Source organism: Synechococcus sp. L2F (genome assembly GCF_024345695.1).
Taxonomy (GTDB): Bacteria; Cyanobacteriota; Cyanobacteriia; order PCC-6307; family Cyanobiaceae; genus MW101C3.
This window is the reverse complement of record NZ_JAGQBP010000001.1, coordinates 111,216-168,886: the sequence shown is the minus strand read 5'-3', so window position 1 is coordinate 168,886 and position 57,671 is coordinate 111,216. Positions and strand designations below refer to the sequence as shown.

46 protein-coding genes and 1 pseudogene (2 of these 47 cut by a window edge) are annotated in these 57,671 nt (G+C 65.7%); 9 read left to right on the top strand and 38 right to left on the bottom strand.

What is annotated here, in order from left to right; genetic code table 11:
* Positions 1-1,656 carry the 3' portion of an ATP-dependent zinc metalloprotease FtsH gene (gene ftsH, locus KBZ19_RS00795; protein ID WP_255099354.1) on the top strand. The gene continues 126 nt to the left of window position 1, outside the view, so the window shows 1,656 of its 1,782 coding nt (coding positions 127-1,782); its start codon lies off the left edge, out of view; the stop codon is at positions 1,654-1,656.
* A gap of 201 nt (positions 1,657-1,857) precedes the next feature.
* On the opposite strand, the gene KBZ19_RS00790 is transcribed toward ftsH, so the two are convergent.
* The 3 genes from KBZ19_RS00790 to thrC form a co-directional block, all read right to left on the bottom strand.
* Positions 1,858-2,847 carry a cupin gene (locus tag KBZ19_RS00790; protein ID WP_255099352.1) on the bottom strand — a complete coding sequence of 330 codons (990 nt, stop codon included), beginning with the start codon at positions 2,845-2,847 and terminating at the stop codon, positions 1,858-1,860.
* Between the two features lie 94 nt (positions 2,848-2,941).
* Positions 2,942-3,217: a MoaD/ThiS family protein gene (locus KBZ19_RS00785; protein ID WP_094510683.1), complete on the bottom strand. Its 276-nt coding sequence runs from the start codon at positions 3,215-3,217 to the stop codon at positions 2,942-2,944.
* Positions 3,218-3,276: 59 nt separating this feature from the next.
* On the bottom strand, positions 3,277-4,563 hold the full coding sequence (thrC, locus tag KBZ19_RS00780; RefSeq protein WP_094510682.1) for a threonine synthase: 1,287 nt from the start codon (positions 4,561-4,563) through the stop codon (positions 3,277-3,279).
* A gap of 149 nt (positions 4,564-4,712) precedes the next feature.
* On the opposite strand from thrC, the gene KBZ19_RS00775 reads away from it, so the two are divergent.
* Entirely contained in the window at positions 4,713-7,592 is a 2,880-nt protein-coding gene (locus tag KBZ19_RS00775; protein WP_255099349.1) for a UPF0182 family protein, read from the top strand.
* A 355-nt stretch (positions 7,593-7,947) separates the two neighbouring features.
* On the opposite strand, the gene fba is transcribed toward KBZ19_RS00775, so the two are convergent.
* From fba to KBZ19_RS00700, 15 genes are all read right to left on the bottom strand, one after another.
* Entirely contained in the window at positions 7,948-9,021 is a 1,074-nt protein-coding gene (gene fba / locus KBZ19_RS00770; protein WP_255099348.1) for a class II fructose-bisphosphate aldolase, read from the bottom strand.
* A gap of 141 nt (positions 9,022-9,162) precedes the next feature.
* Positions 9,163-10,323, bottom strand: coding sequence for a Gfo/Idh/MocA family protein (locus KBZ19_RS00765; RefSeq protein WP_255099347.1), 1,161 nt, complete (start codon positions 10,321-10,323; stop codon positions 9,163-9,165).
* Positions 10,320-10,850 (bottom strand): hypothetical protein, encoded by a 531-nt coding sequence (locus KBZ19_RS00760; RefSeq protein WP_315856306.1) that lies wholly within the window; start codon positions 10,848-10,850, stop codon positions 10,320-10,322. Before KBZ19_RS00760 ends, KBZ19_RS00765 begins: the two co-directional genes overlap by 4 nt.
* A gap of 23 nt (positions 10,851-10,873) precedes the next feature.
* Positions 10,874-11,749: an acetyl-CoA carboxylase, carboxyltransferase subunit beta gene (gene accD / locus KBZ19_RS00755; protein WP_094510678.1), complete on the bottom strand. Its 876-nt coding sequence runs from the start codon at positions 11,747-11,749 to the stop codon at positions 10,874-10,876.
* 74 nt (positions 11,750-11,823) lie between these two features.
* Positions 11,824-12,666, bottom strand: a complete 843-nt coding sequence (locus tag KBZ19_RS00750) for an A24 family peptidase (protein ID WP_255099345.1) — start codon at positions 12,664-12,666, stop codon at positions 11,824-11,826.
* Entirely contained in the window at positions 12,663-12,899 is a 237-nt protein-coding gene (locus tag KBZ19_RS00745) for a hypothetical protein (protein WP_094510786.1), read from the bottom strand. The genes KBZ19_RS00750 and KBZ19_RS00745 overlap by 4 nt, the downstream gene beginning before the upstream one ends.
* A gap of 130 nt (positions 12,900-13,029) precedes the next feature.
* The gene (locus tag KBZ19_RS00740) at positions 13,030-13,932 is read right to left on the bottom strand and encodes a phosphoribulokinase (protein WP_255099343.1); all 903 of its coding nucleotides are present in this window, start codon (positions 13,930-13,932) and stop codon (positions 13,030-13,032) included.
* 47 nt (positions 13,933-13,979) lie between these two features.
* Positions 13,980-15,068, bottom strand: a complete 1,089-nt coding sequence (leuB, locus tag KBZ19_RS00735; protein ID WP_255099342.1) for a 3-isopropylmalate dehydrogenase — start codon at positions 15,066-15,068, stop codon at positions 13,980-13,982.
* A 90-nt stretch (positions 15,069-15,158) separates the two neighbouring features.
* Positions 15,159-16,211, bottom strand: coding sequence for a UDP-3-O-(3-hydroxymyristoyl)glucosamine N-acyltransferase (gene lpxD, locus KBZ19_RS00730; protein ID WP_094510674.1), 1,053 nt, complete (start codon positions 16,209-16,211; stop codon positions 15,159-15,161).
* A 47-nt stretch (positions 16,212-16,258) separates the two neighbouring features.
* Positions 16,259-17,380: a glutamate 5-kinase gene (proB, locus tag KBZ19_RS00725; protein ID WP_255099340.1), complete on the bottom strand. Its 1,122-nt coding sequence runs from the start codon at positions 17,378-17,380 to the stop codon at positions 16,259-16,261.
* Positions 17,377-17,892, bottom strand: a complete 516-nt coding sequence (locus KBZ19_RS00720; RefSeq protein WP_094510672.1) for a YqeG family HAD IIIA-type phosphatase — start codon at positions 17,890-17,892, stop codon at positions 17,377-17,379. The genes proB and KBZ19_RS00720 overlap by 4 nt, the downstream gene beginning before the upstream one ends.
* Complete coding sequence (locus KBZ19_RS00715) at positions 17,889-18,443, bottom strand: DUF3727 domain-containing protein (RefSeq protein ID WP_094510671.1); 555 nt, start codon at positions 18,441-18,443, stop codon at positions 17,889-17,891. The genes KBZ19_RS00720 and KBZ19_RS00715 overlap by 4 nt, the downstream gene beginning before the upstream one ends.
* Positions 18,444-18,473: 30 nt before the next feature.
* A complete protein-coding gene (ruvX, locus tag KBZ19_RS00710) occupies positions 18,474-18,965 on the bottom strand; it encodes a Holliday junction resolvase RuvX (RefSeq protein WP_255099338.1) in 492 nt (163 codons plus the stop codon).
* On the bottom strand, positions 18,962-20,110 hold the full coding sequence (locus KBZ19_RS00705) for a hypothetical protein (protein WP_255099337.1): 1,149 nt from the start codon (positions 20,108-20,110) through the stop codon (positions 18,962-18,964). The genes ruvX and KBZ19_RS00705 overlap by 4 nt, the downstream gene beginning before the upstream one ends.
* Positions 20,111-20,180: 70 nt before the next feature.
* Entirely contained in the window at positions 20,181-21,437 is a 1,257-nt protein-coding gene (locus KBZ19_RS00700; protein WP_399220065.1) for a F420-0:Gamma-glutamyl ligase, read from the bottom strand.
* Positions 21,438-21,525: 88 nt separating this feature from the next.
* Here KBZ19_RS00700 and KBZ19_RS00695 point away from each other — a divergent pair, with 88 nt between their 5' ends.
* Positions 21,526-22,908 (top strand): PhoH family protein, encoded by a 1,383-nt coding sequence (locus KBZ19_RS00695; RefSeq protein WP_255099336.1) that lies wholly within the window; start codon positions 21,526-21,528, stop codon positions 22,906-22,908.
* A gap of 5 nt (positions 22,909-22,913) precedes the next feature.
* On the opposite strand, the gene fumC is transcribed toward KBZ19_RS00695, so the two are convergent.
* The 5 genes from fumC to hisA all read right to left on the bottom strand — a co-directional run bounded on the left by fumC (position 22,914) and on the right by hisA (position 28,878).
* Positions 22,914-24,290 carry a class II fumarate hydratase gene (gene fumC, locus KBZ19_RS00690; RefSeq protein ID WP_255099334.1) on the bottom strand — a complete coding sequence of 459 codons (1,377 nt, stop codon included), beginning with the start codon at positions 24,288-24,290 and terminating at the stop codon, positions 22,914-22,916.
* On the bottom strand, positions 24,290-24,886 hold the full coding sequence (locus KBZ19_RS00685; RefSeq protein ID WP_255099333.1) for a thylakoid membrane photosystem I accumulation factor: 597 nt from the start codon (positions 24,884-24,886) through the stop codon (positions 24,290-24,292). Before KBZ19_RS00685 ends, fumC begins: the two co-directional genes overlap by 1 nt.
* Before the next feature lie 38 nt (positions 24,887-24,924).
* A complete protein-coding gene (locus KBZ19_RS00680; RefSeq protein WP_255099332.1) occupies positions 24,925-26,619 on the bottom strand; it encodes a DUF3685 domain-containing protein in 1,695 nt (564 codons plus the stop codon).
* 969 nt (positions 26,620-27,588) lie between these two features.
* Positions 27,589-27,951, bottom strand: coding sequence for a Fur family transcriptional regulator (locus KBZ19_RS00675; protein WP_094510784.1), 363 nt, complete (start codon positions 27,949-27,951; stop codon positions 27,589-27,591).
* 165 nt (positions 27,952-28,116) lie between these two features.
* Positions 28,117-28,878: a 1-(5-phosphoribosyl)-5-[(5-phosphoribosylamino)methylideneamino]imidazole-4-carboxamide isomerase gene (gene hisA, locus KBZ19_RS00670; protein ID WP_255099331.1), complete on the bottom strand. Its 762-nt coding sequence runs from the start codon at positions 28,876-28,878 to the stop codon at positions 28,117-28,119.
* Positions 28,879-29,014: 136 nt separating this feature from the next.
* On the opposite strand from hisA, the gene KBZ19_RS00665 reads away from it, so the two are divergent.
* Entirely contained in the window at positions 29,015-29,932 is a 918-nt protein-coding gene (locus KBZ19_RS00665; protein WP_255099330.1) for an NAD-dependent epimerase/dehydratase family protein, read from the top strand.
* Here the strand turns inward: KBZ19_RS00665 and KBZ19_RS00660 are convergent.
* Positions 29,904-30,497 carry a CDP-alcohol phosphatidyltransferase family protein gene (locus KBZ19_RS00660; RefSeq protein ID WP_255099329.1) on the bottom strand — a complete coding sequence of 198 codons (594 nt, stop codon included), beginning with the start codon at positions 30,495-30,497 and terminating at the stop codon, positions 29,904-29,906. The genes KBZ19_RS00665 and KBZ19_RS00660 overlap by 29 nt on opposite strands.
* Positions 30,498-30,622: 125 nt before the next feature.
* Between KBZ19_RS00660 and KBZ19_RS00655 the strand changes: the two genes are divergently transcribed.
* A complete protein-coding gene (locus tag KBZ19_RS00655; protein WP_094510782.1) occupies positions 30,623-31,057 on the top strand; it encodes a CBS domain-containing protein in 435 nt (144 codons plus the stop codon).
* On the opposite strand, the gene pdeM is transcribed toward KBZ19_RS00655, so the two are convergent.
* Complete coding sequence (gene pdeM, locus KBZ19_RS00650) at positions 31,014-31,706, bottom strand: ligase-associated DNA damage response endonuclease PdeM (protein WP_255099327.1); 693 nt, start codon at positions 31,704-31,706, stop codon at positions 31,014-31,016. The two genes, KBZ19_RS00655 and pdeM, sit on opposite strands and share 44 nt — an antisense overlap.
* A gap of 89 nt (positions 31,707-31,795) precedes the next feature.
* On the opposite strand from pdeM, the gene KBZ19_RS00645 reads away from it, so the two are divergent.
* Positions 31,796-32,032: a hypothetical protein gene (locus KBZ19_RS00645; RefSeq protein ID WP_094510663.1), complete on the top strand. Its 237-nt coding sequence runs from the start codon at positions 31,796-31,798 to the stop codon at positions 32,030-32,032.
* Positions 32,033-32,317: 285 nt separating this feature from the next.
* Here KBZ19_RS00645 and KBZ19_RS15160 read toward each other — a convergent pair.
* A pseudogene (locus KBZ19_RS15160) lies at positions 32,318-32,395 on the bottom strand (hypothetical protein); the annotation flags it as partial.
* Here KBZ19_RS15160 and KBZ19_RS00640 point away from each other — a divergent pair.
* The gene (locus tag KBZ19_RS00640; RefSeq protein ID WP_255099326.1) at positions 32,385-33,185 is read left to right on the top strand and encodes a DUF932 domain-containing protein; all 801 of its coding nucleotides are present in this window, start codon (positions 32,385-32,387) and stop codon (positions 33,183-33,185) included. The pseudogene KBZ19_RS15160 and the gene KBZ19_RS00640 overlap by 11 nt on opposite strands.
* 399 nt (positions 33,186-33,584) lie before the next feature.
* On the opposite strand, the gene KBZ19_RS00635 is transcribed toward KBZ19_RS00640, so the two are convergent.
* Positions 33,585-33,836, bottom strand: coding sequence for a hypothetical protein (locus KBZ19_RS00635; RefSeq protein ID WP_255099325.1), 252 nt, complete (start codon positions 33,834-33,836; stop codon positions 33,585-33,587).
* Between the two features lie 126 nt (positions 33,837-33,962).
* On the opposite strand from KBZ19_RS00635, the gene KBZ19_RS00630 reads away from it, so the two are divergent.
* Complete coding sequence (locus KBZ19_RS00630; RefSeq protein ID WP_255099323.1) at positions 33,963-34,385, top strand: zincin-like metallopeptidase domain-containing protein; 423 nt, start codon at positions 33,963-33,965, stop codon at positions 34,383-34,385.
* 25 nt (positions 34,386-34,410) lie between these two features.
* Here KBZ19_RS00630 and KBZ19_RS00625 read toward each other — a convergent pair whose 3' ends face one another.
* The 11 genes from KBZ19_RS00625 to KBZ19_RS00575 all read right to left on the bottom strand — a co-directional run bounded on the left by KBZ19_RS00625 (position 34,411) and on the right by KBZ19_RS00575 (position 56,973).
* On the bottom strand, positions 34,411-36,606 hold the full coding sequence (locus KBZ19_RS00625; protein ID WP_255099322.1) for a UvrD-helicase domain-containing protein: 2,196 nt from the start codon (positions 36,604-36,606) through the stop codon (positions 34,411-34,413).
* A complete protein-coding gene (locus tag KBZ19_RS00620) occupies positions 36,603-43,157 on the bottom strand; it encodes a DEAD/DEAH box helicase (RefSeq protein WP_255099321.1) in 6,555 nt (2,184 codons plus the stop codon). The genes KBZ19_RS00625 and KBZ19_RS00620 overlap by 4 nt, the downstream gene beginning before the upstream one ends.
* Positions 43,157-44,080: a nucleotidyl transferase AbiEii/AbiGii toxin family protein gene (locus KBZ19_RS00615; RefSeq protein ID WP_255099320.1), complete on the bottom strand. Its 924-nt coding sequence runs from the start codon at positions 44,078-44,080 to the stop codon at positions 43,157-43,159. Before KBZ19_RS00615 ends, KBZ19_RS00620 begins: the two co-directional genes overlap by 1 nt.
* Positions 44,077-44,814 (bottom strand): type IV toxin-antitoxin system AbiEi family antitoxin domain-containing protein, encoded by a 738-nt coding sequence (locus tag KBZ19_RS00610; protein WP_255099319.1) that lies wholly within the window; start codon positions 44,812-44,814, stop codon positions 44,077-44,079. Before KBZ19_RS00610 ends, KBZ19_RS00615 begins: the two co-directional genes overlap by 4 nt.
* A 303-nt stretch (positions 44,815-45,117) precedes the next feature.
* Entirely contained in the window at positions 45,118-45,375 is a 258-nt protein-coding gene (locus KBZ19_RS00605; RefSeq protein ID WP_255099318.1) for a hypothetical protein, read from the bottom strand.
* Positions 45,376-45,383: 8 nt separating this feature from the next.
* Positions 45,384-45,731, bottom strand: coding sequence for a hypothetical protein (locus KBZ19_RS00600; protein WP_255099317.1), 348 nt, complete (start codon positions 45,729-45,731; stop codon positions 45,384-45,386).
* A gap of 36 nt (positions 45,732-45,767) precedes the next feature.
* Complete coding sequence (locus KBZ19_RS00595; RefSeq protein WP_255099316.1) at positions 45,768-46,457, bottom strand: TerB family tellurite resistance protein; 690 nt, start codon at positions 46,455-46,457, stop codon at positions 45,768-45,770.
* A 60-nt stretch (positions 46,458-46,517) separates the two neighbouring features.
* A complete protein-coding gene (locus KBZ19_RS00590; RefSeq protein WP_255099315.1) occupies positions 46,518-48,206 on the bottom strand; it encodes a DUF262 domain-containing protein in 1,689 nt (562 codons plus the stop codon).
* On the bottom strand, positions 48,203-53,113 hold the full coding sequence (locus tag KBZ19_RS00585) for an Eco57I restriction-modification methylase domain-containing protein (RefSeq protein ID WP_255099314.1): 4,911 nt from the start codon (positions 53,111-53,113) through the stop codon (positions 48,203-48,205). Before KBZ19_RS00585 ends, KBZ19_RS00590 begins: the two co-directional genes overlap by 4 nt.
* A 3-nt stretch (positions 53,114-53,116) precedes the next feature.
* Positions 53,117-56,041, bottom strand: a complete 2,925-nt coding sequence (locus tag KBZ19_RS00580; protein WP_255099313.1) for a DEAD/DEAH box helicase — start codon at positions 56,039-56,041, stop codon at positions 53,117-53,119.
* Complete coding sequence (locus KBZ19_RS00575) at positions 56,038-56,973, bottom strand: hypothetical protein (RefSeq protein WP_255099312.1); 936 nt, start codon at positions 56,971-56,973, stop codon at positions 56,038-56,040. The genes KBZ19_RS00580 and KBZ19_RS00575 overlap by 4 nt, the downstream gene beginning before the upstream one ends.
* 193 nt (positions 56,974-57,166) lie before the next feature.
* On the opposite strand from KBZ19_RS00575, the gene KBZ19_RS00570 reads away from it, so the two are divergent.
* Positions 57,167-57,671, top strand: partial view of a hypothetical protein gene (locus tag KBZ19_RS00570; RefSeq protein ID WP_255099311.1) — the 5' portion only. Its footprint extends 5 nt past the window's final position; the window shows 505 of its 510 coding nt (coding positions 1-505); the start codon lies at positions 57,167-57,169; the stop codon falls past the right edge of the window.

Below are 57,671 nucleotides of genomic sequence, written 5' to 3'. Positions count from 1 at the left end.
GCGCGGGTGCCGGTGTTCGCCAACGACACCCTGCTGCTCAGCACCGCCGAACAGGCCAAGGTGCCGCTCAGCGTCCGTGATGATCGCCAGGAAGATGCCACCGCTGGCCTGGTGGTCAATGTGCTGCTGGTGGTGATGCTGGTGGGCGGTCTCACGCTGCTGATCCGGCGCTCCTCCCAGGTGGCCAACAAGGCGATCGGCTTCGGGCGCAGCCAGCCTCGCCTCCAGCCCGAAGGCACGGTGTCGGTGCGCTTCGAGGATGTGGCGGGCATCAACGAGGCCAAGGAAGAACTGCAGGAGGTGGTGAGCTTCCTGCGCCAGCCCGAGCGCTTCACCTCCATCGGCGCCAAGATTCCGCGCGGTGTTCTGCTGGTGGGCCCGCCTGGCACCGGCAAAACCCTCCTTGCCAAGGCGATCGCCGGCGAGGCGGGTGTGCCCTTCTTCTCGATGGCGGCCTCGGAGTTCGTGGAGTTGTTCGTGGGCGTGGGCGCCAGCCGGGTCCGCGACCTGTTCCGCCGCGCCAAGGAAAAGGCTCCCTGCATCATCTTCATTGATGAAGTTGATGCCGTGGGGCGCCAGCGTGGAGCGGGCATCGGCGGTGGCAACGACGAACGGGAGCAGACCCTCAATCAGCTGCTCACCGAAATGGATGGCTTCGAGGAAAACTCCGGCGTGATCCTGCTGGCGGCCACCAACCGGCCGGATGTTCTGGATGTGGCCCTCACCCGGCCCGGTCGCTTTGATCGCCAGATCAGCGTGGATCTGCCCGACCGGCGCGGCCGCGAAGCGATCCTGGCTGTGCATGCCCGCAGCAGGCCCCTCTCGGACGAGGTGTCAATGGCCACCTGGGCTGCCCGCACGCCTGGATTCTCCGGGGCGGATCTGGCCAACCTGCTCAATGAGGCGGCCATCCTCACCGCACGCCGCCAGAAAGCCAGCATCGATGACCAGGCGCTCAGCGATGCCCTGGAGCGCATCACCATGGGCCTGGCCGTGGCTCCCCTGCTCGACAGCGCCAAGAAGCGCCTGATCGCGTACCACGAAGTGGGGCACGCCCTGCTCACCACCCTCATTCCCCACGCGGATCGCCTCGACAAGGTGACCCTGCTGCCGCGGGCCGGCGGCGTCGGCGGCTTTGCCCGCACCATGCCGGATGAGGACATCATTGATTCCGGGTTGATCAGCCGCGCGTATCTGCAGGCCCGGCTGGTGGTCGTGATGGGCGGTCGCGCCGCTGAGCTGGTGGTGTTCGGCCCCAGCGAAATCACCCAGGGTGCTTCCGGCGACCTGCAGATGGCCACCCGCATCTGCCGCGAGATGGTCACCCGCTACGGCTTTTCACCGCTGGGGCCGGTCGCACTTGAAGGTGATGCCGCTGAAGTGTTCCTTGGTCGCGATCTGATCCACACGCGGCCCAGCTACGCCGAAACCACCGGCCGCCGCATTGATGCTCAGGTGCGCGCGCTCTCCCAGGAGGCGCTCGACCGTGCTGTCGCCGAACTGGAGCCGCGCCGTGACCTGCTTGATGATCTGGTGGAGCTGCTGATCAAGCGGGAAACCCTGAGCGGCGATGACTTCCGGGCCATCGTGGACCGCTATGAAGCCAACCTCATGGCCACCACCCAGAGGGCGCTTACGCCCACCTCCGCGGCCTGAGCGGGCTGCGCAGGTGGGGAGCCTTGGCAGTGTTGATTCATCACGAGTCGAGGCCTGAGGAACAGGCGAACGGTCGAGCTCCACGCGCTCTTCGATCAATGGCCTGCTCCATGCACTGGTGTGTTCGATCGAAGGAACGATTGGATCAGGTCACCCTGTGATCAGGCGACCTGTTCGATCGAATGAACCGGAACCACCTGCTCAGCTGAAACGGATGTCGAGGCTGCGCAGGTAGGTGTGCAGGCCGGCGTCCTGAATGGGCAGCAACAGGGCAGTGCGGCCGCTTTCGTTCACGTGGGAATGCCACTGCCCTGGCGGGGTCACGAAGGCGGCACCGGGTTCCCACTCCATGCGCACGGGGTTGCGGATGGTGCCGTCGGCATTGAGCTCGCTGCCCGAGAGGGTGGCGCAACCGGGATCGCAGTCGATCACCAGATCAAGCGCCACCGACTGATGCCGGTGCGGTGGCTGGACGGCTCCGGCCGGCACCATGCCGTACATGGCCCAGAGGGTATGGGTGACCGTGCGGCTGGCAGGCAGGGCGGTATTGGCCAGCAGCAGGCTCAGCCGGTTGCTGCGGGCGCTGCTGGGGTCGGCTGCCAGCAGAGCCAGCTCCTGGCGCAGCCAGCTGCCTGGGTAGTACGTGGCCTCAAAGCGCGCCTGATCGGGGCTCACACCCAGATGACGGAGCAGAGGAGCGTCGTGCACCCAGTAGAGAACGCTCTCGGCCGTGGCCTCCAGCTGCGGCGTGGCTCCGGCCGGCAGCACGAACAGATCGCCCTGACTCCAGCTCTGGCGGAAGGCCGGGGCGATGCCGTTGCCCTGCCGGTGGCAGCGGCCTTCGCCGTGGAGCACGTAAAACAGGAGGCTGGTGGCGTTGGCGCTGGCCTCGATCGACTCCCCGGCCAGCAGACGAATGAAGTTGGCGGAGAGGGCCGGACTGGTAGCCGGGCCGCTGCAGCCGAGAGCCGCGCTCAGATCAAGGGGCAGCACGGCCGTCGGGCCGCTGGCGTGCAGTTCAGGGCCCCAGCGCTGGTCCGGGATAGGTTCGGTCAGCCCGTGGCGGATCGGGTTGGCTGCCTGGCGATAGTCGAACAGCTGGGCGGTGGGGCTTGGGTTGCTTGCAGGTGCTGCGGAAGGCCGGCTGGAGCTGCTCGGCGAGGTGGCGGTTGGTGGCTTGGTCTGGGTCATGGATCCAGCCGCTTGGTGATGTCGGTGAGCCTATTGACGCAAGCCTGGAGCCGGGGGGTGGCCGCCGATGACACCCTTTGGCCTGCTGCCGGCCTCAGCCACCGGCCACGGCCGGCACGATGCTCACTTCATCGCCATCGCTCAAGGGGGTCGCCTGGTTATCGAGGAAGCGGATGTCTTCGCTGTTCACGTAGACGTTCAGGAAGCGCCGCAGCTTGCCCTGCTCATCGGTGAGACGTGCCTTGATGCCGGGGAACTGGCTGTCGAGCTCCTGCAGCAGGGCATCCACGCTGGAGGCTTCCAGTTCCACGCTGGCCTGATCGGCGGTGTACTTCTGCAGCGGAGTGGGAATGAGGACCTGAATCGCCATGGGACTTGGGCAAGGGGGAAGGAAGGAATGAAATCGCCGGGAATCCCGGTGGGCTGGGGTCAGACCCCCATCGGCTCCCAGGTGGCGCGATGCAGGGATTGGGCCCGCTCCCAGGCGGCATTGAAGCTGCTGAGCTGGGGTTCGATCGTGTGGGGCTCGCCGACAACCCCGCTGACGGCCTCAAGGGTTTTGAGGCCGTTGCCGGTGATGTAGGCGACGGTGGTTTCGTCTGGATCGATCTTGCCCTGCTCGGCGAGTTTCTTGAGCACGGCGATGGTGGTACCGCCGGCCGTTTCGGTGAACACGCCCTCGGTTTCGGCCAGCAACTGGATGCCGGCCACGATCTCCTCGTCGGTGACGGAGGCGATGGTGCCGCCCGTGCGGCGGGCGATGTCGAGGGCGTAGGGGCCGTCGGCAGGGTTGCCGATGGCGATCGATTTGGCGATGGTGTCGGGCTTGACGGGGGTGATGAAATCACGGCCCGCATCGAAGGCCTGGGCGATTGGTGAGCAGCCCTCGGCCTGGGCGCCGCTGAAGCGCACCGGCTTTTCATCGACAAGGCCGACTTTGATGAATTCGTCGAAGCCCTTGCGGATCTTGGTGAACAGGGAACCGGAAGCCAGCGGCGCCACGATGTGGTCGGGCAGTTGCCAGCCCAGCTGCTCGATCACCTCGTAGCCGAGGGTTTTGGAGCCTTCTGAGTAGTAGGGGCGCAGGTTGATGTTCACGAAGCCCCAGCCGTAGGTGTTGGCCACTTCCGAACAGAGCCTGTTGACCTGGTCGTAGTTGCCCTTCACCGCCATCAGGGTGGGGTTGTAGATCAAGGTGCCGAGCACCTTGCCGAGCTCCAGATCAGCGGGAATGAAGACGCAGCACTCAAGGCCCGCATGGGCAGCGATGGCAGCGGTGGAGTTGGCCAGGTTGCCGGTGCTGGCGCAGCTCACCGTGGTGAAGCCGAGCTCGCGGGCGCGGGTGAGGGCCACCGACACCACCCGGTCCTTGAAGGACAGGGTGGGCATGTTGACGCCGTCGTTCTTGATATAGAGGCTCTTGAGGCCGAGGCGCCGGGCCAGACGGTTGGCCCGCACCAGGGGGGTGAACCCGGTGCCCACATCAATGGGATCGCCCTGCACGGGCAGAAATTCGCGGTAGCGCCAGATGGAGGCCGGGCCGGCTTCGATCGTGGCCCGGGTGACCCGGGCGCGGATGGCGTCATAGTCGTAGACGACTTCCAGAGGCCCGAAACAGACGTCTTCGCAGACGTGGCGGGCTCCGGCGTCGTAGGGGTGGCCGCATTCCTTGCAGCGCAGCCCCGTGAAGGTGGCACGAGAGAGGGTGGCCGTCACAGGCTCACTGCAGCGTTGAATCGAAAGCTAGCAGCGATGAGCAGAAGGCACGGAAATATCCGATCTCTGAAGTCGGGTATTCAGTTGCCTTCGGAGTGCCATTCAGGCCGCAGGCTTGTCAGCGTCCGATGCCTGTTTAGCCTCAGCCCGTGCCCCACCGTTTTCCTCGCCTGAAGCCACCGCTGCTGGCGGGCCTGCTGCTCGTGCCCCTGCTCGCCTTCGGCGTGCTCGTGGTCTCGCGGCTGAGCATCGAATGGGCGTGGTACTCGCAGTTCGACTTTCAGCAGGTGCTGTTGCGCCGCTGGATGCTGCAGGTGCTCGGGTTCCTCCTGGTGATGGGAGTCGGGGTCCCGCTGCAGTTGCAGCAACTCCACCGCTGCTGGCGGTTGCGCAGCGAGGCCACAGCCAAGCCGTTGCCGCGCCAGCCCCTGCTGCGGATGGGCCCCCTCGCGCTGGTGTGCACGTTGCTGGCCTTGCTGCTGCTGCTCAGCACAGGGCTCATGTTTCTGTTCGTGCAGGCCCGGGGCCTGATCACCGATCCCTTCGATGGCGATGTGGTGAGCGGCCTCTCTGCGTTGGCCGGCCTCTCGCCCGTAGGGGTGGGGCTGCTGGCCGCCCTGCTCGGCCTGTTGCTGCTGGTGCGGCCGCTGCCGGTGCTGCGGCTGGTGCTGGTGGCCGCGCTGGCGGGTTCGGCCACAGCCCTGGCGCGCGGCTGGAGCCTGTGGCTGCCGGCACTGCTGGCCGTGCCGTTCGGTGAAGCCGATCCGCTCACCCATTTCGATCTCAGCTTTTCAGTGCTGCGGCTGCCGGCTCTGCAGCTGCTGCTCAGCGTGCTGATCGCGCAGTTGGTGGTGGGGCTTGCCGGCTGCCTCTGGGTCAGCTTCACCGAAGGATCCAGCCTCAGCGACCTCCGCTTCGTGGGCCTGAGCCGTGACCAGCAGGGCGTGCTCAAGCCCCAGATCGCCGTGCTGGCGGCGCTGGCCTCGCTCAGCAATGCGCTCTCCCCGTTTGCGTTGATGGTGCAGGGGAGCGGTGTAGCGGCAGGCGCCGGCTTCGTCGACCTGCATGTGCGCCTGCCCATCCGGCTGCTGCTGGCCCTGCTGTTGATGCTGGCGGCGCTGGGGTTGGCGCTGCCGGTGCGACGCACCTGGCTGCGCCGCGTGGTGGTGCTCCCGCTGCTGGCCACGGCTCTGCTGCTGCCGGTGGCCGAGTTCGCGGTGGCGCCGCAGGCGCAGCGCTTCTGGGTGCAGCCGCGCGAGCTGGCGGTGGAAACGCCCTACATCGAGCGCAGCATCCGTGCCACCCGGCGCGCCTTCGGCCTGGAGGAGGTGCGCAACACGACCCTGGAGCCCCTGCAACGCATCACCGCCGCCGACCTTGTCGAAGCGCCGGGCACCCTTGCCAACATCCGCCTCTGGGACAGCGGGCCCTTGCTGGCGGCTAACCGCCAATTGCAGCAGCTGCGCCTGTATTACACGTTCCCCTCAGCGGCCGTCGACCGCTACGACCTCTCCGCGGCCGGAGAGGACCAGGCCTCCCAGCAGGTGCTGATTTCCGCCAGGGAGCTGGACAGCGCCGCGCTTCCTGAGGGATCGCGCACCTGGCTGAACCGGCATCTGGTCTTCACCCATGGCTACGGCTTCACCGTGTCACCCGTGAATGTGTTCGGGCCTGACGGATTGCCGCTGTTCTTCGTGAAGGATCTCGGTCGCAGTGGCAGGGTGCAGGGCATCTCCCAGCTGGGCATCACGGACGCTGAAGCGCAGGCCGCTTTTCCCGTGGGCCGACCACGCCTGTACTTCGCTTCGGCTCCGGCGCCTTACGCCATCGCGCCCACCAAGGTGCAGGAATTCGATTTCCCTGACGGGGAGCTGAACGTTTACAGCCACTACGACGGTGAACGCGGCATTCCGCTCACCAATGCCTGGCAGCGTTTCACAGCCGCGGTGTACCTGCATGAGCCGCGGGTGCTGCTGGCCGGTTCGTTCACGTCCCGCTCCCTGCTGCTGCTGCGGCGCCAGGTGAATGAACGGGTGGAAGCTCTGGCCCCTTTCCTACGCTTCGAAAGTGAGCCGTACATGGTGACGGTGAACGTGAAGAACGCTTCGGAGTTTGACGAGAAGCACCATCAATACTGGATGCTCGATGGTTACACCACGAGCCGCAGTTATCCCTACAGTGACGCCAACGCGGAAGGCATCCGTTATTTCCGCAATCCTGTGAAAGCTGTTGTGGATGCACAGGATGGCAGGCTGTGGTTCTACGTGAGCGATCCCAGTGATCCGGTGCTGCGCACCTGGCAGCGGGCCTTCCCTGAACTGTTTCATCCGCTCACGGACATGCCGTCAGCCTTGCTGGCCCACATCCGGGTGCCCAACAGTCAGTTCAAGATTCAATCGGAGCGTCTGCTTCGCTATCACGTCACCGATGTGCGCACGTTCTACAACGGCGATGATGTCTGGTCGGTGCCTCTCGAAACCTACGGCTCCGAAACTGTGGCGGTGCAGCCTTATCACGCCACTGTCCAGCTGCCTGGAGAACGGCGGCCGGAATTCGTGTTGTTGCTGCCCTTCTCCCCGGTGCGCCGCTCCAACCTGGTGGGCTGGTTGGCTGCCCGCAACGATCCTCCCCATTACGGCGAACTGTTCCTTGTGCGCTTCCCTCAGCAGCGGCTGTTGCTGGGCCCGGAGCAGGTCACCGCGCTGATCGAGCAGGATCCTCAGATCAGCTTCCAGTTCGGTCTGTGGAACCGAGCAGGAGCCCGGCTGGTGCATGGCAACCTGCTGGTCTTGCCGGTGGGTGATGGTCTGCTCTACGTGGAGCCGATCTACCTCGAGTCGGGCAACAACAGCCTGCCGACGCTGGTGCGGGTGGTGGTCACCGACGGGCGCCGCTTTGTGATGGACCGGGATCTTGAACTTGCCCTTGAAAAGCTCACCCAAGGCACCGCCAAAGGCTCCAGCCCAGCCGACTCACTGCCCGCCTTCCCGCCTCCGCCCCTGCCGATCCCCGGTCTCGACACACTCTGAGGCCAGGCTGTGGTAGCAGGACGATTGGAAGCTTTCGCGCGATCAATCAGCTTGCAGCCGCCACACAACCACTGGCCCGAACGTCCCACAGGCAGCAAGGCCGGAAGCTCTGAGCGGCATGGTTCATGGGATGGATAGCCCGAAAGGGGCCTGTGGTTCCATGTCACATCAGACCAATGGGACCGGATGGCTCTCGATGGCATGAGACCAAAGGGCCCATGGCTGCCCGATGCCATAAGCCCGAAATCTCCCCATGAAAAAAGGGCCCGAAGGCCCCAGGGTGGATGTGATTCGCGCGAGCGTGGACTGCGTGAGCCCGACACTGTTGGTTGTCGACAGGCTGATTGTGGACGGTTCAGACGGCCACAGCAGTTTTGGGATCCAGGACGCCTTTGGCGTAAAGGGCGGCGTAGTAGTTGATGTTCTGCTGCTTGATCTTGCTGGCCTGGCCGGCGCACCAGAACTGCTGGTAGCGATCGAGGCACACCTGCTTCATGTAGGCCCGTGCAGGCTTGTTGAAGTGGCGGGGATCGAAGTTGGCGGGATCCTTGAAGGCGGCTTCCCGCACAGCGGCAGTGAAGGCCAGACGGTTGTCGGTGTCGATGTTGACCTTGCGAACGCCATTCTTGATGCCGTTCTGGATCTCTTCGACCGGCACGCCATAGGTTTCGGGAATGGCACCGCCGTACTTGTTGATCATGTCGAGCCATTCCTGGGGCACCGAGCTGGAGCCGTGCATCACCAGGTGGGTGTTGGGGATCGCCTTGTGGATTTCGGCGATGCGGGAAATGGCCAGCACTTCGCCGGTGGGCTTGCGGGTGAACTTGTAGGCGCCATGGCTGGTGCCGATGGCGATCGCCAGCGCATCCACCTTCGTTTTGGCGACGAAGTCGGCGGCTTCGGCCGGATCGGTGAGCAGCTGCTCGCGGGAGAGGGCACCTTCGAAACCGTGGCCGTCTTCGGCTTCACCCTTGCCGGTTTCCAGGGAACCCAGGCAGCCCAGTTCGCCTTCCACACTCACGCCGATGGCATGGGCCACACCCACCACTTCCTTGGTGACAGCCACGTTGTACTCGTAGCTGGCGGGGGTTTTGGCGTCAGCTTCCAGGGAGCCGTCCATCATCACCGAGGTGAAGCCGTTGGCGGCGGCACCGAAGCAGGTGGCAGGGCTGTTGCCGTGATCCTGGTGCATCACCACCGGGATGTCGGGATAGGTTTCGGTGGCGGCGATGATCAGGTGACGCAGGAAAATCTCACCGGCGTATTGGCGAGCGCCGCGGGACGCCTGCAGGATCACCGGGCTGTCGGTTTCATAGGCAGCCTCCATGATCGACTGCACCTGCTCCAGGTTGTTGACGTTGAAGGCAGGGATGCCATAGCCGTTCTCAGCGGCATGGTCGAGCAGCAGCCGAAGGGGAACGAGGGCCATGGGGGAATACCTCTGAGGGTGTGGGTGGGCACGTCGGGGGCACCAGCGCGGTGAACGAGGGGAGGCGGACCAAGAGACCAGGCCACCGGCTTCGAAACCCTGACGCGGGATGCGCGCGACTCTAGGCGATGCTGATCGCTCTCAACCCACCGGCAGGTCCTGGCGCAGGCCGGTGCCGGCGGCGGCGATGGCCAGATCGCAGCAGAGCTGGCTGCGGAAGCCCTCGCTGAGACCCGGCACCATCGGCTGACCGGTGCGCACGCTTTCGGCCCACCAGCGGTGCAGGCGCGCCACCGGGGCGATTCGCCCATCGGCCCAGGTGCGGGCAAAGGCCAGAGCAGGGTCCACCGGTACAGGCTGCAACGCTTCGCCTCGCCCTGCCCGCCAGAGGTGGAAGCCATGCACATAGTCACTCTGGTTGTCGCTGCCCAGCACCAACGTGCCTTCGCTGCCGTACAACTCGAGCCAGCAGCCGCGCCCCTGGCGGGCCACTGCCGCCAGGCTCACCTGGGCCGGCACCAGCCGCTGGCTTCCAGCACCACTGCCAGCAGCGCTTCCTGTGCCGAAGCCTGTAGCGAGGCCCGCATCGAGTCCCAGCTGCAGCAGGGCGATGTCCTCCGCATCCACGGCAGCCAGACGCCCGCTGCCATCGGGCAGCGGGCGGGCGTCGATGGCGGTGGAGAGTGTGCCCTGCAGCTCCCGGGTGGGGCCGATCAGCCAGTGCAGCATGTCGAAGGCGTGGGTGCCCAGGGCGCCCAGCACACCGCCACCTTCGCTGCGTTGGGCGTACCAGTTCCAGGGTCGGGAAGCATCGGCGCGGCTGCTCATCAGCCAGTCGAGTTTCACCAGCCAGGGATCGCCGATCACCCCAGCCGCCAGCAGGGCCGCCAGTTGCTGAAACACCGGCACCGCCCGGTATTCGAAGTTGACCGCCACCTGCAGCCCCCGGCTGATTGCCAACCGCTGCAATTCCTCCACCTGCTCCGCCGAAACGCCCACGGGTTTCTCGAGCAGCAGGTGCTTGCCGGCGTCGAGGGCGGCTTTCGCCAGGGCGAAGCGTGGGGCGGGCGGCGTGGCGATCACCAACGCCTCGATGCCGGGGTCCGCCAGCAGGGCCTCGAAGTTTGTGAAGCCAGGCAGGGAGGCGGCGCTGGCGGCCTGCTGAACCCGCTCGTGTCGAGGGTGCCAGAGCGCCACAGGTTCGGTGCGGCCACTGGCGCGCAGGGCCGGCAGGTGCACCTTTTCTCCGAATCCCAGGCCAGCCACCGCTACCCGTAGGGGCGCTGCTTCGAGCAGTGTCATCGGAGGGCCAGCAGGGGGGCGCCGGCGGCGCAGGCTTCTTCCAGCACCGCGCTGATCAGGGCATCCCCGCCGGTGGGTTGCCAGTCGGCGCCGAAGCGGGGCAAGCCATTGACGGAGGTGTCGCGATAAAGCCGCTGGCCGCAGTCCAGGTCCATCACATACAGCTGACCGGGCCGTGCCTTGGCCCTGGTGGCGTTACCGGAGTCGTCTGTTTCCGGGGGCGGCGCCGGTTGAAAGCGGCTCAGTACGGAGAGCCAGCCCTCACGGCTCAGCCTCAGGCTGCCCTCATCCCACCACTGGCGCCCTTCCGCTGTGGCAGGCACCTCCTTCCAGCTGACCGGGCCGGCCAGGGCCGCACCGCCCGACAAGCCAGGAGCCGGCAGCAGCAGCGCGGGGAGCAGCGCGAACAACAGCGCGGCGGCCACGGTGAAGCCCTGGAGCCTGCAACCGGAAGCCATCGCCCGGGCCAACGACCAGAAACGGCGGGCGGCGAGCTGGGGCGACCAGCGCTGCAAAAGCGGCAGCAAGAGCTGCTTGGTGAGCCAGCCCATCAAGCGGCTACGGCGGGGGTGACGCCATGCAACCGCAGCAGGCTCGCGAAGGTGGAGCGGAAGCGGGTGCGGGGCACGATCAGGTCGACGAAGCCGTGATCCTGCAGATATTCGGCCGTCTGGAAGCCTTCCGGCAGCTTCTCGCGCAGGGTCTGCTCGATCACCCGGCGTCCGGCGAAGCCGATCAGGGCCTTCGGTTCGGCCAGGATCAGGTCGCCCAGCATCGCGAAGCTGGCGGTGACGCCACCGGTGGTGGGGTGGGTGAGCAGGGGGATGTAGAGCAGCTCCTCCTGGCGGTGCCGCTGCAGGGCGCCGGAAATCTTGGCCATCTGCATCAGGCTGAGCATGCCTTCTTGCATGCGGGCCCCGCCAGACGCGCACACGATCAACACCGGATAGCGGCGGAAGGTGGCGGTTTCGATCATGCGGGTGAGCTTCTCGCCCACCACCGAACCCATGGAGCCGCCCATGAAGCGGAAATCCATCACGCCCAGCGCCAGGGGCATGCCCTCGATCCGGCAGAGGCCGGTGATCACCGCATCGCGCAGACCGGTGCTGCTCTGGGTGTCGCGCAGGCGATCGGCATAGCTGCGCCGGTCTTTAAAGGCGAGCGGATCGGTGGGGGAAAGATCGGTATCGAGCGGCTGGAACGTGCCCTCATCGGCGATCAGCCGCAGGCGGGCTTCACTGTCGATGCGCAGATGGTGGCCGCAGCCGCTGCAGACGCTGGCATTGGCGATCAGGTCTTTCCGGTAGACCACCAGGCCGCATTCCGGGCACTTGCTCCAGAGCCCGTCGCCCTCGTCGAGTTCTTGGGGGGCGCGCACCACCGGTGCAGCCTTGCGGCGATCGGCGAACCAGTCGAACAGCGACACGGGAAAGGCGACAGGCGCAAGAACGGATCACCATTAAAAGCTGCCGCTGCCGGCGCCATGCCGCTGCAAGCCGCTCAGAGGCTCTGGTAGCCCAGCCAGCCGCCGAACCAGCGCAACCACCAGCCTTCGCCTGCCAGCCACACGGCGATGCCGCCGAAAGCCAGAAAGGGGCCGAATGGAAAGGGCTGATGTGGGCCCAGGCGGCCGGTGAGGCGGCCGATCGAGCCCAGTGCCGCGCCACCCAGCACGGCCAGGGCCACCGCCAGGCCCATGCCCTGCAGCCCGAGCCAGGCCCCCAGCAGGGCCGTGAGCTTGGCATCGCCCAGACCGAGGGCGGGGCGGCCCAGCAGCTTCTCGCCCAGGGCGCTGAGCCCTTCAAACACCAGCAGCCCCACGGCGGCGGCGAGCAGGTGGTTGACCAGCAGCTGGCGGGCGATCGCCTCCGACTGGCTGATCCCCAGCAGCGCGGTGACCACCAGACCCCCCACCAGGCCCCAGCGGCAGAGCGGTTCAGGCAGCCACAGCTGATCGGCATCGATCAGCACCAACGGAACGAGCAGGCTGATCAGCGCCCAGCCGGCAATCATCAGCAGCCAGAGCGGCGGCGCGCCCATGGCGGAAGGGCTGGCCAGCACGACGGCCACCCACAGCCCGGCGGTGAGCAGCTCCACCAGCGGGTAACGGGGAGAGATCGGTGCGTGGCAGTGGTTGCAGCGGCCCCGCAGCCACAGCCAGCCCAGCACCGGCAGGTTTTCATACCAGGCCAGCGTGGTGCCGCAGTGGGGGCAGTGGCTGGGGGGCGAAAGGATCGATTCGCGGCGCGGCAGGCGCCAGGCCACCACGTTCAGGAAACTGCCGACGCAGGCGCCAAGCACGGCTGCCAGCACGGCGATCGGTTCGAGGCTGATGGGGGTCATGGACGTCGGTTGTTGCGGGAGCGTGCGCCCCGCCCGCCAATCATCTCCAGTGGAATGAACCGCTCCTCCGGCAACAGCACCGGGGCTTCGAACACCACCCGGCCCTGATCAGTGGCTTCCTGCAGCACGATCCCCAGCGGTTCACTACCGCCGGGGACATGTTCGCAGTAGTGGTAGTACACCTGACGGGCTCGCCTGAGCACATCGCCGCTGTTGATCCGATCCCAGCGCATGGAATGGTTGGCCGCGCCGGCGGCCCCCCGAATCACGAACGACGGGGGGACGGAACCGGATGAAGAATCAGGAGATGTGGCGATGGAAATCGTCCTCCCCCGGCGCGACCTTTGGGCGCAGCTTAATCGGTCAGAAGAGGCTCTTCTTATCCTCGATCAGCCGGTGGATGATCGGGGTGAGGATCAGCTCCATCGCGAAGCCCATCTTGCCGCCGTTCACCACGATGCTCGTGGGGCTCGACATGAAGGAGCCGTTGATCATGCGCAGCAGGTAGGAGAAATCGATCCCCCACTTCTCCCGCGCCCCTTTGCGGAAGTGAATGATCACGAAGCTCTCGTCAGGGGTGGGGATGTTGCGGCAGATGAATGGGTTGGAGGTGTCCACAGTGGGCACCCGCTGGAAGTTGATGTCCGTGCGGCTGAACTGGGGGCAGATGTGGTTGATGTAGTCGGGCATGCGCCGCAGAATCGTGTCCACGATCGTTTCGGCGGAGTAGCCCCGCTCGGCGTTGTCACGGCTGATCTTCTGGATCCATTCCAGGTTGGCGATCGGCACCACGCCGATCAGCAGGTCGACCAGGGAGGCCACGTCGTAGCCGTCGCCCTCCACGCCGCCGTGCAGGCCTTCGTAGAAGAGCAGATCGGTGCCGGTGGGGATCTCTTCCCAGGGTGTGAACTGACCGGGATCGAGCTGGGTGCCAAGTCGGGCGTTGTGCTCGGCGGCCTCTTCGACCGAGTGCAGGTAGTAGCGCTTCTTGCCGCTGCCGGTTTCGCCGTAGGCCCGGAACAGATCCTCGAGTTGATCGAAGAGGTTGGCTTCCGGACCGAAGTGGGAGAAGTTGATGCCGTTGGCCTGGGCCTTCGCCATCTCCTCCTTCATCGGGCCGCGCTCGAAGCGGTGGAAGCTGTCGCCCTCCACCACCACCGGCTGGATGCCCTCCCGCTGGAAGATGTGCTCGAAGGCACGCTTGACCGTGCTGGTGCCTGCGCCCGAGGAGCCGGTGACAGCCACGACCGGGTGACGTTTGGACATCGGTGCAGCGGGGGAGAAACGAGGCTGTGAGTTTGGCAGGTCGCCGGTCAGAGGGCTTCCAGCAGCCGATCACCGATCGCGGCGCAACCCAGCCGCGTGCAGCTGGTGGCGAGGTCGGCCTCACCGATCAGGTCAGCGGTGCGGCAGCCCGCTGCCAGCACCTGGTCGACGGCCCGCTCCAGGGCGTCGGCGGCTTCAGGCCGCTGCAGACCCACCCGCAGCAGCATGGCGGCCGAGAGCACCATCGCCATCGGATTGGCCACATCCTGGCCGGCGATGTCGGGTGCTGAGCCGTGCACCGGCTCGAACAGGCCCGGCCCGTCGCTGCCCAGGGAGGCGGACGGCAGCATGCCGATACTGCCGGTGAGCATGGCGGCTTCGTCGCTGAGGATGTCGCCGAAGAGGTTGCTGGTGAGCAGCACATCGAACTGCTTGGGCCAGCGCACCAGCTGCATGGCGGCGTTGTCGACGTAGAGGTGGCTGAGCTCCACCGCCGGATAGTCGGCGGCCATCGCCGTGACCCGGTCGCGCCAGAGCTGGCTCACATCGAGCACGTTGGCCTTGTCGACCGAACACAGCCGTCCGCGACGTTCCGTCGCCAGCTGGAAGGCCACCTTGGCGATGCGATCGATTTCGTAGTCGCTGTAGGCCATGGTGTTGAAGGCACGCACATGCCCACCGGCCTCCACCCGGCCTTTCGGGGTGCCGAAGTAGACGCCGCCGGTGAGCTCGCGCACCACCATCAGGTCGACGCCCTCGATCACCTCAGGCTTGAGGCTGCTGGCGCCCGCCAGGGCCGGAATGATCTTCACCGGGCGCAGGTTGGCGAACAGGCCGAGGCCGGCCCTGAGGGCCAGCAGGCCACTTTCCGGGCGCTGTTCGCGCGGCAGGCCGTCGTAGCGGGGACCACCGATCGCTGCCAGCAGCACCGCATCGCTCTGGCGGCAGGCCTCGAGTGTGCGCTCCGGCAACGGCACGCCGCAGGCATCGATTGCCGCTCCTCCCACCGGCTGTTCGTCGAAGCTGAGGGAAAAACCGTGGCTGGCGCTCACTGCCTCCAGCAGCCGCCTGGCCACCGCTGTGATCTCCGGACCGATGCCGTCGCCGGGCAGGAGGGTGATCCGGTACGTGGTCATGCGTTCAGCCGAGGCGGCGGGGGCAACTGGCGAGATTACCGGCTCAGGCGCTGATCCACACGCACAGCCATAGACCCACCCGCACAGTCCTCAGGGGTCGCCGGCGGCGGCCTTGAGCTGGCGCACGCTGCGGGCCAGCTCCGGCAACTTGCTGAAGGCGGCCGAGCAGCGCAGCCACAGGCGGTTCGGGATCGCCGGATAGCCGCTCACCACCTCGCCGGCGGCGATGTCGCCGTGCAAGCCCGACTTGGACGAGGCGATCGCCCGATCCCCGATCGTGGTGCGGTTGGCCACACCCACCTGGCCCGCCAGGATCACACCGTTGCCGAGACGGGCGCCACCGGCGATGCCCACCTGGGCGGCCAGCGCACAACCCCGGCCGGTGACGACGCCGTGGCCGATCTGCACGAGGTTGTCGATCTTGGTGCCGGCGCCGATGCGTGTCTCCCCCACCGATGGGCGATCGATCGTTGTGCCGCAGCCCACCTCCACCTGCTCCTCCAGCACCACCAGGCCGGTCTGGGGCATCTTGCGCCAGCCATTGGCGGTGGGCACAAAGCCGAAACCCTCCGAACCGATCACGGCGTTGGAGTGCACCACACAGCCGCGCGCCAGACGGCTGCCGGGATGCAGCACCGCATTGGCATGCAGCTCGCAGCCCTCGGCCAGGTGCACGTCGGGGTACAGCACCACGCCGGCATGGAGCACGCAGCCCTCACCCACGAGGCAGTCGGCCCCCACCACCACATGGGCGGCGATGTGCACGCCGGTGCCGACGCTGGCGCTCGGATCGATCACCGCCGACGGGTGAATGCCGGCGGGCCAGTGCCGGGGCGGGTGCAGTGCCGCCAGGGCCTCAGCGAACCCGAGCCGCGGATCCTTCAGGGCCACCCAGGCCATGCCCCGTTCCTGCGCCAACTGCTGCAGTTCCGGGTCGAGCGGCAGCAGCAGCGCCGAGGCGTGGCAGGTGGCCAGGGCGGCACTGAGCTGGTGGCCGGGCTCGAGAAAGGAAAGCTGGCCGGCAGCGGCCTGATCCACGGCGGCTGCCCCGCTCAGTTCGGGGTCACCTGCCAGATGCCGCGGTGCGGAGTCGTTGAGCAGGCCCCGCTGGGCGAGCTGGAGCAGCAGGGTGCTGAAGCGCATGCTGCCGGAGCCGCGAACTGAGGCCGGATCGTAGGCCTGCCCTGCGGTCAGTCGCTGGCGGGTGCCAGGGCCGTGAGCACCAGATGGTCGCGGTGCACCACCGCCGCTCCTGCCGGTTGCTGCAGCTCCCGCTGCACGTCGCTGCTGCTGAGGCCCAGCACCTGCCGCACCTCCTCACTGCTCAGGGCGCAGAGGCCCCGGCCGATTTCCTCTCCCTGCAACGACACCAGCCGCACCGCGTCCTGGCGGCCGAAGCGGCCCTCCACGGCGCGGATGCCCACCGCCAGCAGGGACGCGCCCCGCTCCACCAGCGCCTTCTGCGCCCCTGCATCGATCACCAGATCCCCTTTGGGCAGCAGGGCATGGGCCATCCAGCCCTTGCGGTCGGCAAGGGGTCTGGAGCTGGGCTGAAACACCGTTCCCACTTTCTCGCCTGCCACCAGGGCCTCCAGCACGCGCGGGTCGCGGCCGTCCGCCAGCCGCACGCGCACCCCGCTGGAGGTGGCGATGCGGGCGGCAGTGAGCTTGGTGGTCATGCCGCCGGTTCCCCAGCGCCCGCCCCCGCTGGCCACGCTGCTGAGCCGGGCCAGCTCCTGGAGGTCACGCACCTCCTCGATCGGCTCGACTGTGGCATCGCTGCGGGGATCACCGGAATAGAGCCGGTCGACATCGGTGAGCAGCACCAGTTCCTCGGCGCCGATCGCCACCGCCACCAGCGCCGAGAGGGTGTCGTTGTCGCCGAAGCGCAGTTCGTCGGTGGCCAGGGTGTCGTTTTCGTTGACGATCGGAATCACGCCCCAACCCAGCAGGTGTTCCAGAGTGCGGCAGGCGTTCTGGTAGCGGCGGCGCGAGGCCAGGTCGCCGCGGGTGAGCAGCACCTGCGCCACACGCACACCGTGGCTGGCGAAGGCTTCGGCGTAAAGCCCCATCAGCTGGCCCTGCCCCACCGCCGCCGCCGCCTGCAGCGCCACCACTTCGGTGGGGCGCTTATCCAGCTGCAGGGCGTGGCAGCCCAGGCCCACGGCGCCGCTGGTCACCAGGGTCACCTGATCGCCCCGGCGGCGTTGCTGGCTGAGGCTGGCCGCCAGATCGGCGATCACACAGGCGGTGTCGCGATCCGCCGAGCCCCGCAGCAGGCTGGTGCCCACCTTGATCACACGTCGCGTCATCCCTTCAGGTCCGCTCCCGCCAGCCGCGCCAGCCGCACCTCCAGCCGTTGCAGATGGTCGACGCGGCAGGGCAGCCCGTGCACATCCACCGGCTTGGCCAGCACCGTGAACAGGCCGAGCCTGTTGCCGACCAGCACATCGGTGAACAGGCGATCCCCCACCACGGCCACCTGCCGCGCCGGCAGATTCAGCTCAGCCAGCACCCGCCGCAGCGTGCTGCGGCGCGGCTTGCCCGCTGACACGGTGTAGGGGAGGTCAAGCTGATCCGCCACCGCTCCGATGCGGCGCCGGGACGGGTTGTTGCTGAACAGATGAATGCGCAGGTGCGGCTTGGCTTGAATCAGCCACTGCTCCACGGCAGGCGGCAGCTGCGACTGCCGGCGCGGGATGAGGGTGCGATCCACATCCAGCACCAGCGCCTTGATGTTCTGGGCGATCAGCCGCTCCAGCGGCAGGCCGGCCAGGCTGGTTTGCAGCTCCCAGTCGGGTTGCAGCAGGTGGCGGGAGGTCACCCAGCGCTCTCCCTGTCGTCGAGTTCAGCCTCGATTCGCGGCTGCACGCGGTCGAATTCCTCGCCTTCCACCAGCACTGCTTCGCCGTTGTGCATGCGGGCCACCACGAAGAAGGGGTCGAGCGGAATGTACAGGCCGTACTCCTGGTCTTCGACCATGAAGCTGACGAGCAGCTCGTAGGTGTCGGTGTCGTCGTCTTCGTCGCCGTCCTCGTCGTCGAGATCCTCCGGATCGGGCTCCTCCAGCTCACCGCTCACCGTGAGCGTGACGGCGGAACGCACCAGGGTGAGGTCGTGCTCCTGCAGCACCACATCGGCCACCGACAGGATCGGTTCCGTGGCATCGAGGGTTTCGATCGGCTCCGGTTCGTCGTCGCCCTGCAGGCGGAACAGGCACACCGGGGTATCGACCGGCGTGAGCAGGGCGTAATCGTGCCCATCAAGCGGGATCAGTTGTTCGAGGAAGCAGAGCAGCTGGCGGTCGTGGTCGTCACGGACGAGAACCGTGGGCACGTCACCGGATCCTGTGATCGAGGGGCCTTCGGCACTCATGGAGGGGGAGTCAGACCCTCTCAGAATGTCTCAGCGCCGGCCTGCTGTCCGCAGGGGGGTCGCCAAGGTCACCGGCTCGTCACCTTCCCGCAACCATTGCTCCAGCAGCAGCGCCGCTGCGGCACTGTCGAGCGCGCCGCTGCGGTCACCGTGCAGGCGGTGGCGCTCGCCCGCTTCCCAGCTGCTCGCGTGCTCATCCACCCAGGCCAGCGGCAGGCTCAGGTGGCGGGCCAGCCGTTCGCCGTAGCGGCGGCAGTGGGCCGCCTGGGGCGTGGGCTGCTGGTGGCTGTCGAGCGGCAGGCCCACCACCAGCGCCTGCACCCGCCGGCTGGCGCTGAGGGCGCGCAGGCTTTCCAGGTCGTGGGCGTAGGCCCCGCGCGCCAGTGCCGGCAGTGGGGTGACCGTGAGCCCGAGCGGATCGCAACCGGCCAGGCCGATGCGCCGCCGCCCCACATCCAGCGCCAGCACGGAGCGGGGCTGTGGGGGTTGGCGTTGTTGCCGCGTGCCGGGGGTGGCGCTCACCGGAGGGTGGACAGCGCACTGGAGGAGGCACTCACCAGTGCCCGCGTTGGGCGTGCGGCGGGCGTGAGCGCCGACGGTCCTGCAGGGGTGGGCACCGTGCGACGGCGTGGTTTGAACGGCTCTAGCACGGTGTCGAGGCGCCAGTTGGCGGCGCGGCTGCTGGCCTGCTCGTGGCGGCGCCAGACGCTGCGCGCCATCAGCAGCCGCTCGCCTTCCAGGCTGGCGCCGATGCTGCGCAACCAGGCGCAGCGCTCCGCATCGCCGGCATCACTGCAGAGGCGCACCACCGGATCGCTGGCCACCGCCTGGATCAGCAGGTGCTCCAGCGCCGGGCCGTGCAGCCGCGACCAACCGGGATGCACCGTGAGCTGCACATCCACCGGGCCATGGCCCTGGTGATGCAGCCGGCGCACGCCCGCTACTGCCTGCTGGCGGCTGGGGTCGAGCCAGAGCGCACTGGGGCCGCTGCTCTGGTCAAGCAGATCCTCCACCCGGCGGTCAAGCAGCTGGCGCAGCAGCGCCGGGCAGGCCGCCTGCTCCAGGTGCAGCATCAGGCCGGCGGTGCGCCGATTCAGGGGCCGCAGTTGCAGGTCGCCAGGGGGCGGCAGAGCCGGGCCCGGCTCTGCCGGGGCGTTCCACAGCCAGGAGACCTCGTGCCGCAGGGGCTGAAAGCCCTGCTCCCGCAGCAGTGCCAGCCGGTCGGTGTCGGTGCTGTCACAGCGGGCGATCCAGCTGGCGGCACCGCTGCAGCGGTGCAGCGCCTCGCGCAGCAGGCCCGCCTGGATCTCCTGGCCGCTGAGGCTGCCTGGCCGCTGCAGGGCGGTGCGTGCCACCCGCAACGCCTCCACACCCCAGCAGCTGCCACTCCGGTTGAGGCGTCGCACCACGCTCACCCCCAGCATGCAATCGGCTGTCTCGTAGGCCACCAGAACCTCAGGAACCAGGGGCGGGCGCTGCACCAGGGCACTCAGCAGGCGCTCCGGCTGACGCAGCAGAAGGGAGCGCTGCAAGAGCGGCTGCAGATCAGCGAAGGCGGCATCGTTCAGCAGCGGCAACGACCAGCCCTGCAACGGCTCGATCTGCAGCTCCCCCGGCGCGGCGAGCGGGTCACCTCCCGAGGGGCGTAGGGGGATGGGGTGCCGCACGTGACTTCAGTCGTGACCCGACTGTATCGGTTCTGGACCGGCTGGCCGGAGGGGTACCAGCGCGTGAGGGTCAGGCGGGGCGGACCACCACCAGAGGCGTGCGCTCGTTGGCATTGCCGGCCGGATTGGGCCGCAATGCCCGCTGCAGCAGGCCCTCATCGCAGCCTTCGCTGGCGGCCAGCACCTTCACCCGGCCCAGATCATTCACATCCACCACCGCCACCGGCACGCCCAGTTGCCTGGCCAGTTCACGGCAGCTGCGCTCGGGGTGGGCCGGGCCCAACACGATCGTCTGGTCGTAGGGGGGGGTGGTGCCGGTGATGTCATCGATCAGGCGTGCCTGCTCTCCCGCCAGGCGGTAGAAGCCGCCGCGGCTGCCCACCAGTTTCATCAGGGTGCCCGCCAGCCAGGCGCACAGCACCCGCGCCGGGCCCACGTCGTCGATCAGGGTCTGCAGGCCGCAGGCGGTGGCCAGGCTGCTGGTGGGATGGAACACCCGGCAGAGCAGGCGGGCGAGGGCCGATGGCTCCACCATGGCCGGGTGCTGGTAGCGGCCCTGCATCACCGCCAGCGGTGTTTCGCCGATCGTGAGGATGTCGCCGGGTTGCAGCACGGCAGCGGCGTAGCGGCGCAGAACGTCGGCGGGATCATCCAGCACGCCGAGCAGATGGGTGGGCAGCGGCAGCACCTGACAGGCTTCCCCTGCTCGCCAGCGGGCGGTGGCGGGTTGCAGGGGCTCGGGCTTGCGCAGGGGTATCAGCAGACCGTCACGGCGTTGCAGCCGTCCAAAGGGGCCGTAGTTGATCCACAACACCTCGAGCCAGAGGGTGTCGATCAGGGCAAGGGGATTGATCGGCTGCTGCCCGGCGGCGCCATCAGACGGCCGGCCGGCCGGCGCGGCGATCGTGAGCGAGACGCGGGCCTCCGTCTGCTTGTTCCCTTTGACGATGTAGGCCGCCCAGTAGCCATCGGGGCGGGTGTCCTCATCGGGATGGGCGGCGGTGAGGCGGGCCGTGACGGTGACCCCGCTCAGGTCGCCCTTGCCCAGCAGGGTGGGCCGCAGCTCCACTTCCGGCACCATCACCTCCATGCGGGCATGGGGGTTGCTGAGGCGCAGCACGCCTTCCACGGTGATGGCCCCCGCGACCGCCGCAGGGGCCGCTCCGGTGGTGGCGGCTGCGTGCTCCTGCACCGTCCAGTCATGGGAATCCAGCCGCAGCGGTGAAGCGGGCCGCAGCCGGTGGCGCAGCTCCAGCCACAGCAGCAGGGCGCCGAAGCCAAGAGCGGCGATCAGGGCCAGGCACAGAGGAGCGGGCAATGGGGCCACGGAGTGCTGCGGGCGGCGAAACAGCGGGAGCGTAGATGGTGGCCTCAGCACCGCCCTAGCTTTCTGGGCGGCAGCACGCCGGCACGCCATGAAGAAGACCTTCGTTCTCGATACGAACGTTCTGCTGCACGACCCGCGGGCGCTGGTGCGCTTCGAGGACAACAACGTCGTGATTCCGATTGAGGTGGTCGAGGAGATCGATCGCTTCAAACGCGACAGCAGCGAGAAGGGCCGCAATGCCCGTCAGGTGTCGCGCCTGCTCGACGGGCTGCGTGAAAAGGGCAACCTGGCGGAGGGGGTGGAGATCGACCCGATCGCCCACGGCCAGCTGAAGGTGGTGTTCTGCCGCAGCGAAACACTCAGCCAGTTGCCGCCGGAACTCAAATCGGGCAACGGAGACAACAACATCCTGGCGGTGGCGCTGGAGCAGCGCCTGCAGGGCGTGATGGGCAGCCAGCCGCCCGTGATCCTGGTGACCAAGGACACCAACCTGCGCATCAAGGCCGATGCGGTGGGCCTGATCGCTCAGGACTACACCAGTGACAAGGTGGCGATCGCCGATCTCTACCCCGGCACCGCCGAGTGGTGGGTGAACGCCGCCCAGATGGAGCAGTTGCAGCGCGAGGGCAGCCTGGCCGTTGCCGAACTGCCTCCGCCGCCGCCCGAGGCTCCCCCTCTGCAGGCCAACGAGGGCTTGACCCTGGTGGATGCGGCCCAGCCCGGCCACACCCTGCTGGCGCGCTACTGCTCCCCTGCCGCCCAGCTGCGGCCTCTGGCCAAGGTGTCCCGCGCCAAGCTGGGCCGGGTGTCGGCGCGCAACCGGGAGCAGACCTTCGCGCTCGATCTGTTGCTCGATGCCTCGATCCAGCTGGTGACGCTGGTGGGCAAGGCCGGCACCGGCAAGACCCTGCTGGCCCTGGCGGCCGGTCTGCATCAGGTGGCCGATGACCACACCTACCAGCGCCTGCTGGTGACCAGGCCCGTGATCCCCCTCGGCAAGGACATCGGCTTTCTGCCCGGAGACCTGCAGGAAAAGATGGGCCCGTGGATGCAACCGATCGTGGACAACCTCGACTATCTGCTCGGCAGCGACGACCCCGGCCAGGCACCGGCCCGTGGCGCCCGGGGCCCGCGCAACAACTGGCTGGATCTCAAGAGCATGGGCCTGCTGGAAGTGGAGGCGATCAGCTACATCCGCGGCCGCTCGATTCCCAACCAGTTCATGGTGGTGGATGAAGCCCAGAACCTCACCCCCCATGAGGTGAAGACGATTGTGACCCGGGTGGGCGAAGGCACCAAGATCGTGTTCACCGGTGATCCCTACCAGATCGATAATCCCTACGTGGATGCTGACAGCAACGGGCTCACCTGGCTGGTGGAGAAGTTCAAGGGACAGCAGCTGGCCGGCCACGTGACCCTGCAGAAAGGAGAACGCTCTGCTCTGGCGGAGCTGGCGGCGAATCTGCTCTGAGCCGCTCAGATCATCTGGGCGGGGTCAATGCAGCGGTCGAAGGCTTCCGGGCTGATCTCTCCAAGCACCAGCGCCGCTTCGCGCAGGCTGAGCCGGTGCACATGAGCGTGGCGGGCGATGCGGCAGGCACCGTCGTAACCGATCGCCGGAGCCAGCGCGGTGACCAGCATCAGGCTCTGATCCAGCAGGGTTTCGATGCGGGCGCGGTCGGGTTCGAGCCCTTCGATGCAGTGTTCACGGAACGCGTGGCAGCCGCCGGCCAGCAATTCGATGCTCTGGAGCAGGTTGAGCGCAATCAACGGCTTGAACACGTTGAGCTCGAAGTTGCCCTGGCTGGCGGCCATCTGCACGGCCGTGTTGTTGCCCATCACCTGCACGGCCACCATCGTGAGGCTCTCGCACTGGGTGGGATTCACCTTGCCGGGCATGATGCTGGACCCCGGTTCGTTCTCCGGCAGCACCAGTTCCCCCAGCCCGCAGCGGGGGCCGCTGGCCAGCCAGCGGATGTCGTTGGCGATCTTCATCAGGCTGCCCGCCAGCACCGTGAGCGCGCCATGGGCACCGGCCAGCGGTTCATGGCTCGCCAGGGCCTGAAATTTGTTGGCGGCGCTGGTGAAGGGCAAGCCGATCCGTTCCGCCAGCCGTGCCGCCACCGCCTCGCCGTAGCCCCTGGGGGCATTGAGGCCGGTGCCCACCGCCGTGCCGCCGATCGCCAGTTGCAGCACCTGGGGCAGAAGCAGACGCAAGCCAGCGGCGGCCAGCTGCAGCTGGGCCACGTAGCCGCTGAATTCCTGGCCCAGGCTGAGCGGCACCGCATCCTGCAGGTGGGTGCGGCCGATCTTGATGATGCTGCTGTAAGCCTCGGCCTTGGCAGCCAGGGTGGCGGCGAGGGCTTCCACCGCCGGCAGCAGGGTGCGTTCGAGCTCGATCGCCACGGCGATGTGCATCGCGGCGGGAAAGGTGTCGTTGCTCGACTGACTCAGGTTGACGTGGTCGTTCGGATGGACAGGCCGCTTGCTGCCGAGCGTGCCACCGGCAGCGTCGATCGCCCGGTTGGCGATCACCTCATTGACGTTCATGTTCGTCTGGGTGCCGGAGCCGGTCTGCCAGACCTTGAGCGGGAATTCCGGATCGAGCGCTCCTGAGGCCACCTCTTCGGCCGCTGCCACGATCAGCTCCGCGAGCTCGGCCGGCAGCCGGCCCATGTCGCGGTTCACCTCGGCGCAGGCCGCTTTGAGCTGGCCGAACGCGTGCACCAGCTGCAGCGGCATCGCCTCACCGAAGGGGAAGAAATGCAGGGAGCGCTGGGTCTGGGCGCCCCAGTAGTGCTGGGCCGGCACCTCCACCGGGCCCAGGCTGTCGGTTTCGGTGCGGGTGGCCATCAGCTGCCGGACACCACTTCGCTGTTGAGCTCGTTGAAGCTGCGGGTGCTGGTGGCCCGCTCGCCGCCGGCGGGTTCCACACCGGTGGCCTTGCTGAGCACGGCACTGATCGTGGTGGTGTTCACCTGTCCGTTGGCGTCGAGCAGCACCTTGCCATCTCCATCAAAGACAACCACCTGGGGAATGGTGCCGTTCCAGTAGTGCACCGGATCGTCAGCACCCTGATCGGCCAGGCCCTGCAGCGGATCGGTGGTGAGGGGGATCAGCTCCACCGTGCGGCCCCACAGGCGCTGCAGCTCCGAGAGCACCGGCGCGAACTGTTTGCTGTCGGCGCTGTCATCGAGATAAAACACCAGCACGACAGGCCGATGGTCGGCGCGGGCCTGGGCCAGCGTGCTGCGGGGTGGCACCAGCGAGCCATTGCCCGCGTAGAGAGCAAAGATGTTGCCGTCGTAGCTGTTGGTGGTGAGCGAGGCCAGAGCCGGTCTTGGAGCCAGCAGCAGGAACAGCGCCACCAGCAGCGCCAGGCTGCGGCGGATCAGGAAGGGAAAGGCGTTAGAGCGCAGCAACCGAAGCGGGAGGCGGGTTGGGGTCATTGTGACGCCCAGCCGAAAGACCAGGGCCCAGCCGCCGCTCAGGGACGGTTGATGCCTTTGCCCATTCCCTGCAGGATGCCCCGGCCGATCAGGCCGATGGCCCGGCCGATCACCTGGGTGAGCACCACCACCAGCAGATCGCCCAGCTGGCGCAGGAACGCCTGCAGCTGCGGTGCCAGGGCATCGCGGGCTTCAAGAGCCAGCGTGACCGTCTGCTGCAGCCAGCCCAACTGCCGCAGCTCACGGTCGCGGGGTTCGGTGAGCAGCAACGGCGTGATCCTGCCCGCCTCCAACCGATACAGCAGCCTCCGGCTCTCATAGAGCTGGATCGGGCGCTCGAACCAGCTGCTCCAGCGCTGCTGGGCATTGAGCTGGTTACGCAGACGTTCGAGGCTGCGGGTGGCCAGCAGCTCATTCACCAACAGGTAGCGCCTCAGTTCCGGCCAGTCGCCGCAGCAGGCCAGCAGCTCGGCGCTGATCAGCTCGGCGGTGCGGATCAGCCAGTTGCTCACCAGGGCTTCCAGGTGCAGCAGGGCAGTGGGTTCATCGGGAGACAGCAGGCGGCCGTCCACCAGCAGCGGTTGCCCCCCCATCAGCGCATTCAGCATCGGCAGGGAAGCGGGCAGTTCCGGGTCGTCGCTGGTGAGCACGGTGGTGCTGCTGAGGTGGTCGGCCACCGGCAGCAGCACACCATCGAGAGGAAGCCGCACGTAGGCCCCGGCCACCTGCCGCAGGGCATGGCGGCGCAGTTCCGGCTGCAGCGCCTGCCAGCGGGCCTCGAGCGTGTCGGTGGCCGGCCGTTCCTGCCGTAGCCGCAGCAGCAGCTGATCGAGCTGGCCCAGCAGGGCGAGCAGCAGGTCGCGGCGCCGCTCCACGCTGAGCCCCTGCAGCGCGAACAGGGTGCCGGCATGCGGATCGAGCGGCCCCGCCAGGCTGGACTCCTGGAGCCGCTGGCGGATCGCGCTCCACACCCCTTCGGCGGTGCGTTGCCGCAGGGTGATCGCCGTGCTGCCGCTGGCCGGAGGTTGCGGCAGGTCGCCAATGACAGCCTGGCTGGGCAGTCCACCGTCGTCGCTGATCTGGGCATCGCCCCAGGCCAGCACCAGCGGCCCCCACAGCCAGAGCAGCAAGGAGCGGGCGGCGCCCAGCTCGCGCAACCGGCCCTCCAGGATCAACTGCAGCAGGAAGGTGTCCGGCGGCGGGGTGAGCAGGCGACGGCAGAGGCGCAGCTCCGCATCGATCTGCTGCAGGCCGCTCTGCAGCAGCCATTGCCCCAGCCCGATCGGCCCCATCAGCGGCGTGGCCTCTGGGGCAGGAGCCCCGTCGCCCTGAAGCTCCACCACTCGCCCACCGGCCAGCAGGGTGCTCACGGCCGCCAGCAAGGTGTCCGGATCGGGGTCCTGCAGAAGGCCGGCCACGGGCAGTTGCAGCAACCAATCGCTGGAGCAACCCGGCTGCGCGGGCAGCAGCAACAGCAGCGGGGCAGGCTGCCAGCGCTCCTCCAATCGCTGCAGCTCTCGCAGCATGTTGGCGGGCTGCACCGGCGCGCTCACACTCCAGATCAGCAGCTGGGGCGCACGGCTGCAGGCGGTTGGATCGGTGAACACCTCGGCGGCACAGGGCGCGGCACTCAGCAGGCGGCTGAGGCCATCGCGCAGCAAGGGGTCGGCGAACAGCAGGATCCTGGGACGGTTAGTTGCCGTGGCTGGAGAGTCCTCAGGGGCTGGTGTCACTGGGGGCGTGCGCTCATTGGAGCCAAGGTAACGACCTGACGGCGAATTCTCCAGCTTGATTGGAGGCCAGTGAAGTGAACAGATGCGGTCTGGGGGCTGTGCCGATCACGTTGTGCAGGTCTTGCTTTTTCCCTGATCCCCAGGTCAACGGTGGCGACGGGTCCTGGCAGGGGGCTGGGAGTTCAGGCTTGCCGTCACGAATGCGCTCCATTGGTGTTGTCTTGCCGCATTCCTTAGCGGTTCTGTCCCGCTGGATCGGCGCCATCCAACATCCCATCCAACGCGCCATCCACGCGCCATCCAAAGACAGCCGGCTGGCCTGAAAGTCATGTCTTCTCTACCAGACCATCAGCGCCCTGAATCAGGATTTGGTTGCAGAGCTGGAGGATGGGTTGTGTCTCGCAGAGAATCCTGAGGGGTCTTTTCTCTTTCCTCGATGGGGATGACATCTGGATTCGCCAGCTTACGAATCCTGTGAGCTGCGACTCCAATAACCCGCGTTTCTGGTTGCCTGCGGAATCCGTCGTTTCTGGAGTTGGTTCGTTCTGAAGTCTGTCCGCCCTGGCTTAAGTCGTTCGATGCATTCGCTGTCTCGCGATTCAACCTTCCGCGAAGGAGCACCTATTGCCCCTGAAGGATCCACACGCCTTCTTCATCATGAGCGACAAAACGAGATGGCGAGAAAGCGATGCTTCCAGGGGCTCCCACCAGCGGTGAAGAATCGCACTGCTATGGATTCCATCTGCGTCGAGTCGAAACGTCTGGATGCACGTTCAGATTCGTCGAGCTGTCTCCGTTGTTCTGGCCCCCTTTGGCTAATGTCGTCCCCGCAGGTTGCAGCAAAGAGGAACATCCTCGTGATGTCACAAGCTGACATTGGATGTCAGTTGGATTGATTTCACGTCACTTGAAAGCATTGGATGCCACTGATTCTCGCCACCTGTTTTCCCCTGCGCCCCTCCACCGCGCTCACTGGCGGGGCCGACCGGCCAGCTGCAGGGTGTACGACTCGATCGTGTAGCCAGTGAGCTCTTCGATGCGGCGGACCAGGTCATCGGGGAGCACCACGTCAAGGTCCTGGATTTCACCGCTCACCAGGCAGGTGAGATGGCTGTGGGGGTCGCTGCGGTAGCCGTAGAGGCGCCCATTGGCGCGGTCGAGGCACTCGATCACTCCAGCGCTCTGCAGAGCTTCAAGATTCTGATAGACGGAGGTATGGCCGATGCGGCGGCCTTGTTGATTGAGGCGCTCGAAGATGTCGCGGGCACTGAGGTGGCGCCGCTCTCGCCAGAGCAGTTCCAGCACAAGCTTGCGTTGGCGGCTGAGGCGCATGCCCAAGTCACGGCAGCGCCCAAACACCTCGATCACCCCCGCGAGGGCGGTGGGGCCTGTGCTCTGCCCGTTGGTCAGCGGTGGGGCAGTCGCAGCCTTCACACGTGGATACGAATGCTTTACCTCAACCTTAATCGGTTTGCCCCTGGGGTAAGGGATCGGCCCCTAGCAGACGCTCGGCGGAATTGGATCCTGTAACCGCTCCGGTCCCACGGCCTGCAGGGCTTCACGAAAGTCGATCGCTCCGTCGTAGAGCGCCCGGCCCACGATCACCGCCTCCACGCCCAGCGGCTCCAGGGCCAGCAAGGCCAGCAGATCGGTGACGGAACCCACGCCGCCGGAGGCGATCACCGGCACCGGGCTGGCGGCGGCCATCGCGCGGAGCGCCTCCAGGTTCGGGCCGGCCAGGGTGCCATCGGTGGCGATGTCGGTGCTCACGATCGCCGCCACACCGCTGCCTTTGAAGCTGGCCGCGAGCGCCGTGGCCTCCACGGCGCTGTCCTCCAGCCAGCCCCGGGTGGCCACCTTGCCGCCTCGGGCATCGATGCCCACCACGATCCGGCCGGGGAAGCGGGCCGCCAGCGCCTGCACCAGCTCCGGCTGTTCGATCGCCACCGTGCCGAGGATCACCCGCTCAAGGCCGGCGGCAAGCAGCGCCTCTGCCCGCTCTGCCGTGCGTACACCGCCGCCCAGCTGCACCGGAATACGGAGCGCCGCCGTGATCGCGCGCACCACCGCATCGTTGACCGGTTCACCACTGCGGGCGCCATCGAGATCCACCAGATGCAGCCGCTCGGCCCCCTGGCTCTGCCAGTCGAGGGCCTGCGCCACCGGATCGTCGTTGAAGTGGGTGACCTGGTCGTAATCACCCTGGTGCAGTCGCACGCAGTGGCCGTCGAGCAGGTCGATGGCGGGAATGATCTGCATGGCGGAGCGGGTGAGCCGTGGTCGTGGCCCATCCTCGCCGGCAGGGGTGGGGCAGCACCTGCCCACTGGGGGTGCATGCGGTGGCGGCTCCCGCCCCGCTCAGCGCTTGAATGGCGGCGCCGTTGCCGCTGCTTCCGTGAAGATCCTGGTGATGGGTGGCACCCGCTTCATCGGTAAGCCCCTGGTGGCCCAGCTGCAGGGCTATGGCCATGCGCTCACCCTGTTCACCCGCGGCCGCAATCCGGTGCCGGCCGGGGTGGAGCATCTGGTGGGCGACCGCAGCGACGCCGCCGCGCTCGAACCGCTGCGCGGTCGCGCCTTCGACGTGATCATCGACAGCAGCGGCCGCAACCTCGACGACAGCCGGGCGGTGGTGGAGCGCACCGGCGCCCCCGCCCATCGCTTCGTGTACGTGAGCTCGGCCGGCGTCTATGCCGACAGTGAGCTGTGGCCGCTGGATGAAACCGCGCCCACCGACCCCGCCTGCCGCCATGCCGGCAAGCTCCACACCGAAGACTGGCTGCGGGCCGAGCGCATTCCCTTCACCAGCTTCCGGCCCACCTACATCTACGGGCCCGGCAACTACAACCCGGTGGAGAGCTGGTTCTTCGACCGCCTCATACACGACCAGCCGGTCCCCCTGCCCGGCGACGGCAACACCATCACCCAGCTGGGCCACGTGAGTGACCTGGCCACGGCCATGGCCCGCTGCCTGGAGGTGGAGGCCGCCACCAACCGCATCTACAACTGCTCGGGCCGCAAGGGCGTGACCTTCCGCGGGCTGGTGGCGGCAGCGGCACGGGCCTGCGGCAAGGATCCGGCAGCGGTGACGATCCGCAGTTTCGATCCCTCGAGCCTCGACCCCAAGGCCCGTAAGGCCTTTCCCCTGCGCCTGGCCCATTTCCTCACCGATGTGCACCGGTTGGAGCGGGAGCTGGCCTGGACGCCGGCCTTCGATCTCGATGCCGGCCTGGCGGACAGCTACACCAACGATTACGCCCTGCGTCCCGCCGCCCGCCCGGATTTCAGTGGCGACGCGGCGCTGCTGGGCTGAGATATCCCAGCGCCGAGCTCAGGGCCAGCGCCAGCGAGGGCCAGAACAGCCACCAACCGGCGCTGTGCAGCCCGGCGACAAACCCGGCCTGGCCCAGGCCCAGCCCCCAGCGTTCGGGCCAGAGCAGCAGCAGCAGCGCGCTGAACTGCAGCACCGTCTTGGCCTTGCCGGCGCGGGAGGCGGGGCCGCCATCCCCCTGGCCGGCCCGCCAGCCGGAGATCAGCAGCTCGCGCGCCAGCAGCAGCCACACCGCCCAGAGCGGCAGGCGTCCGGCGGCGCCCAGCCACAGCAGCGGTGCACTGATCAGGATCTTGTCGGTGAGGGGATCGAGGCGAGCACCCCAGGCGGAACCGCCGCCGGCGCGGCGGGCCAGGACGCCGTCGGCCCAGTCGCTGAAGCCGCCCAGCAGCAGCAGGAACCAGGCCGCCCCCTGCTGATCGGCGGCCAGCAGCAGCAGCAGCGGCAAGCCGACCACGGCCCGCGCCAGCGTGAGCCCATCGGCGAGGCGCCGGGCTGCAGAAGCGGCAGGTCGGCCTGTGGGGCGGTGCTGGGGTGTCGGCGTCAAGCTGGGCAGGCCGGAAGGGCCAGTCTGCTGCCGCGGATCCCGACCCCTCGCTGGCCTAGAACCATTGCAATCGCAACGCTCCGATGACCCTCGACTCCCAGCCGGCCCTGCGGGTGGCGGCGGCCATGACCACCCCGGTGTTGAGCGTGACGCCCGAAACCCCTCTGCAGCAGGCGGTGCAACTGCTGAGCGACCACCACATCAGCGGACTGCCGGTGCTGGATGCGGCGGGAGCGCTGGTGGGGGAGCTCACCGAACAGAACCTGATGGTGAAGGAGAGCGGCTTTGACGCCGGCCCCTACGTGATGCTGCTGGACGCGGTGATCTATCTGCGCAATCCGCTCGACTGGGATCGGCAGGTGCACCAGGTGCTGGGCAGCACGGTGGGTGAACTGATGGGTGCGCACCCCCACACCTGCAGTGCCGATCTGTCCTTGCCGGACGCGGCCCGGCTGCTGCAGGACCGCAGCACCCAGCGGCTGTTCGTGCTTGAGGGCGACAAGCTGGTGGGTGTGCTCACCCGCGGCGATGTGGTGCGCGCTCTGGCGGCAGCGGCCTGAGCCAGGCCACGATCGCGCCGTCGGCCACCAGCCAGCGCTGATGGTGGTCTTCGCAGGGGTGGCCGCCGGTGAGCTTGCCGAAGGCGGGCAGCACCAGGCGCTGAGCCTCCGCGTCGTGAACGAAGCAGGGCAGGCGCAGCCGATCGCTGCGGTCACCGACTGTGGCCACCGGATGCAGGTGGCCGCAGAGCTGCAGCAGTTCACCCCCGCCCACTGGCAGCGGTTCCGGCCCGTGGCTCAGCCAGAGGGGGCCGCGACGGCTGCTGGGCTGCTGCACCAGCCCTTCCAGCCAGCTGCCCCGCTCGTGGTTGCCAGCGATCAGCGTGAGCGGGCAACCGAGCAGCTCCGGCAAGGCCCGGATCTTCTGACGCAGTTCGCCGGTGAGGCCGAGCCGGCCGTGGATCAGATCACCCAGCACCACCACCTCAGCCGGCTGCCAGCGGTGCGCCAGCGCGATCAGGGCGTTGAGGGTGGAGGCATCGCCATCGCTGGGCAGCGGCACGCCATGGGCCTGAAACGACTCGGCCTTGCCCAGGTGCAGGTCCGCCACCAACAGCAGACGTTGCGTCGGATCCCACACCGCCCGCGCCCCCAGCAGCTCGAGCCTGTGACCACGCCAGAGGAAGGGAAGGTGTTCCGTCAAAGGCATTTGTGCGCAGCTGTGCTGCAGATGTGTTCCATCCGATACCCAGTTTCCCTCGCCATCCATCAAGATTCCCTCACTAGGCGGCACTCCCCGTGAGCCAACGTCGTTCCCAGCGCCAGCTCCCTGGAGAAACCCTCCAGTGGATCGAAGGTCGTCTGCGCGATCTGGAGCGGCTGGAGTTCTTCGAAGAGGCCTATGCCCTGCGGATGGAGATGGCCGAATGGCTGCTTGAGCGCGACAGCAGCATGACGGTGAGCAACCTCACGGTGGCCCGCCTGCTGCGTGATCGCTGTCTCGCCCCGGTCCCGCCGGTCTCTGAGCAGGGCTGACCCCCAGCGGCTCCGTAACCTGCACCCACCTTCGGCACCCCATTCGTCATGACCATCGCCCTGCTCGTCGCTCTCGTCGGTTCGTTGGCGCTGATGTCGATGATCATCCGCCGGCTCGAAAAGGCCTGAGGGTTCCCTCAGGCCAGCGAGCGTCCCCGCCAGGTCCAGCCGCGGCCGGTGTTGGATTTCCAGATCGAAGCGAGCGTGATCGCGGCGATCACCCCCTTCCGCCTTGCTGACGGTGTCGTTGCTCGAGTCGTCATCGGCCGCCACCACCTGCCAGTGATGGCACGGGGGATCGCTCGCCAGCAGCGCTCTTAGGCAGCCTTCGACGTTGGCTGATTCGTTGTAGGTGGGGACCACCACCTATGAGGTGGTGCAAAACGAGCAGTTGATCCGGGTCGCCGAGGCCCTCCATAGCGATGCGGTGATGGATGCGGTCTGCGTCCTGGCCGGCGGCCGCAAGGTGATCTTTACTGCAAGGGTGCCCCAATCAGAAGGGGAGGTGCTCCCCGGTGATCCAGTGAATCAGTACCTGGTTGGCTGCACGAGCCATGACGGCACGATCGCTTTCTCCGTGTTCTTCTCCCCCATCCGGGTGGTCTGCAAGAACACGCTCTCTGCTGCCCTGGGGCTTGCCTCAGCGCGTAGCCGGCGTCAGCAGGGCTGCCGCATCCGCCACACCCGCAATGCCAATGCCTTGATCAGCCGGCTGCCTGAGCTGATCGACCTGCAACGGCAGCAATTCAGCGGAGGACTGGCCGAACTGCGGGCGATGGCCGCCGCCCCCTGCACGGCTGCGCAGTTCCGCAGCTACGCCGAAACCTTGTTCGCCGATCAGCTGCGGGGCTCGATCAATGACCGCCGGGGCGATGCCACCACAAGCCGTCCTCGTCGGCTGGAGGGTCTCCCCGCCTGGGAGGGTCTGTCCGCCAAGTTCGAAGGCCGGGCCATCGGCAGTGACATCCCGGGCGTGCAGGGCTCGATGTGGGGCGCCTACCAGGCGGTGACCGAATACCTCTCCCATGACGCTGGCCGCTCGAGAGATCCGATCGAAGCCGCCCGCCAGCGGCTGGAGGGGCTGTGGTTCGGTAAAGCCGCCGCCACCCTCACCCAGGCCCATGAACTGGCGCTGGCGGCGACCCGCAGCTGAGGGCCTGCGGCTGGCTAAAGACGGGATCAGAAGAAAGCAGACGAAAAAATGGACAAGCTCTCTGACCTCCTTGCCCGTTATGTCCACACCAGCGGGCTGCGATGACCACCGGTGCCTCTTAATGCTGGCATCTCCTATGGAGCAATCCGTTGGGGGCATTCGCTTCTTTCGGTCTTTCGCCCGAGCTTCTCCTCAACACGGGAGTAGCAGAAGGAGGCGAGCAGGAGGGGACAGCAACTGTCTGTCCCTCGTCTCGGCAAGTGGGGTCACCTCGCTCCCAGCAGTAGAGCCCCTATGGGGCCCCCAAGCCCGATCTATGCCGGTACGCACAGAACCGCCAAAGCGATCGGACCCCTCAACGGCTCAATCCATAAGGCGTTATTCCCTGTCCAAACCACCTCACACACCCATCATAAAAGATCTCTGCATCTCAACTGTGCTCATTCTTCCTATGACTTCCAACAAACCAAACGTCTGGACCACCATCGCCTTGTATTGCCATGAACTAGCACCGATCAGCGGCCCATTGCTCGATTGCATTGGCAAAACCGCTGCTGCAGTCAATAGGGCTGGAGAACGAGCTGACTTACCTGCGCCAACACTGAATCTGATCTGCGAACCACTGCTCTCCAGCGAGGACGAAGAACTCAAGGATCAACTCCTCTAGGTCAAACCCGAACCAAAATCTCGGCCGTAGAAGCCCTGCAGCAGTGACCGGTGATCAGATTGACGTAGTGCCTACCTTTGGGGCAGTCCCACTCGCTCTGTCAGGTATCGGTGCCGGTCAGCTGCGGGGGTGATCGGGCCTGCTATTTGCCCGCCATCGATCGGATCCAGCTTCCGGATCGCGCCAGCTTCCACTCACCGGCGGCGTTCTGCGGCACCTGGGCCTATGAGCAGATCCACTCCACTGGCCATGAGTCCCGCATGAAGCGGGATCTGGGCGGTGTCTTCGGGAAGCCGCGCTTTGCCCGTGAGGAGCTGGTTGCTGATCTACGGACGGTGCTGTTGGGTGATCGGCTGGAGATAGGCAGTGAAATCGAGAGCCATGCCGCCTATCTCGGCAACTGGATCGAGCTGCTCAAGGAATCGCCCAGGGTGCTGTTCCAGGTGCTCAACGAGGCGAGGCAGGCGGCGGATCTGATCTGTCCAGAGGTGCCTGGGCAGCCTGAGCAAGAAGGCGAAGCAGATCCCGCCTGAATGCTGCTAGCTCTGCTCCCGTGGCTCAGCCTCCGGGCGTCAAAAAGGATGATGGCTTACCGCTGTAGGTCACGACCACCCTCTTCTTTGCTCGGGTCGCTGCGACATGGAGAAGCGACCGCTCCTGCTGTTCAAACAGCTCCCGCGAAATCTGATCCGGCCGTCTGTTCAGTTCAACGCGGTAGGGCATCTGTTCGGCCGTGAGCTCGGGGATGAAGACCTGATCGAATTCCAACCCTTTGACGCGATGCATCGTGGCGACGCGCAGGGCGGGATCGCTGGGGTCATCGGCTTCATTGGCCTCAATCAGCCGAACGGAGAACCCAGCCTTTTCCAGGACCTGGGCGACACGGTCTCGGCCTGACCTGGTCCGCAGGGTGACGCAGGTGGAGGCAAGGTTGCCATCGACCCCGCAGAGCTGGGTGAGGGCGTCCCGTAGAAAGCGCTGTTCATCAGCGGGGTCCTCGAACCCCCTAAGCACGGGCTTCTCGCCGTGGAGCAGCGAACGGTAATCGCTGCTGGGGTCGTTGCCACCATCAAGGTCATCGAAGTCGATCCCCTCCAACACAGCAGTGGCCCAGGCGCGGGTCTCCTCGGTGGTGCGGTAGTTGATTCGCAGCTTGCGGGAGCGGCCGCGCACATCGATGCCGCAGCGTCCGAGCACGATCGGTCTGCCGTAGATGCGTTGATGGGGATCGCCCACGATGAAGAGGTCGTTGGGATGGGGCTCGCCTGCCAAAACCCGGATCAGCGAGAACGAGGCGACATCGAGGTCCTGGGCCTCATCAACCACCACCGCCACATAGCGCCCTGCTTGGTCGGCATTGCGCAGCAGATCCGCTGCTGCGGTTTTGGCCTCTTCCGGTTCCCAGAGCCCGCGCTGCCGGAACTCAGCGCGCAGGGCATCAAACACCGGCCAGATCTGAGCACGCTGCTGTTTGCTCAAGCGGGTGCCGCGGCCAATCCTCCTTGCTGCGAGGTAGTCGTCGCGGGAGCGGCAGCCATTGGCTAGCACCACGTCCTTCCATTCCTCCCGGTAGAACCGCTCCTCCAGACCTATGGCGGGGTCAGCCACATCCATGGCGAGACTCCAGCAGGCATCACGGGCTTCGTCGTTGAAGACCCGCACCTGAAGTCCCTGATTCTTGAGAAAGGTCATCACCCAACCATCAAGGTGGATGACCTCGATGCACCGGAGCTCTTCCGGGCTGCAGATCTTGGCGAGGTTGCTGCGGATGTCGGTGGCGAGGTTGCGGGTGAACGTGGTGAACAGCACCTGGCCCGGGGCACCAGAGGCGAGTAAGCGATTGGCCAGCCAGCGGGCGCGATGCATGGCCACCACCGTCTTGCCCGTGCCGGCTCCACCGAGTACGCGCATAGGGCCGTTCCACTCGCGATTCACTAGTCGCCGCTGGCTGGGATGCAGGAACACCCGCCACTGCTCGAGCGGGGCCGAGAGCATGGCCTCCAGCTCGTCATCGTCGGTGATGACGAGAAACTCCGCCTGGCTCTCAGGTGTGGCCAATGCCGTGGCCACATCCTCGGGGTCGATGTGGGCGGGCCGCTGGCGCTCCAGCTCCTCGATCACGCCCTCGATTGGCTTTCCCTCGGCCAGCAGGATCAGGCCATCGACGCAATCCTGTGGCACCCATTCGATCAGCCGCGCCAGGGCCTCCTCGCTCTGGACAGCACGTACGGCCGGTAGAAGAGCTTCGGGAACGCCGAGCAGCATGAGCTGGTCATCGTCGCAATGAGCGAACAACGAAGCCGGCTCTGCGTTGGTCAGACTTTCCTGGCTGGCAATAGCACTCGGAGCTGCTGTGGTGGCTTTGGTGTAAGCCGCTGCGGTCGCACCCTCCACGGCGCTTTCGGCCGCCTCCACATCGACGATCTGCAGGGCACCGGAGACCCTGTTGACGTGGCAGGTCTTGCGGCGGGCCCAATCGTAAGCATCGTCGTGCTTATCGATCCAGAGCAGCACGTAGGTGTCCCCCTGTTCGGGTGCCCGCAGGATGCAGCGGATGTCCTGATCGACCCGGATCGAGCGGATCATTGGGTCCTTGCCGCCCTCGATGCGCTCGTAGTTGAGGCCAGGGCTGCGGGGGTTGTCCCGAAACTTCGAGATGAACGCCGCCACCTTGCCGCGGGCCTTCTCCGGCAACTGGTTGAGGGCCTTAAGAAAGCCGGTGGAAAGGGCAACGGTGATGCGGGGTTCGCTCATCGGGGGAGAGGGGCGGGGCAGGTCTGGAGTCGTTCGAGCAATGCGCTGGCCGTCTCATCGGGTGGGTCCTCAGCCAGCCAGCATTGCCAGCCAGCGGCCTCAAAAGCGGGTTGGTCTCCTGACTCCAGCAGCAGGGCTAGGCGCTGTTGGGGCCAGGCCAGATCGGCCATCGGTCCAGCAACGTCTCCCCTAGCTCCCTCCAGCTCGTAGCCGAGATCCGGGAAGGTGATCTTCTCTTGCAGGAGCAGATCCCGCAGCTTTTCGAGAACAGGCCTTGATGCAGGTTCCGCCAGATCGAGAGCCTGATCCCATTGGCGCTGCAGCTCGGGGTTGCTGGCTACGGCACCTCCTCTGCCGTTCGCTCCTGTCAGTCCAGCCACCCACACGGTGGGGGGATCCACAGCGGCGGTTTGTTCCGCTCCGGACCAGCCGGTGGTGATGAGCAGCATGTGGGGCAGGAACTGGAAGAGGTTGCCTTGACGTAGCCACTCCTGCCAGGCGGTCTGCTGCTGCTGATCCGAGTCGGCGGGTTCGGGATCGAAGTGGATGGTGCGGAAGCTGGCAGCAGGGTGCCGACTGCCATGGCGCGCTTGATCCAGCAGGTTCAGTGCACGTAGGCCAGGGGCAATGGCCAGGAACTGGCCCAGCCGACGACCGGGCTCATTGCCTTGCCACTCGGCCAAGTGCTCAGCCAGGGCAAGCTCAGCCACGGCTTCCTGGATTAAAGGGGAGCCGAGCGCGGCCGCACTGCCCTGGGCCAGGCAGAACAGCTGCGCCAGCCCCTGCCACAGGCTCTCCGAAGGGTTGGCTAGGTAGGCCATTAGCAGCTGCAAGCTGTTTGCTCCCTGCGCTTCGCGGGGCATCAGCAGTGGTGGCTGAGGAAGGTTCTGGAGCAGAGTCTCAGGCCACCAGCGATCGGTGAAGGTCTCGGGGCTGGTGGCAAAGGCCGGCACTACGCCAACCGCCAATCCATTGGGTTCGAGCGGAATCTGGGCGCTGGGAAGCTTCTCAACCACGTCGGTCCAGCTGAGCGACCACACCAGATAACGGCCGCTGCGCTGCAGGGCCATACGTTGGCGGGCGTCATCGGCGAGGCGGCCGCGGTGAAACTCCCAGCCATCGGTGTAGATGGCGATCGGCTTGCCGCCTGCGGTTGGGGTGAGCAGGAAGTCGGCTCGAGAGAACTCCGCTACGCCCTCGCCCTCACCCAGGGGCACTTGCTGCTCCACCTTCCAGGTGGTGGCCGACGGCCCGCTGCCGATCTTGAGGAGATAGCCGATGCGGCCATGGATCACGTCCTGCTTGAGCACAACCGGCAGGCCATCAGGGGCACCCTTACCAGTGCGAAGGGCCTCGAGGAACCTCAGCTCCAGTTCGCTTTCGGCCCGGCTGTTGATCGTGATCTCCGAAAGGCTGCGGTCGGTGGCCTGGAGGTCGTCCCAGCGACGCAGGATCGCCTGCAGCTGCTCAAGGGCGCGGCGTTTGCTCGTGCGTTCGCGATCAAAGCGCTGGCGGTACATGAAGATGCAGCGGTAGCAGCCATCGCTGCAGGGGCAGGCCTGCAGAGCCGCGAGCGAGCCCTGGAACACCTCGCGCAGATCCTTGCCGCCCTGCTCCATCAACTGGCGTACGTAGCCCGTGCCGCCTGGGACGGAATCAAAGAGATAGAGGAAGGTTTTGCGTTGCTGGCTACCGGGCTGGGGTTCTTCCCCAAGTGCAGAGCGCAGGTGGTCCACCTTGCCGCCGAAGCGATGGCGTAGGCCCAGATGCAACGCACCCACGAAGGAGGGCTGGCCCTCCTCATCCCAGAAGCTGGCACCGGGCAAAAGGAAGCGCACCGCCTCGGAGCTGAACTCCCGGTACATGAACAGGAGATTGCGGAGTTGAGCGTTGTCGGGCTTCTCGCGGTAGGTACAAGCCCAGGTGTGGTTGGAGGCCTTGGCAGGACCGCGCTGCACCTTGCCGCAGCTGCGGCAGAGCTCGAAGCCCCTCACCCGTAGCCCCTTGCCGGCGATGTTGTGCGTTGCACCAATAGGGGTGAGCTCCCCGAAGTTGATCTCGCGGAAGGTGGTGCTGGCCAGGTATTCAGCGCCGAAGGGGAATTCCTCGTCGTCTACGACCAGGGAGATCTCGCGTCGGGCCAGATCGGGAAGGATTAGCAGTTCGCGGTGGAAGAAGAGCGGGTTGCGCTCATCGGTGTCGTCCCCAAAGCGGCTGCGGGCGTCTTCTGTGGTGGCCTGCACCTGGCGCAGGCGGGTCATCTCCTTGATCTGGCCATGGTCGGCGTAGCCGCTCTGGCCGCAGCGGGGGCATTCCTTGCGGTTGTAGTCGTCGTCGGTTTCGCGGCAGGCGAAGGAGCAGGAGGGGCAGAACCGCCAGCGCTCCGATTTGTTGAGGTTGGGATCGATCTGATCCACCTTCACCCGCCGTCCCTGGGCATAGAACTGGCCATCGGGCACCAGTTCACGGATGGCCACGTTGGCTGGCCGCTCGTAGCTGAGGGTTGGCAGCTCCTCAGTGCGACGGGCAACACCGCCGCGGGCGGGCAGGCGGCGCCAGAGCACCGACTTCAGGGTGACGCCGGCTTCCGGGAAGGCGTAGTTGGGTAGGAAGCCCTCGTCGGTGAGCATGGCCAGCAGGGGGCGGCCATCAAGATCCTTGCGCAGCTGGTTGTAGGCGATCTGCTCGCGCCGGATCGAGTCCTTGTCTTCCCGCTGCTGCTCCAGAAGGGACTGTTCCGGTATGGCGGCGAGTTTGTTGAAGCGCTCACGGAGTTTGGTGGCCTCGCTGCGCAGGCGCTTGCGCTCGGCGATCAGCTCCTCGAGCCGCCCGATCAGGCCCCTAGCGTAGGCCGCAGCGAAGGCACCGGACTCGTCAGCGTCGGGGGAGCTGAGGAAATAGGCCCTCAGTTCCTGACGGCTGGGCTTCTGCAGCTGTTCATCGAAGAACCCGAGGAAACGATCAAGCAGGGCCGTCTGTTCGGTGCTGCACCAGCGCAGCCATGAGTAGGGGAAGGCGTCGGGGATAGTGGATTCCCGGGCGGCCTGCTCGACTGCATCGAGGACGGGCTTGAGCTTGCGGGGTAGCGCCTCTGCGGTAATGCCGCTCTGCACCCAGCGATCGATCGTGTAGGCCAGCAACTGGCGCTTGAGGATGGCGGCGGCGTCGAGATAGCAGCCGGGGGGACTGACCTGCCCCTGCAGCATCTCGCGGGGATCGGAGAAGAAGTAAAGGTCGTGGGCGGTGCCGGTGACGATGGTGCCGACCACGGCGTTGCCATCGCGGCGGCCGGCGCGGCCGATGCGCTGGAGATAGTTGGCAGGTTCTGGTGGCACAGAGGCCAACAGCACAGTGGAGAGATCACCGATGTTGATGCCCATCTCCAGGGTGGAGGTGGCTGATAGCAGGTTGGGATCGCTGCGGTACTTGCCGCGGATGAACTGGGTTTCCAGCCGCTCACGATCCGGACGCGCCAGCAGGCCGGTGTGCTCGCGGGCCACGATGCGATGCACCTCACCGCGCTCATAGAGGCGGCGGTAAAGGGGCAGGCCAGCGCGGGGATCAAGGCGGTAGTGGCCCGGGCAGTGGCGCACCAGGCAGGACAAGCCATCCCAGACAGGGAGTTGTTCGGTGAGCACGCTCTGCCCATCGCCGCAGCACCCACAGCGCACCAGCTGGGGCTGGGCGGAGACCAGCAGCACCTGCCGCGGAATCGCCCAGATGCGTTCCGCACGGGAGCCTGAGAACTCCTGCAGCAGGCCCGCATCTGTGAGGGCGGCCACAACGGCATTCAGGGCTTCCTTCTGTTGTTCGGCGTCGAGGGGTGCGCTGGCCTCCAGCGTGCGCGTCAACCAGTGCTGGCTCCATGTGGTGCGACCCTTCTCGCGCACCAGCTGCTGGAAGCTGCCCTTGCCACGGTGGCTGGTGAGGAAGATCGGCCGGGTAGACGAGCGACCGAATTTTGGGGTGTGAAAGATCTGGTTGAACTTGAAGGTGTTCTCCGCTCCGCTACTGAGGTACTCAGACCCTTTGTCATCCAGTCCCACCAGCTCGGGAACGGCGATGGCGCCGCGTTGGCGCAGCTGATGCAGCAGACCCACCACCAGCTGTTGCAGCTGGCCAATCCGGGCATGGCGCAGGGGTTCCACCTCGTTCTGCAGGCGGGTGAGCAGAGGAGCCAGCAGGGCCTGAATCCGGGCTGGATCCACACCAGCCGCGAGGGACCCGGCCTGCTCCACCGAGGAGCCGAGGCGCGAACGGTAGCCTAATTCAGCGGCCACTTCCCAGCGCAGGCGCTCGCAGACGGTGCGCACTAGGAAGCTTTCGGCGCCCAGGACTGGTTTGTCCTGGTTTTGCAGCTCATCCCACTCCCTCAGCCATTCGAGATCCGCCGGCAGGAATGTGGCGGCGAAGTCCACTGGGTTCGGCAGTTCCAGCTGCCAGCGGCTGATCAGCTGGTCCTGCAGCTGGTCGAGGGGCAGAGGCCCGGTTTCCTGCAGGGTGTGGGTGAGGGCGGTGCGGAAGGAGGTGCGGTAGGCGCGGGCGGCGATGAAGCCGGCGCGATGGGCGGCGTCCTGCACTGAATCAGAGAAGGCCAGCAGCTTCTTGTCGCCGTTGAAGGAGGAGGCAAACAGAGAGGCGCTCCAGGTGCTGGTGAGGTTGGCGGCCGAGGTACCCACCAACAGCAGGCCCTGCTGGGCGTTGCAGTAGGGGCAGTCGCGGCTGATGCGGGGATGGTTGTTCTCATCGAGGTAGCCGCAATCGGGCATGTCCACCAGCAGCAGCTCCCGGCTCTGGCAGTTGGTGCATACGTCCTTGAGGTCTTTGGGGGCGTGGAACGAGAGGCAGTCGGCACAGAGCACCTTGAGGCTGGCCGCTTCTGGTGAGGCGTCAGGCTGGGCGGCGCCAGGTTGGAAGGGCTGCTGGGGGAAGAGGTAACGAACCTCGCTCTGGCCGGAGAAGTAGGCCTTGTAGAACGCTCGCAGGTTCCCGGCACGGTCGAGGCGCTGGCTGCCTTGGTTCAGCAGGGTGGAGCTCCAGGCAGTGGCACCACAGTCCCGGCAGTGCACCACTGGCAGATGGGCGCCGCTTTCCTTGCCGCCTAGGTCGTCGGAATGGAGCAACTGGGGCTCAGCCTCCACCGAAGCCACCATGCGCTTGAGCTCCCGCAGCCACAGCTGCACCCGTAGGTTCAGCCAGGGCACCACCACGGGCGTGCCATCGAGCTTGTCGGTGGTGCGGCGGGCATGGGCAAGTAAAGCCAGCAGGCTTTCCAGCAGCAGCACCCTGTAGGGCAGGGGAAAGCGATCCCCAAGGCCGAGCTGTCGGGAGAACCGCACCAGCAGCTCCTCGATGGAACAGGTGGTGGCGGCCTGGCGCACCAGGTTGTGTACCGCAGGCAGGGTGCCAAGACGCAGCCCCAGTGCGAGGCGCCATCCCTCATCGGCTACGTCATCACCTGGGGGCGCCAGCAGGGTGTCTGCCAACCAGAGCTCCGCCTGCTTCTGGATGTAGGCGTCGGCGCTGCTGGGGTGTTCAGGATCCAAGGCCTCCATCGCCTCGAGTCCAGGCAGAGGTAGGGCGAAGAGCCCCTCCTTGCCAAAGGCCGTATAGACGGTGAAGAACTCCTCTGGGCTGAGCCGTTCCTCCTCAATCAACGAATCCGGTTCGAAGCAGCTGGCGAAGATCTGCCCTGCGTAGTCGCGCATCGCGCCCCTCGATTCGGGGCCACCCAGGGTGGCGGAGGTGCCAACGCACACCAGCGCATCGCCCGGGCAATGGAGGCGATCACGCAGGCGGCGAATCAGGCAGGCCAGATCAGTGCCCTGGGCGCCGTCGAAGGTGTGGAACTCATCCACCACCAGGTAGCGAAGAACGCTGGTTCCATCCGGCAGCTGGCCGTTGTGCTGCCACAGGCTCTGCACGTGCGGCTGTAGCAGCAGGTAGTCGAGCTGCTTGTAGTTGGTGAGCAGGATGTCGGGCGGAGCCTTGTGCAGGGCGTCCTTGTCGGTGATCACGCTGGTGGCGCTCATCGCCGCCGTGGGGGCGTCGTCGGACGCGCCGATGTAGAGACCTGCCCGGAGCCCAGCCAGGGCTGGAATGGTGTGGATCAAATCAGCGATGCGGCGCGCCTGGTCGGTGGCCAGGGCGTTCATCGGGTAGATCAGGATCGCCTTGATGCCTCGTTGGCCCTGGGCGTGTTTCAGGCGGCAGTGCTCCAGCACGGGCAGCAGGAAGCACTCGGTTTTGCCGGAGCCCGTACCGGTGGCCACGAGCGTGTTCCGGGGCGTGCCTGGGAGAAGCCGATCGAAGGCCTTCTCCTGGTGGCGGTAGGGCGGGAAGGGCAGCGGGATCTGCGGGAACCAGTCGCGTCCGGAGCCCTGGTGGAACGGCAGGGCCACCGACACGTAAGGGCCTTTGAGGATGCGCTCCCGATCGGCGAGGAATCGATCGATCAGCCCCTTGAAGCCCGGCGTGGTGGGGTGAAAGGCAGTGCGGATCGCATCGCAGGCGACCTGCTCCAGCTCGCTGGCAACAACGGAGGGGAGCATCAGGCCGCCACCTCGGATTGTTGAAAACAGGCGGTCAGTTGTTCGGACTGCTCAGCGAGCTTCTGGCCCCTGAGCTTGCCGAGATTCAGCATCTTCCAGCGGATCGCCGGCAGTTCCCGAAGATGGGGAAACGGCAGACAGTCCCATTGCGGCTGCCGCTGTACAAGCGACAGCAGAAAGGTGCGATGGGCGGCGGTGAGCGCCCTGGGTAGCTCTTGGAACAACCGAAGGCGCACCTCTTCGAGGGCTTCCAGGCTCACCTCCTCTCGTGTCATGCCGATGAACTGGTTGGCATAGACGACATCCAGAGGCTTGGGTCGTGGAGAGAGGGTCTCATGCACTGGCCGGTCGTGACCCGCCAGGTAGGCCACAAAGCAATCGAGGATGGTTGTGGTCAATCCGATGGTCTTGTAGAGGATCAACACATCGAACAGATCCCTCGGATGCTGCCGGTCCATGGCAGCCACCAGCTTGCTGCCATAGAGCTCAGCGGTGGCGAGCAGAGGCAGCGTGACGGATTGGGTGAACCGCTCCTCAGTGGCGTGGGAAAGGGGCAGGCGCTGCGGCGGCAGGAGCGTGCCGCGGAACACCTCATTCACCTCCACCTTCACCTCGGCGTGCTCACTGGCCACCATCAGCTTCGTTTCAGATCTGGCGCTGTTGCGCCTCAGGACCACTTGGTAGCCCATGGCTTCGAGGCGAGCGCGAACCGCATCCAGCTCGGCGGCGATCGCCCGTAAAGCCGCATCCCGATCAAGGGTGTGGTCGGTGAAGACCACGTCGATGTCCACCGACAGGCGCGGCAGATCCTGGAGAAACAGATTGAGAGCGGTGCCTCCTTTGATGGCGAATTGGGTGGAGGCGAAAACCGCAGGGGCGATGTCCAATAGCAGACGGACCGTGGCGTCATAGGTGGCGTTCATGGCGTGGCCACCAGATCCAGCCGCTCACCGGTGCGGCCGACGGCCACCCAGCGCCGGCCACCGCCGAGGCGACGGCTGTGGCGCAGGGCCAGGTTGGCCCAGGGCAGCTCAAGCTCCGTGGCAAGCCGTGCCGCCAGGCGCGCGACCTTGATGCGGTTCAGGTGGCCCAGCAGTTCATCCAGCACGGGCTCCCGCAGGTTGCGGGTGCTTTCCACCAGGTGCCGCACCTCTTCCAAGCCTTCAAAGCTGCCCGTTTCACTGAGCAGCTCCAGTAGGGCCCGCTCGGGGGTGGACACCATCAGATCGGGCCGGCCAGTGGGGAGGGGGGCCAGGCCTAGCCCCACTGGCATGGCGGGTTCAAAGATGTGGGCCACGCGATAGCGCGCAGAGAAGCGTTCGCTGAACCATGCCGGCAGGCGGGCAGGCCGATCGCCCCAGAGCACCACGGTTTCCCGGAAGGCCAGGTTGTGGCGGACACCACGCCAGGCAAGGGCCGTCTTGGCCGCCACATGCAGCCCCGGTAGTTGCTGCGCCAGGAAGGCCAGACAGGCGTCGCGGTTCAGCTCGTCACCGGGGAGGCTGTAGGCCCCGCGCCCCAGGCGCTGCAACCAGCCTGAGCGCAACAGGGCCGAGGCGTGTTTGGCGGTGATGCCGTGGGCCGCCAGTAGCTCCAGGCCCAAGGGGCCGCCGCGGGGAAGCTGCGCCAGGGCCTTCTTGAATGAAAAACGCGCCACACTTCGCTTCATGGCAGAACTGTAGCTTTTTTCCCCATGCAGCACTTGCGAGCATTCGCCCTAGGCCGCGGCGGGATGGGCACAGCATGCCGGATGAATTTCGAGTGTCAATTCGCTCCATGGAAGAACTGGTGCACGATTTTCATGCGCAGGCCTGCAGACACCGTTGCGCATGCAGGCCTGCTCAATCGCCGACCAGACCAGCTCCAGCCGCTACTGCAGCAACCGACCGAAGGCGTCCTTCCGCCACCCCGACTCAGCCCCACAGGAAAACCTGGTTCATCGCGCAGCTCCGCAAACCAGTCAGCCCGAAAAGATCTGCTGCCATTCCTCCTCAGGCAACTTGTCACGCAGCTCCCGCATTAATTGATTGTAGAGATCCATGTCCTGTCGGGCAACCGAGCGCGCCATGACCTTGGCCATTGCGATGTCTTTGTTGGCAGCCTGCACAATGATCTTGTCTCGGATAATTTTTAGGGCGCCATGATTGCCGGAGGCGATTTCCTTGAGCGCGACGCCGCCCAGGATCTGAGCTACAACGACAGGATTGATCCCCCACATGTGGCGCCTCAGGAATTCATGAAGTCGGAAAAGGCGCTGGAGTCCCTTGATCGCATGGCGAACAGGTCAAACAGGCCGCGAATCATCTCGCGATACATGGTCTTTGTCTCTTCATCAGCTCCCTCGGCCTTGGAGAGTTCGGTGAGACCTTGAACCAGAGTGCTGAAGTTCTGGCTATTGATCTGAAGTTCTGTGCAGCGCGACTGAAGGGCTGCCTTGAAAGCCTGTTCTTTTGTGCGTAGGGCGTAGACCTCCTTGAGGCCATCAACGATCACCGGAAGATTATCGATTAGTCCCTTGGCGATCAGGGCCCCGGTCGTCGCGGGTTCGCTTGGCTTCATGGAAGAGTTGGTCATGGCTCTGTCGTTGGAGTTAAGAGTATGGAGATTGGATTAGTCCGATTTGGTCACAAGATCAACCAGTTTCTTGACACCCCAGACTGAGCCGACGGCGATGGCGGGGACAACGAGGACTGTGCCCGCCAGCATCCCTCCGCCAACCAGCGCACCCAAGGCTGCGAGACCAGAGGTGATGCCAGCGGCACTGAGACCGAACACAGAGCCCGAGGCGGCCACTGCCGCGATGGGAACGCCGGCACCGGCCAGGCTCGCCGCGGACTCCTTGATGAGCTTTTTGAATGATTCGGAATCGCTGGGAGTATTCCGGAGTTGCCAGAGGCCAAACTGAACCTGCTTGATGGCCTTGATCTGCTCGTCTTCAACTCCGAGCTTGCGGCCAATTTCAAAGACGTAATCCTGTTCTTCGACCGAGATATAGTTATTGGCCAGGGCGATGATAAACAGATCTGTGATCAGCGTGAAGCGCAGATCCGACTCAGAAAGAGCCTTGATGCCGGCGATGATGGCTTCTCGGTGTGAGTCTCTCAGGTCATAGACGGCGGCATAGACGCGTGCCTTGCCTTGATCCGAAATATCCAGCGCATTCATCTGCTGCTCAAGCTGCTTGCGTTCCTGCTCGTCGAATTGACGATCGACATAACAGAGCTCTCCCAGCAGGGAGACATAGGCAATACGGGCTTCCTCTGGATAGCTGAGGATCGGATGGGCGGGTTGTTCTGTCATGGATCTGACCTGGTGGATGCTGAAGACAAGGAACGAGAGATCTGCAGGGCTGTAGCAGACCTATCCATCCAATGGATAGGGCATGCCGGTCGCTTCGCTGATCGCCGATGCAATCAGCTCCAGCCGCTGCTGCTGGAAACGCTCGAACTCGTCGGTCCAAAGCCCCGACTCGGGCCCATGGGGGATCAGGTGACTGCCCAGCACGGTTTCCATGGGAAAGTGCTCCGTCTCACGGAGCTCAGCCAAATAGTCGGACGGTGCCCGGAATTGGATCCGCTGGTTGGTCTCTCTGTCAATCAGGCATCGGTTCAGCACGCAGTCACGCCGACGAGGCTCAACATCGCCACGCTGATCGAGATAGTGAGCCGGGAAGATGTGGTGGTCGTCGATGCCGCTGCTGGTCAAGAGCCTGTCGTTCAGCACGGCACGGCTGTGGAAATCGAGCGGGCGCTCGCCACTGGCGAGGATCAGGCAGATGGTGGCGCGGTAAAGGGAGCGCTGCCTGGGGGTGACATCCCGCAGCTGCTCGGGGTTGAAGTGGAAGCTGCGCACGTTTTCAGGTGCCGGTGCCGCTGAGTCGCTCAACCAGGGGATCAGCTCACCCACATCACGACCGCTCTGGGTGTTGGGGGAACTCTCGTAGGCCTGGCTGAATACCGAGCACCAGAACCAACGTTTGATCTGCTCGCGTTGGGCACCGACTGCAACGCCCCTGGAGGCCCCAGCTCGTGCGAGGGCTGCAGCCATCGGAGCGAGCATGGTGTTGAACGGCAACCAGCGAGACTCAAGCACCCAGCAGTCATCGTGAAGGATCGTGAGGGAGAGCGCCAGGGCTTCTATCACCGGTTGCCACCACTGGGTGATGGGGCTAGCGGTGAGGTTGAGTACGTCGCCGCGCTTGCAGCTCGGGGTGTTACCGCCCGCCAGGGCAATCGCCATCAGCACGTAGTAAGGGTCCACATCGAAGTGGGCGATCAGCGGGTGGTTGCTGCGGGCTTGCTCCCAGAGTTCGCGCAGCTTGATGTCCTGGCTCCAGAAGCGAGCAGTGAGCAGCTCGAACACGCTGAGCTTCACGCCGGTGCGGTTAAGCGTTTCGAAGATGGTGCAAAGGGCTGCGGGCTCGGTATCGGCGGAGAGGGTGACGACGGGAAAGACGTATTGGTCAATGCGGTTGATCCACTGGGCCTCCAGCTCCTGCAGCTGATCTTCCAGTTGGTCGCGCTCGGCCCCCTGGCGGGTGCGGGCCACCTGGGAGGCCCACTTGGAAAAGCCCGTGCTGCCCTTGTGGAGCACAGACAGTGGAAGAAGGAGCAGCTCGGCCTGCAGCTCAAGGGCCTCTCGCTTTGCTACGGCAGCTTTGGTGCGCCGGAGGTAGCCGATGGCGTCTTCGAAGTCGACACCGTCGATCAGGGCACGGATGTCGAGGTAGTAGCGGTGATCGCCCACGCCATAGAAGGCTTGGTAAAGGGAGGTGAGGCGCTGCTGGCCATCGAGCACCAGGAAGGTGTGATCGGTGGTGGCTGCAGGGGCACCCTCAAATTCGCGGCTGGAGAAGGCGCGCTGGCGGTCGCGCACGCGCAGGATGCTGCCGGCCGGGTAGTTGTTGGCGATCGAAACGATCAGCGCCTGGGTGGCACTGGGCTCCCAGACGAAATCCCGTTGGAAATCGGGCAACACCATGTCGCCGCTGTGGATCCGATCCAGCAGATCGAGGAGGGGCTTGGAGTTGGTGTCTTCGTAGATGGTCACGCTGAGGCTCCTTGCTTCTCGAAGAAGGCCCAGGCTGTTCTGTAGTCCTCCACCCGATCACACCGATCAAACGGCGCCTCATAGCTGATCGTGCGCTCCACCGGCCCACCGGGCTGGCTGTCATCGAGGATGGTGCGGGAGACAGTCCCGGAGTTCATCCCCTGGATGTCCTCCCAGCCGGTGGTCTTGTTGGGGCCGCGGCCTGAGCCCTTGCGGGGAAAGCCGACGCCGGAGAGGCCCTTGCTGGCGGTGAAGACGATGCGACCGGTCTGGTCGTACCAGGTATCGCGTTCGTATTGCTGCATCACCGGGAACTGCACGCGGTAGATGGTGATCAGTTCATCGAGGGTGAGTCCCAGGGCCTGGGCCACGAGCACATCGATCTCCACCAACGCCTGACGGCGGGCATAGTCGGTGCGCAGGGCGCAATCGCGTAGCCAGGTGGGGGTGAGGTTAGTGAACAACTCGTTGGGGAGGCGGGGATCCTGTTTGGCCCAGCGGTGCTGGAGGAAGGCTTCATCCCAGCATTCGCTCCATAGATCGGCGTAGTGGGTGGTGAGGCAGTTGAGTAATAGGACTCTAATAAGCTGTCTTTCATCTGCCGCGATAACCGGCAGTGTTCGTATGAGTGCTGACATGTTTCCTCGACCTGTAGACTTAACGAAGAAGTCATAGGCAATGCTGCTTAGGTTGCTAGCTGTCGTCAAAGAGAATAGGCTTTCTTTGAAAGCGAAGGATATGCAAGTATTGATGTGTCCGAATCCTGGAGGGCATATAGCGGTAATCAGAGTTCTTTCTCCCGACTGGCCAAGCATGAAGCGGCTTGTAACCCGATATAATTCCGTCACCGGTTTCTTCGTCCCCCACGGTACCCGCGGAGTGCGGGCCCGGTATTCGGAGAGCGAGACATCCGGGCGGTAGTTGGTGCGGGGTAGGTAGTCGTCTGGCAGAGTAGTGAGATCGAGGCAGTCGTAGTGGCCCTTTTCCGTGCAGATGGCACGAGGTGATTTGTAGAGAGGAGAGCCCACGAAGAAATGGGGGCCCGAGAGCACCAGTTCGGAGGCATCCGCTGGGAAGCCGGTGTCGCGTCGGATGGTGCCGTCTTTTTTGACCGCGTTTGTTTCGTCCCACATCACAGTGGCGTAGTAATCACCCTGCAGATCACCGAGGCGTTGGGGCGCGGCAGCAAACTTCTCCAGCACGCTCTGCAGTTGCTGGGAATGCAGCGTCGGCAGGCGCGCCTGGCGGGTGGGCGTGCCCGGTTCGTCGTAGAGCTGCGCGTAGAGGGCCAGGCTCTGCTCACCCACTGGAATCAGGCGCTGTCGGTGACCCGCCATGTTCCATTGGTTGTCGTCCGTCTTGATGCCGCCCACCGCCCCATGGCCGTCATGGGCAAAACAGGCCTCCACTGTTTTGCTATGGAACAGATTCGCCAGATGGATGAAGCTAGGTTTGCGCGTTGGCCCATAGATGTTGAGGCTGTACTTCACTCGGTGGCCGATTGGAAACAGCATCAGCTGGTTCTGGAACTGGAAGTGATTCCGCAGCCGCCCATAGAGCACCTCCCGTAACGCACCACCCTTCGGATCGTCGTACACGCCCTCCGGATGCAGGAAACCGCTCACCCCCTGCTCTGAGGCCGCCCGCCAGGCCTGTGGCAGGAAGCACTTGAACAGGTTGGTCTGGCTGCCCTTGAGCAGCGGATAGTTCACCACGGCATTCAGAAAGTCCTGGCTGCCCGCCTGGCCCACGTATTCCTCCAGGTAGGCCGCTTTCAGAGCAGGGTGCGATGCAAGGGCCTCGCCGCGGAGCTTGGCCAGATCACTGGCGCTGAGCTTGCGGACCAGCACCATCGGATCCACATCACCGATGATCCCTTTCTCCTCCCACTCCACCTTCAGCCAGGGGGGGTTGCCCACGATCAGATCAAAGCCACCGCCTTGGATCACATCGGCGAACTCCAGGTCCCAGTGCAAGAAGCGCTGCCGCTTGGCGCTGGCCTCCACCAGCTTCAACCGCGGGAACTCCTCCAACAGCTTGGCCTTGTTGACGTACCCATGGCGATCGGAGAAGTCCACCGCCAGCTGCTTCGGTTGCGTATCGGGCAGCAGCTGCAGCTGCCCCTCATCCGCTTCGAGGCTGGATTCCAGATCCCCCAGAACCATGCTCAGCTCCAGCAGCCATGTATCCCGGCTGGGCAGCAGCCCTGCCTGATCCAGGGGCCAGAACCACAGGGCGCACCAGTAGTCCATCGCCAGCTTCAGCCGTAGCCGCGCATTGGCATTGGCCACCCCCTCGCCGGCCACCTCCTGGGCCTGGATGCGGTCCTTCAGGCTCAGGGGCTTGGCGACGCCCTTGGCTCCATCGCCGGGTTCTTCCCACACCGGCAGCGGGTCGGTGGTGCGCTCCCGCACCTGGGCCAGCTCCGGGATCCACTGCTGCCACAGCCCGTCCGCCAAGCGGCTCAGCCGCTGCAGGGTGCGGATTTGCTGATCGCTGAAGGGGGCCTTGATGGCCGCGGCCTGCCAGCGCTTACAGCGCTCGATGTCCTCGGGCACCAGGCCCTTGATCACCTTGTCGGCGTAGGCCGCCATGCCGGGATCGGGCAGCAGGAAGTGGAAGATGGCGTCCTCCGGCAGGGGCGCATCCCAAGCCAGCTCCTCGGGGGCCTGCTCATGCCAGAGCTTGTTGGGCTTCGCCTTGCGGCCCGTGTCGGTGGGCAGCTGGCGCAGCCGATAGATCTGGCGGCGGGCGCCGATTAGGGAGTTACCCACATGCAGCTGCTGGCCGAACCAGGGCACGAAGGCCCGGCCGTTCTCCGGTTGGTAGATGCTGTTGAGCCACAGGCTTACCTCCGCCAGCTCCACCGCCACCGGGTTGAGGTCGATGCCGAACACGTTGCGGTCGGCCAGGCGCATCTTCACCTTCTGAAGCTCGGTGTTGTAGCGCTCATGGCTGATCGTGCGGCCCGTTTCCTGCTGGCGCAGCTCCAGATAGGCCTGGGCCAGCTGGTTCACCACCTCGTTCAAGAACGCCGCCGAGCCCATGGCGGGCTCGCACACCTTCAACTCCAGGATCTCGGCCGCGGATTTGCCGGGCAGCAGCTCCTTGAGGGCGTATTTCACCAGGCACTGGGTGAGGGATTCGGGGGTGTAGTAGCTGGCGCTCTTCTCGCGGTCGCGGCCGGCCAGGCGGTAGATGAAGGAGCCCTTCGCGTAGCACTTGGCGCTGCCGGTTTTGGGGTCCACCACGATCTCGTTGGCCTTGTAGGCCGTGAGCCGCTCGGCGGTCACGAAGTGGCCCACATCCAGTTCGTCGTGCTCCTGGCCGCTGGCCTTGGGGGCGCCACCATCGTCGTCGGCCTCGTCACCCGACTCCTCCTCAGGGTCCTCGTCGTTGCTGCTGGTGGTCTTTTCCTTCGGGGCCGGCTGCACCTCGTAGAGGTCGACTTCGGCGAAGAAGCCGCGGAAACTGAGCAGGGCCTCGTACACCGCTCCCAGCTGGTTGATGCCCAGCTGCGAATAACTCACCCGGCCGCGGCGTTTTCCCTTGCCCTCCTTGGTGAGCGACATCAGCTCGATCACCTCCCGCAGCACCACGTTGCGGAAGCGCACGCGGCTCAAGGTGGGCACGCGCGCTGGGTCGAACAGATGGGCCTTCAGCGGCGTCAGCCGGAAGCTGTCGTGGAAGGGATCCTCCGCGTCGGCCAGGGGCAGCTGGGCTGTTTCGTCGTCGCGTTTGGGATAGCCCTCCCAGATCATCTGGAACAGCCGATCCAGCGAATCGCTGATGTAGGTGCTCTCCTTGTCCTCCTCACTGCCCAGCTCGGCAGAGTCCATGTCCCGCAGGCTCTCGAGGCTGTAGCCGAGGCGATACACGTCGCTGCCCATCGGCGCATAGCCCAGATCAGGCCGGCTTTCGATGTAGAAGAGGAACAGCAACCTGTACATGTACCGGAGGCACTCAAAGGTGAGGGCCTTGGCGTCGGTTTCGCCCTTGTAGACCCCCTCGCGCGCCTTGGTTTTGAGCCACGTGATGGCCTCATTGCCCAGCAGTTCAATCGAGCGGCACAGGGCGTACTTCAGATCGGTGGAAACTTCGTAGGCGTGCTTGTGGCTGTTCTCGTCCAGCTCATCGAGCAGCGGCGTGCCGCCCCCGCTCGGGCAGGTGTGTTCGCGGTGCAGCAGGGTCGCCGCGGCCAGCAGGGCATCAGGGTTGTTGTCCCCCAGGAGCGTGTCGAGTTCGAAGCGCAGTAGCCGTGAGGCTGCCCACTTCTTTCGGTCGATCAGCAGCAGCTCGTCGCGGCTCACCGCCAGCACCCAGCGCGGCGGCAGGTCCTGGCCGAACACCCGCTCGCTGATCAGTTCTTCCCAGGTTTCCGCGCCCTCACAGTCGCCATCGGTCAGCACCGTTCCCAGCGACGGATCGTCGATCTGGCAGCCCCAGCGGCTGACGATCGTGAGTTCCAGTGGATCGGCCGGCTCATCGTTGGGGTTGAAGCACTCCACCGCCCACAGCCAGGGTTCGCCCTTGGCATTGGTCACCTCTGCGAGCAACGGCACTTGGTAGGCCTCCGCGCCAACCAGCACCGGTTCAGCCTTGGGGGCATAGGGATAGCCGAGGGCCTCCAGCAGCGGCTGAAAGAACAGCTCTCGCTGCAGCCGCAGCCGCTCGGCTGGGTCGTTGCTGATGCCAAGTTCGGCCTCCCTGAGCTTTTGCCAGGGCTTGCGAAGGGCCTTGAATCGTTGCTCTGGGGTGCTGACCTCAGCCATGGGATCGGCCACCAGTTGCTCCCTGGCGGCTTCGACCCAGCGCTCGCGCACCTTCTTGATGTCGCCGGTGAGCACGCTCTCCAGGTAGTGAGCGGAATAGAACTCGTTGGCGTTGCTGATGCCGGGAAGGGCCATGGGTCAGGCCTCCCGGTGAAGAACGGCCACCAGCTTCAGGTAGGGGGCGGGCTCAATGGTCATCACTTCCTCCACGAAGCGCTCGTGATCCTTGAAGCGCTCCTCAATAGCCTTCTGGTCCGCTGTGCGCTTCTTGTCCTTGATCTGCCTGGGCCGCTGGTCGGCGGCGTAGGCCAGCTCCAGCTGCTCCACCTGCCGACCCCTCAAGCGGCGCAGGCGCTGCCGCTGGGCCTCCAGCTCAGGTTGCATGCGCTCTTTCCATTGCTCGCGGCAGTCCAGGAGGTACTGGTGGGCCGCATCCACAGCCACCTTGCGTTGCTGCTTGATGGATTCGGCGATGGTCGATCCCGGGTTCGCGTAGCTGCGGCGACTCAGCTGCAGCCGCTCGGCCACGGCCTGAAACGGTTCCACTGCCGCCACCCGCAGGCCGCTGCCCGCAAAATGCACGGCCACCCACTCCTGCACTACCGGGACTCCGCGTTGGTTGGGGATCGTGCCCTGCAGCACCATCACCACCTCGCCAGGATCCAGACCCTCGCTGAGCTGCAGCACTGGCGCCTGGTGGCGGGCAAATGCGATCAAGCCGCGGTCGGCCAACCAGTCCACCAGCGGGTGCAGATCCCAGAGGTATTCCAGTTCAGGCCGGGCGCTGTCCTGCCGCCGTGCCTGCTCTAGGGCAGCCTGCAGGGCCTCCGGGTCGGTGCTGAGTGCCAGGCGCTGGCCTCGGGGTGGCTGAAGTTCGCGGGGGTAGCGGTCGTAGCGGCGTTGCAGATCTTTCGGTGGGCTGAGCTCAAGGCGTTCTTCGGCGGGGTAGGGCTTGAGGTCGAGCTTTTCGCTACGGCGCTCCATCTGCTCGCTCACGGCCTCCAGGGAGCGCTCCACATAGCTCCAGAGGCTCGGGAACAGGCTGAAAGCTCGGCTGCGCTGCACCGTAGGGCCCGACTCATCGGGGATGACATTGCCGTCAGTGGTGTCGCCGTCATCAACGCCGTAGAGATCATCAAAGTTGAACAGGCCATCGTCGCTGGCTTGCTTCAAATAGCGCTCTGCGTTGGCATCCATACGCGCTTCCAGGCCTGAGGCGTCTCCGGCTTCGACCGCTTTCTCGATCGCTGTTTCCTCCGCTGCCGGATCGAACACCCGCAGGAACACTGAGGGATCGCCGATATTCTGCTGGGCCTGCGCGTCTTTCTTGATCAGCACCCGCAGGATCTTCTCGGTGTCGCCCATGCCCTCGCTGCGGGAAGCCGTGAGCAGGTAACGGATCTGGGGTTGCTGCGGCTGGCCATAGCGATCGATGCGGCCATTGCGCTGCTGCAGGGTCATCAGCGACCAGGGAATGTCGAAGTGCACCAGCCGATGGCTGAGGTAGTGCAGGTTCAGACCTTCTGAGGCCACTTCGGTAGCCACCAGGATGCGCACCGCCTCCTTCCCCTGGGCGAACTGCTCCACCACCTTCGTCTGCTCCACATCAGCCATGGCGCCATCCAGCTGAACAACGGCGCCCTTCGGCAGGCCCAGATCCTGGGGCAGATGTTCCACCAAGAAGCGCTGGCTTTCACGCCGCCCCGTGAAGATCACCAGCCGGTCCTTGGGGTCCTTGCCGTTCCAGCTCCAGTCGGAGCGGATCAGCTGCAGCAACCTTTGGTACTTGGAGAAGTCTTCGGCGCCAATCGCCACCAGCACGGGTTCCAGGGGTTCAAGGGCCGCGATGTCGGCCGGGGCTGGTGTGGCACCAGCCCGCAGCTTTTGAAGGCGGTTGCGCACGGTTTCCAACGCCGCCATTGGGCTTGAGAGCATGCTCTTGGCCAGGGTGGTGCGGAACAGCTGGCCAGCCTTGGCCTTGGCATCGGCGTCCGGGAGTTTCAGCTTGGCCAGTAGGGCGAACACCCGCTCTTCCCTTTCGCTCGCTCGGCACTCCACATCTCTACTTTCCCGCTCCTTGACGGTCTTGCGTAGATCGGCGATCACGTCCTTGCGGAAGCGCCGCACGTAGAGATCCTTGATGTCCTCCTTGGTGTAGTGGCTCGGGTTGGCGATCGCCGTGGCATCGAGCATGTTCATCAAGCTGGCGAAGCTTTCCGCCTTGCCGTCATGGGGAGTAGCGGAGAGCAAGATCAGCGTGTCGGAGCGGGTGGCCAAGCGGTTGGCGAGGCGTGCCCGCTGGCTCTTCTGGGCACCCTTGGCCCGTTCGGCCACGTTCTGGCACTCATCGATCACGATGATGTCCCAACTTGCGTTTTCCAGATAGAAGCGATATTCCCGATCGTTCTTGAGTGTGTCGATCGAGACGATGGTTTTGTCGTAGTAGTGAAAGACGTTCTGGCTGGTGGAAACCTTGGCGCGCACCTTCTGAATGGTCTCGGAATCCAGCCGGACCAATGGAATTGAGAAGCGTGTCCAGAACTCCTTCTGGAACTGCACCAGCATGCTCTTGGTTGTGACCACCAGGATTCGCTTGCCCCGGCCCCGGCGGATCAACTCGCTGCAAAGGATGCCGCACTCAAGCGTCTTGCCGAGGCCCACGGCATCGGCAATCAGCAACCGTTGCCGCGGCATCGCCAAGGCCTTGGCGGCTGGCTGCAGCTGGAAGTCCATCACGTCCATCGCCGCCAGATGACCCACCACAAGGGATGCATCCGTGGGAACCGTGCGGCGCAGATGGGCCTCGAGGAACAGCAGGCTGTCGCGGTACTGGGGAGAGGGATCAGCCACTAGCTCGGTGTCTTCCGGCTGCAGCACCTTGAAGCTGCCGGCCGCCTGCTCTACCTCCACGATGAAGCGGGCCTCCTTCTCCCGCAGGAAGGCCGACACCCCCACCACATCCACCACCTGCTGGCCGTCAGAGCTACGGCCCAGGCTGCGCACCATCCATTCAGCGCTGCGGCACTCGATGCGGGCTCCTGGGGCGAGGACGGCGGCGCTCATGACTGGGGTCCCAAGGGTTCGGACACGATCGCTTCAAGGGCCTCCACGTAAGCCTGCTGGCGACTGACCAGCCAGGCCGTCAGCTTGGGCCAGGTAGTGGAGTCACGGGCGTCGGCATCCAGCGATTGGGTCAGCCCGTAGCCATCGCTGTCGGAGATGGGGACCCCCAGGCGTTCCTCCAAGGCTTCTTGATGGAAGAGGAGCAAGGCCTTGGACTCCTCCAACGGTTGGCCGCGCTTGCCCCGCACGAAGATGCCGCAGCGGTACACGTAGATGTAGGTCACCACCACCAGGCTGCTGTTCTTCAGCGGCTGCCAACGGGAGCTGGCAGCATCCGCCGGCCCCCACTGGGATTGGTCGGGGTAGAGCTCCAGCAGCCTGCTCCAGAAGGCCAAGCGGAACTGGCCTAGGGTTGAGAGCTCACCCGTCTGGGAGGCCACCTGCTGTTGGAGCTTCCGGTCCCAGCCGTTGGGCTTGGCCACCACCTCGAACAGGGGGGCGATCGGTGAATCGCTGATCCGTACGGCCTTGACCTGCACCGCGAAGAACGCGAAGGGATCGACGGTGTGATCGTTCAGCCAGTGGATGGCCGAGAGGTGGGGATCGCGGAAGTCGCTGGCAATCCAGACGATCACCTGGGCCTCCAGGCCGGCCAGGTAGGTGAGGATCTGGCCGAGGTGGTTGTGGTCGGTCTGCTCCAGCTGGTTCTCAATCAGCACCAGGGATCCGTCCTGGGGGTTGCGGGCCAGCAGATCCGCTGAGAAGGAGCCCACGCTCACCTCCTGCCCCTCCAGCTCCAGGGGGATCCCCAGGGCAGCCGAGAGGCGGTTCAGGTTTTCGGCCATCCAGGGGGTGAAGCTATGCGCCTCATGGGCCCAGGCCTGCCTGAGATCCACGGTTTCCAGCAGGCCAAGGCTGGGAATCTGCTTCATTGAGATCCAGCTGGCCCTTGCATCACAGGAAGCTAGGCGGCAAAGGCGATCTGTGCCGTTTTCCTATAGGCCGCGGCCGGAGAGAACTGGCATCTCGGTAAGCGAAATGTGAGTCGATTCATGACCAGCCCAGCGCCTGTGCTGGCCTTCCTCCGCCCTCTAATGCTCTGCTGGAGGTCGCAGCTTCGATCGAATGGCAGGCACTGAGCAAGGGGAGTTGGAACTGATCGCCCCGGTTTCTGAGGCAAACCTGGCGCCCTCCAACTCCAATGCGGCAGCACTGGAGTGCAAGGGCATCCGCTCCACCCGGGATTTCCCTGCCGATCTAACGGCCCTCAGCCGAGAGCAGATCGAGCACCACTACCAGGCGATGCGCAACAGCCATGCCTCGCTCACCCGATCGAGGTCCCAGCTCCAACGCCGCTCCAGGGAGCTCACGGTGGCGCGGGAACGGTTCCTGGAGACCCTGCGTGGTTACGAGGGCCGACTGATGACGCTGGGCCAGGAAAAGGCCGAGGCCCTGCGCATCGCCCAGGACATGCACCGCGAGCTGGAGGCTTTCGAGGATAAACAGCAGGCGCTCGATGGGATCTTGCAGGAACTGGATGCCGCTAAGGAGGAGGCCGGCTACTGGAGCATCTTCAGCATCACCCGGCTGATCGAGCGCATGCGCCGCCTGCTGCGCGGGAGGAGCGAGG

Coding starts and splice junctions, on each gene's coding strand:
- KBZ19_RS00785 (WP_094510683.1), bottom strand. CDS start 3,217: ATGGCGATTCAGGTCCTCATTCCCACTCCGCTGCAGAAGTACACCGCC.
- pdeM (WP_255099327.1), bottom strand. CDS start 31,706: ATGCCTTTGACGGAACACCTTCCCTTCCTCTGGCGTGGTCACAGGCTC.
- KBZ19_RS00750 (WP_255099345.1), bottom strand. CDS start 12,666: ATGACCCCCATCAGCCTCGAACCGATCGCCGTGCTGGCAGCCGTGCTT.
- KBZ19_RS00605 (WP_255099318.1), bottom strand. CDS start 45,375: ATGTGGGGGATCAATCCTGTCGTTGTAGCTCAGATCCTGGGCGGCGTC.
- KBZ19_RS00600 (WP_255099317.1), bottom strand. CDS start 45,731: ATGACCAACTCTTCCATGAAGCCAAGCGAACCCGCGACGACCGGGGCC.
- KBZ19_RS00585 (WP_255099314.1), bottom strand. CDS start 53,113: ATGGCCCTTCCCGGCATCAGCAACGCCAACGAGTTCTATTCCGCTCAC.
- KBZ19_RS00685 (WP_255099333.1), bottom strand. CDS start 24,886: ATGACCCCAACCCGCCTCCCGCTTCGGTTGCTGCGCTCTAACGCCTTT.
- fba (WP_255099348.1), bottom strand. CDS start 9,021: ATGGCCCTCGTTCCCCTTCGGCTGCTGCTCGACCATGCCGCTGAGAAC.
- KBZ19_RS00740 (WP_255099343.1), bottom strand. CDS start 13,932: ATGTCCAAACGTCACCCGGTCGTGGCTGTCACCGGCTCCTCGGGCGCA.
- KBZ19_RS00655 (WP_094510782.1), top strand. CDS start 30,623: ATGACCACCCCGGTGTTGAGCGTGACGCCCGAAACCCCTCTGCAGCAG.
- hisA (WP_255099331.1), bottom strand. CDS start 28,878: ATGCAGATCATTCCCGCCATCGACCTGCTCGACGGCCACTGCGTGCGA.
- fumC (WP_255099334.1), bottom strand. CDS start 24,290: ATGGCCACCCGCACCGAAACCGACAGCCTGGGCCCGGTGGAGGTGCCG.
- proB (WP_255099340.1), bottom strand. CDS start 17,380: ATGACGCGACGTGTGATCAAGGTGGGCACCAGCCTGCTGCGGGGCTCG.
- KBZ19_RS00580 (WP_255099313.1), bottom strand. CDS start 56,041: ATGAGCGCCGCCGTCCTCGCCCCAGGAGCCCGCATCGAGTGCCGCAGC.
- KBZ19_RS00695 (WP_255099336.1), top strand. CDS start 21,526: ATGAAGAAGACCTTCGTTCTCGATACGAACGTTCTGCTGCACGACCCG.
- KBZ19_RS00615 (WP_255099320.1), bottom strand. CDS start 44,080: ATGAACGCCACCTATGACGCCACGGTCCGTCTGCTATTGGACATCGCC.
- KBZ19_RS00620 (WP_255099321.1), bottom strand. CDS start 43,157: ATGCTCCCCTCCGTTGTTGCCAGCGAGCTGGAGCAGGTCGCCTGCGAT.
- KBZ19_RS00595 (WP_255099316.1), bottom strand. CDS start 46,457: ATGACAGAACAACCCGCCCATCCGATCCTCAGCTATCCAGAGGAAGCC.
- KBZ19_RS00790 (WP_255099352.1), bottom strand. CDS start 2,847: ATGACCCAGACCAAGCCACCAACCGCCACCTCGCCGAGCAGCTCCAGC.
- KBZ19_RS00745 (WP_094510786.1), bottom strand. CDS start 12,899: ATGCGCTGGGATCGGATCAACAGCGGCGATGTGCTCAGGCGAGCCCGT.
- KBZ19_RS00715 (WP_094510671.1), bottom strand. CDS start 18,443: ATGAGTGCCGAAGGCCCCTCGATCACAGGATCCGGTGACGTGCCCACG.
- KBZ19_RS00575 (WP_255099312.1), bottom strand. CDS start 56,973: ATGAAGCAGATTCCCAGCCTTGGCCTGCTGGAAACCGTGGATCTCAGG.
- KBZ19_RS00675 (WP_094510784.1), bottom strand. CDS start 27,951: ATGCGCCTCAGCCGCCAACGCAAGCTTGTGCTGGAACTGCTCTGGCGA.
- leuB (WP_255099342.1), bottom strand. CDS start 15,068: ATGACCACGTACCGGATCACCCTCCTGCCCGGCGACGGCATCGGTCCG.
- KBZ19_RS00765 (WP_255099347.1), bottom strand. CDS start 10,323: ATGACACTGCTCGAAGCAGCGCCCCTACGGGTAGCGGTGGCTGGCCTG.
- KBZ19_RS00625 (WP_255099322.1), bottom strand. CDS start 36,606: ATGAGCGAACCCCGCATCACCGTTGCCCTTTCCACCGGCTTTCTTAAG.
- lpxD (WP_094510674.1), bottom strand. CDS start 16,211: ATGCGCTTCAGCACCCTGCTGCTCCAGCTCGCCCAGCGGGGCCTGCTC.